53 protein-coding genes and 1 tRNA gene (1 of these 54 cut by a window edge) are annotated in these 57,671 nt (G+C 35.9%); 36 read left to right on the forward strand and 18 right to left on the reverse strand.

Annotated elements, in window-relative coordinates:
* The 12 genes from NMG63_RS00505 to NMG63_RS00560 all read left to right on the forward strand — a co-directional run.
* A protein-coding gene (locus NMG63_RS00505; protein ID WP_013852439.1) for an L-lactate dehydrogenase crosses the window boundary here: on the forward strand, positions 1–60 show its final stretch. It extends 882 nt beyond the left edge of the window; 60 of the gene's 942 nt are visible here — the last part of the coding sequence; its start codon lies beyond the left edge, outside the window; its stop codon occupies positions 58–60.
* Between the two features lie 152 nt (positions 61–212).
* Positions 213–2,024: a translational GTPase TypA gene (typA, locus tag NMG63_RS00510; protein WP_123172009.1), complete on the forward strand. Its 1,812-nt coding sequence runs from the start codon at positions 213–215 to the stop codon at positions 2,022–2,024.
* Positions 2,025–2,041: 17 nt separating this feature from the next.
* Entirely contained in the window at positions 2,042–3,193 is a 1,152-nt protein-coding gene (tgt, locus tag NMG63_RS00515; RefSeq protein WP_254007115.1) for a tRNA guanosine(34) transglycosylase Tgt, read from the forward strand.
* Positions 3,194–3,327: 134 nt separating this feature from the next.
* A complete protein-coding gene (gene queA, locus NMG63_RS00520; RefSeq protein WP_003775974.1) occupies positions 3,328–4,359 on the forward strand; it encodes a tRNA preQ1(34) S-adenosylmethionine ribosyltransferase-isomerase QueA in 1,032 nt (343 codons plus the stop codon).
* 9 nt (positions 4,360–4,368) lie between these two features.
* The gene (locus NMG63_RS00525) at positions 4,369–4,911 is read left to right on the forward strand and encodes a hypothetical protein (protein WP_013852442.1); all 543 of its coding nucleotides are present in this window, start codon (positions 4,369–4,371) and stop codon (positions 4,909–4,911) included.
* Positions 4,908–5,246 (forward strand): hypothetical protein, encoded by a 339-nt coding sequence (locus tag NMG63_RS00530; RefSeq protein ID WP_013852443.1) that lies wholly within the window; start codon positions 4,908–4,910, stop codon positions 5,244–5,246. Before NMG63_RS00525 ends, NMG63_RS00530 begins: the two co-directional genes overlap by 4 nt.
* A gap of 112 nt (positions 5,247–5,358) precedes the next feature.
* Positions 5,359–6,512, forward strand: a protein-coding gene (locus tag NMG63_RS00535; RefSeq protein WP_254006834.1) for an IS3-like element ISErh1 family transposase whose coding sequence is annotated in 2 segments (ribosomal slippage) — positions 5,359–5,632 and positions 5,632–6,512 — 1,155 coding nt in all. Because the reading frame shifts where the segments join, the coding sequence is not laid out codon by codon here.
* Between the two features lie 160 nt (positions 6,513–6,672).
* Positions 6,673–7,386 (forward strand): TrmH family RNA methyltransferase, encoded by a 714-nt coding sequence (locus tag NMG63_RS00540; RefSeq protein ID WP_013852444.1) that lies wholly within the window; start codon positions 6,673–6,675, stop codon positions 7,384–7,386.
* Complete coding sequence (nadE, locus tag NMG63_RS00545; RefSeq protein ID WP_254007116.1) at positions 7,383–9,137, forward strand: NAD(+) synthase; 1,755 nt, start codon at positions 7,383–7,385, stop codon at positions 9,135–9,137. Before NMG63_RS00540 ends, nadE begins: the two co-directional genes overlap by 4 nt.
* A 151-nt stretch (positions 9,138–9,288) precedes the next feature.
* Positions 9,289–11,109 carry a surface protective antigen adhesin SpaA gene (gene spaA / locus NMG63_RS00550; protein WP_254007117.1) on the forward strand — a complete coding sequence of 607 codons (1,821 nt, stop codon included), beginning with the start codon at positions 9,289–9,291 and terminating at the stop codon, positions 11,107–11,109.
* A 248-nt stretch (positions 11,110–11,357) separates the two neighbouring features.
* A complete protein-coding gene (locus NMG63_RS00555) occupies positions 11,358–13,523 on the forward strand; it encodes an ABC transporter ATP-binding protein (RefSeq protein ID WP_254007118.1) in 2,166 nt (721 codons plus the stop codon).
* On the forward strand, positions 13,510–15,315 hold the full coding sequence (locus tag NMG63_RS00560) for an ABC transporter ATP-binding protein (RefSeq protein WP_254007119.1): 1,806 nt from the start codon (positions 13,510–13,512) through the stop codon (positions 15,313–15,315). Before NMG63_RS00555 ends, NMG63_RS00560 begins: the two co-directional genes overlap by 14 nt.
* A 62-nt stretch (positions 15,316–15,377) precedes the next feature.
* Here NMG63_RS00560 and NMG63_RS00565 read toward each other — a convergent pair whose 3' ends face one another.
* Positions 15,378–15,617: a NifU family protein gene (locus NMG63_RS00565; RefSeq protein ID WP_003775957.1), complete on the reverse strand. Its 240-nt coding sequence runs from the start codon at positions 15,615–15,617 to the stop codon at positions 15,378–15,380.
* Complete coding sequence (locus tag NMG63_RS00570) at positions 15,614–16,078, reverse strand: divergent PAP2 family protein (protein WP_003775955.1); 465 nt, start codon at positions 16,076–16,078, stop codon at positions 15,614–15,616. The genes NMG63_RS00565 and NMG63_RS00570 overlap by 4 nt, the downstream gene beginning before the upstream one ends.
* Positions 16,079–16,156: 78 nt before the next feature.
* Here NMG63_RS00570 and NMG63_RS00580 point away from each other — a divergent pair, with 78 nt between their 5' ends.
* The gene (locus tag NMG63_RS00580) at positions 16,157–17,788 is read left to right on the forward strand and encodes a glucose-6-phosphate isomerase (protein WP_437124117.1); all 1,632 of its coding nucleotides are present in this window, start codon (positions 16,157–16,159) and stop codon (positions 17,786–17,788) included.
* A gap of 394 nt (positions 17,789–18,182) precedes the next feature.
* On the opposite strand, the gene msrA is transcribed toward NMG63_RS00580, so the two are convergent.
* Positions 18,183–18,707 (reverse strand): peptide-methionine (S)-S-oxide reductase MsrA, encoded by a 525-nt coding sequence (msrA, locus tag NMG63_RS00585; RefSeq protein WP_254007120.1) that lies wholly within the window; start codon positions 18,705–18,707, stop codon positions 18,183–18,185.
* 243 nt (positions 18,708–18,950) lie between these two features.
* Between msrA and NMG63_RS00590 the strand changes: the two genes are divergently transcribed.
* The gene (locus NMG63_RS00590) at positions 18,951–19,682 is read left to right on the forward strand and encodes a tyrosine-protein phosphatase (protein ID WP_016357537.1); all 732 of its coding nucleotides are present in this window, start codon (positions 18,951–18,953) and stop codon (positions 19,680–19,682) included.
* A 174-nt stretch (positions 19,683–19,856) separates the two neighbouring features.
* Here NMG63_RS00590 and NMG63_RS00595 read toward each other — a convergent pair whose 3' ends face one another.
* The 3 genes from NMG63_RS00595 to NMG63_RS00605 all read right to left on the reverse strand — a co-directional run bounded on the left by NMG63_RS00595 (position 19,857) and on the right by NMG63_RS00605 (position 23,919).
* Positions 19,857–20,780 carry a DUF8370 family protein gene (locus tag NMG63_RS00595; protein ID WP_013852451.1) on the reverse strand — a complete coding sequence of 308 codons (924 nt, stop codon included), beginning with the start codon at positions 20,778–20,780 and terminating at the stop codon, positions 19,857–19,859.
* 252 nt (positions 20,781–21,032) lie between these two features.
* Positions 21,033–21,578 (reverse strand): anaerobic ribonucleoside-triphosphate reductase activating protein, encoded by a 546-nt coding sequence (gene nrdG / locus NMG63_RS00600; RefSeq protein WP_013852452.1) that lies wholly within the window; start codon positions 21,576–21,578, stop codon positions 21,033–21,035.
* Positions 21,568–23,919: an anaerobic ribonucleoside triphosphate reductase gene (locus tag NMG63_RS00605; RefSeq protein ID WP_013852453.1), complete on the reverse strand. Its 2,352-nt coding sequence runs from the start codon at positions 23,917–23,919 to the stop codon at positions 21,568–21,570. Before NMG63_RS00605 ends, nrdG begins: the two co-directional genes overlap by 11 nt.
* A gap of 300 nt (positions 23,920–24,219) precedes the next feature.
* On the opposite strand from NMG63_RS00605, the gene NMG63_RS00610 reads away from it, so the two are divergent.
* From NMG63_RS00610 to NMG63_RS00685, 16 genes are all read left to right on the forward strand, one after another.
* On the forward strand, positions 24,220–24,426 hold the full coding sequence (locus NMG63_RS00610; RefSeq protein ID WP_013852454.1) for a helix-turn-helix domain-containing protein: 207 nt from the start codon (positions 24,220–24,222) through the stop codon (positions 24,424–24,426).
* A gap of 243 nt (positions 24,427–24,669) precedes the next feature.
* Positions 24,670–24,897 (forward strand): preprotein translocase subunit SecG, encoded by a 228-nt coding sequence (secG, locus tag NMG63_RS00615; protein WP_003775940.1) that lies wholly within the window; start codon positions 24,670–24,672, stop codon positions 24,895–24,897.
* 30 nt (positions 24,898–24,927) lie between these two features.
* Positions 24,928–27,117, forward strand: a complete 2,190-nt coding sequence (gene rnr / locus NMG63_RS00620; protein ID WP_254007121.1) for a ribonuclease R — start codon at positions 24,928–24,930, stop codon at positions 27,115–27,117.
* Complete coding sequence (gene smpB, locus NMG63_RS00625) at positions 27,092–27,532, forward strand: SsrA-binding protein SmpB (protein ID WP_237999977.1); 441 nt, start codon at positions 27,092–27,094, stop codon at positions 27,530–27,532. Before rnr ends, smpB begins: the two co-directional genes overlap by 26 nt.
* A gap of 134 nt (positions 27,533–27,666) precedes the next feature.
* Positions 27,667–28,221 (forward strand): LemA family protein, encoded by a 555-nt coding sequence (locus tag NMG63_RS00630; RefSeq protein ID WP_013852455.1) that lies wholly within the window; start codon positions 27,667–27,669, stop codon positions 28,219–28,221.
* Positions 28,222–28,263: 42 nt separating this feature from the next.
* Positions 28,264–30,210 carry a DUF2207 domain-containing protein gene (locus tag NMG63_RS00635; RefSeq protein WP_254007122.1) on the forward strand — a complete coding sequence of 649 codons (1,947 nt, stop codon included), beginning with the start codon at positions 28,264–28,266 and terminating at the stop codon, positions 30,208–30,210.
* A gap of 87 nt (positions 30,211–30,297) precedes the next feature.
* Positions 30,298–31,992 carry an ABC transporter ATP-binding protein gene (locus tag NMG63_RS00640; RefSeq protein WP_254007123.1) on the forward strand — a complete coding sequence of 565 codons (1,695 nt, stop codon included), beginning with the start codon at positions 30,298–30,300 and terminating at the stop codon, positions 31,990–31,992.
* Positions 31,979–33,661, forward strand: coding sequence for an ABC transporter ATP-binding protein (locus NMG63_RS00645; RefSeq protein ID WP_254007124.1), 1,683 nt, complete (start codon positions 31,979–31,981; stop codon positions 33,659–33,661). Before NMG63_RS00640 ends, NMG63_RS00645 begins: the two co-directional genes overlap by 14 nt.
* Positions 33,662–33,783: 122 nt before the next feature.
* Positions 33,784–34,944, forward strand: a complete 1,161-nt coding sequence (gene cdaA / locus NMG63_RS00650) for a diadenylate cyclase CdaA (RefSeq protein ID WP_254007125.1) — start codon at positions 33,784–33,786, stop codon at positions 34,942–34,944.
* Positions 34,925–36,316, forward strand: a complete 1,392-nt coding sequence (locus tag NMG63_RS00655; RefSeq protein ID WP_003775925.1) for a CdaR family protein — start codon at positions 34,925–34,927, stop codon at positions 36,314–36,316. Before cdaA ends, NMG63_RS00655 begins: the two co-directional genes overlap by 20 nt.
* A gap of 13 nt (positions 36,317–36,329) precedes the next feature.
* Entirely contained in the window at positions 36,330–37,652 is a 1,323-nt protein-coding gene (gene glmM / locus NMG63_RS00660) for a phosphoglucosamine mutase (RefSeq protein ID WP_254007126.1), read from the forward strand.
* A gap of 10 nt (positions 37,653–37,662) precedes the next feature.
* On the forward strand, positions 37,663–38,319 hold the full coding sequence (locus NMG63_RS00665) for a response regulator transcription factor (RefSeq protein WP_003775921.1): 657 nt from the start codon (positions 37,663–37,665) through the stop codon (positions 38,317–38,319).
* The gene (locus NMG63_RS00670) at positions 38,316–39,650 is read left to right on the forward strand and encodes a sensor histidine kinase (RefSeq protein WP_254007127.1); all 1,335 of its coding nucleotides are present in this window, start codon (positions 38,316–38,318) and stop codon (positions 39,648–39,650) included. Before NMG63_RS00665 ends, NMG63_RS00670 begins: the two co-directional genes overlap by 4 nt.
* On the forward strand, positions 39,651–40,376 hold the full coding sequence (locus NMG63_RS00675) for an NYN domain-containing protein (protein ID WP_254007128.1): 726 nt from the start codon (positions 39,651–39,653) through the stop codon (positions 40,374–40,376).
* Between the two features lie 29 nt (positions 40,377–40,405).
* Positions 40,406–40,969 (forward strand): Maf family protein, encoded by a 564-nt coding sequence (locus NMG63_RS00680; RefSeq protein WP_254007129.1) that lies wholly within the window; start codon positions 40,406–40,408, stop codon positions 40,967–40,969.
* Between the two features lie 277 nt (positions 40,970–41,246).
* Positions 41,247–41,822, forward strand: coding sequence for a GNAT family N-acetyltransferase (locus tag NMG63_RS00685; protein ID WP_254007130.1), 576 nt, complete (start codon positions 41,247–41,249; stop codon positions 41,820–41,822).
* 31 nt (positions 41,823–41,853) lie between these two features.
* On the opposite strand, the gene NMG63_RS00690 is transcribed toward NMG63_RS00685, so the two are convergent.
* The 6 genes from NMG63_RS00690 to NMG63_RS00715 form a co-directional block, all read right to left on the reverse strand.
* On the reverse strand, positions 41,854–42,468 hold the full coding sequence (locus tag NMG63_RS00690) for an ECF transporter S component (protein ID WP_254007131.1): 615 nt from the start codon (positions 42,466–42,468) through the stop codon (positions 41,854–41,856).
* Positions 42,458–43,213 carry a type III pantothenate kinase gene (locus NMG63_RS00695; RefSeq protein ID WP_254007132.1) on the reverse strand — a complete coding sequence of 252 codons (756 nt, stop codon included), beginning with the start codon at positions 43,211–43,213 and terminating at the stop codon, positions 42,458–42,460. The genes NMG63_RS00690 and NMG63_RS00695 overlap by 11 nt, the downstream gene beginning before the upstream one ends.
* Complete coding sequence (locus NMG63_RS00700; protein WP_254007133.1) at positions 43,210–43,758, reverse strand: flavoprotein; 549 nt, start codon at positions 43,756–43,758, stop codon at positions 43,210–43,212. The genes NMG63_RS00695 and NMG63_RS00700 overlap by 4 nt, the downstream gene beginning before the upstream one ends.
* Positions 43,755–44,513, reverse strand: coding sequence for a phosphopantothenoylcysteine decarboxylase domain-containing protein (locus tag NMG63_RS00705; RefSeq protein ID WP_254007134.1), 759 nt, complete (start codon positions 44,511–44,513; stop codon positions 43,755–43,757). Before NMG63_RS00705 ends, NMG63_RS00700 begins: the two co-directional genes overlap by 4 nt.
* Positions 44,497–45,117, reverse strand: a complete 621-nt coding sequence (locus tag NMG63_RS00710) for a TetR/AcrR family transcriptional regulator (protein ID WP_013852469.1) — start codon at positions 45,115–45,117, stop codon at positions 44,497–44,499. The genes NMG63_RS00705 and NMG63_RS00710 overlap by 17 nt, the downstream gene beginning before the upstream one ends.
* Positions 45,118–45,208: 91 nt before the next feature.
* Entirely contained in the window at positions 45,209–45,697 is a 489-nt protein-coding gene (locus NMG63_RS00715; RefSeq protein WP_254007135.1) for a GNAT family N-acetyltransferase, read from the reverse strand.
* Positions 45,698–45,834: 137 nt separating this feature from the next.
* On the opposite strand from NMG63_RS00715, the gene NMG63_RS00720 reads away from it, so the two are divergent.
* Positions 45,835–46,398: an Imm64 family immunity protein gene (locus NMG63_RS00720; protein ID WP_013852471.1), complete on the forward strand. Its 564-nt coding sequence runs from the start codon at positions 45,835–45,837 to the stop codon at positions 46,396–46,398.
* A 285-nt stretch (positions 46,399–46,683) separates the two neighbouring features.
* Positions 46,684–47,250, forward strand: a complete 567-nt coding sequence (locus NMG63_RS00725; RefSeq protein WP_013852472.1) for an Rv1352/Rv1906c domain-containing protein — start codon at positions 46,684–46,686, stop codon at positions 47,248–47,250.
* Positions 47,251–47,322: 72 nt separating this feature from the next.
* Here the strand turns inward: NMG63_RS00725 and NMG63_RS00730 are convergent.
* Positions 47,323–47,396 (reverse strand) — tRNA-Thr (locus tag NMG63_RS00730).
* A 183-nt stretch (positions 47,397–47,579) separates the two neighbouring features.
* Between NMG63_RS00730 and NMG63_RS00735 the strand changes: the two genes are divergently transcribed.
* Complete coding sequence (locus NMG63_RS00735; protein ID WP_254007136.1) at positions 47,580–48,485, forward strand: nucleotidyltransferase family protein; 906 nt, start codon at positions 47,580–47,582, stop codon at positions 48,483–48,485.
* Positions 48,486–48,807: 322 nt separating this feature from the next.
* Here NMG63_RS00735 and NMG63_RS00740 read toward each other — a convergent pair whose 3' ends face one another.
* The gene (locus NMG63_RS00740) at positions 48,808–50,037 is read right to left on the reverse strand and encodes a MucBP domain-containing protein (RefSeq protein ID WP_254007137.1); all 1,230 of its coding nucleotides are present in this window, start codon (positions 50,035–50,037) and stop codon (positions 48,808–48,810) included.
* 280 nt (positions 50,038–50,317) lie between these two features.
* Between NMG63_RS00740 and NMG63_RS00745 the strand changes: the two genes are divergently transcribed.
* Both NMG63_RS00745 and NMG63_RS00750 read left to right on the forward strand, forming a co-directional pair.
* Positions 50,318–51,037, forward strand: coding sequence for a DUF695 domain-containing protein (locus NMG63_RS00745; protein WP_254007138.1), 720 nt, complete (start codon positions 50,318–50,320; stop codon positions 51,035–51,037).
* A 129-nt stretch (positions 51,038–51,166) separates the two neighbouring features.
* The gene (locus NMG63_RS00750) at positions 51,167–52,105 is read left to right on the forward strand and encodes an IS30 family transposase (protein WP_254006434.1); all 939 of its coding nucleotides are present in this window, start codon (positions 51,167–51,169) and stop codon (positions 52,103–52,105) included.
* A 64-nt stretch (positions 52,106–52,169) separates the two neighbouring features.
* Here NMG63_RS00750 and NMG63_RS00755 read toward each other — a convergent pair whose 3' ends face one another.
* Genes NMG63_RS00755 through NMG63_RS00770 form a run of 4 tightly spaced genes read right to left on the reverse strand, consistent with a single transcriptional unit; the run spans position 52,170 to position 56,205 of the window.
* A complete protein-coding gene (locus tag NMG63_RS00755; RefSeq protein WP_003775883.1) occupies positions 52,170–53,516 on the reverse strand; it encodes a PTS galactitol transporter subunit IIC in 1,347 nt (448 codons plus the stop codon).
* 2 nt (positions 53,517–53,518) lie between these two features.
* The gene (locus NMG63_RS00760) at positions 53,519–53,965 is read right to left on the reverse strand and encodes a PTS sugar transporter subunit IIA (protein WP_254007139.1); all 447 of its coding nucleotides are present in this window, start codon (positions 53,963–53,965) and stop codon (positions 53,519–53,521) included.
* Between the two features lie 17 nt (positions 53,966–53,982).
* Positions 53,983–54,267, reverse strand: a complete 285-nt coding sequence (locus NMG63_RS00765) for a PTS sugar transporter subunit IIB (protein ID WP_013852477.1) — start codon at positions 54,265–54,267, stop codon at positions 53,983–53,985.
* 12 nt (positions 54,268–54,279) lie between these two features.
* On the reverse strand, positions 54,280–56,205 hold the full coding sequence (locus NMG63_RS00770) for a BglG family transcription antiterminator (RefSeq protein WP_254007140.1): 1,926 nt from the start codon (positions 56,203–56,205) through the stop codon (positions 54,280–54,282).
* 184 nt (positions 56,206–56,389) lie between these two features.
* On the opposite strand from NMG63_RS00770, the gene NMG63_RS00775 reads away from it, so the two are divergent.
* Positions 56,390–57,586 carry an MFS transporter gene (locus NMG63_RS00775; RefSeq protein ID WP_254007141.1) on the forward strand — a complete coding sequence of 399 codons (1,197 nt, stop codon included), beginning with the start codon at positions 56,390–56,392 and terminating at the stop codon, positions 57,584–57,586.
* Positions 57,587–57,671 lie beyond the last annotated feature (85 nt).

Consider the following 57,671-nt stretch of genomic DNA (forward strand, 5'->3'; position numbering starts at 1 on the left):
GAAGCACTTCAAGAATCTGCAGAGATGTTAAGAGATATTGTTTCACAATCTAATTTATAATAAGGAACACCATGTTAATCGTTAACATGGTGTTCCTTTGTAAGCGTTTAAGTGAACTTATACGCAAAAAATAAGCATGAAGAGTGCATTTTCTGTCAATTCATGTTCAATTCATGTATAATGATACAGTTATAGGAAAAGAGACGATGTATATGAAAAAAATTATTAATATAGCAGTTATCGCGCACGTTGATGCGGGAAAATCTACATTGGTTGATGCAATGCTTAAATCAGCTGGTGTTTTCCATGAAAATCAAGTTGTTCTAGATCAAGTTATGGACAGCGATGATATTGAACGTGAACGTGGTATCACAATCTATTCCAAAAACTGTAGTGTAAATTATGGTGACATCAAAATTAATATTGTTGATACACCAGGCCACGCCGACTTCTCAAGTGAAGTAGAGCGTATAATTAAAACCGTAGATACAGTTATTCTCCTTGTGGATAGTGCAGAAGGTCCTATGCCACAAACACGCTTTGTACTTAAAAAATCACTCGAAGCCGGTCTAAAACCAATCTTATTAATTAATAAAATTGATAAACCTGATCGCCGTGTTGAAGAAGTAATCGAAGAAGTTTATGAATTATTCATGGATCTAGATGCTACTGATGAACAATTAGAATTCCCAATTCTTTATGGTATTGCGAAGAAATATATTGTTCAAAAAACACTTGAAGAAGAAGGAACAAACATTAAACCGTTGTTTGATACGATTGTGGAACACACACCACTTTACCCAGATTATGACAACGATCCGTTACAATTCCAAATTTCCTCACTTGCTTATGATGAATATGTTGGACGTTTAGGTATTGGTCGTATTACTAAGGGTCAAGTTAAACGTGGACAAGCAGTTGTTGTTGCTGACAATGATGGAAATACAAAACGCCAAAACGTTTCTAAAATCTTTACATATGATGGATTGAAACGTATTGAAACTGATGTAGCCTATGCAGGTGATATCGTTCTTGTTTCAGGTATTGATGATATTTCTATTGGAAATACGCTCTGTGACGTAAATCATGTTGAGCCACTTCCTCCAATCGTAATTGAAGAACCAACACTATCCATGAACTTTATGGTTAATGCTTCTCCATTTGCTGGAAAAGATGGTAAATATGTTACATCACGTAATATTAAAGAACGTCTTGAAAAAGAACTTGAAGTTAATGTTGGATTACGTGTTGAAGCAACCGAATCTGCAGACTCATTTAAAGTTTCAGGTCGTGGAGAACTTCACTTATCAATCTTAATTGAAAACATGCGTCGTGAGGGCTATGAGCTCGCAATCAGTAAACCTCGTGTTATTACACAAGAGATTGATGGACGTAAATGTGAACCGATTGAAGAAGTAATCGTTGAAGTGCCAGAAAAATATTCAGGAACAATGATCAGCCAAATTAGTTTACGACAAGGTGAACTTACAAATATGGAAGAAGATCGTGGAATGGTTAAACAATTCTGGAATGTTCCAACACGTGGACTTATCGGTTTCCGTGGAGACTTTATTAATATGACTCATGGTGAGGGAACAATGATCCGTCAATTCCATGGTTATGAACCAATGAAGGGTGCAATTTCACAACGTTCAAATGGTTCAATGGTTTCAACTGAAACTGGAAAATCAATGACATACTCAATCTTCAACCTTCAAGAACGTGGACAATTCTTTATTGGTGCACAAACAGATGTTTATGAAGGAATGATTTTAGGTATTGCAGCACGTGATACTGATATGGATGTCAATCCAACAAAAAATAAAAAAGCAACTGCTGTTCGTAGTTCGGGACGTGATGAAGCGATGAAGCTAACACCACCGATTCCATTGACACTTGAATATGCACTCGAGTTTATCCGTGATGATGAACTTGTTGAAGTAACACCGAACTTCCTAAGATTACGTAAACGTTATTTAAAAGCAATTGATCGTAAACGAGCAGGTCGTTCAGATATTGATTAATCAAGGAGATCGATAATATGAGTTTAGGTAATAAACCATTGAAGTTGACTTTAATTAAAAAATCAAATGAATCTAAGGCGCGGCTCACAACAATTGAGACGCACCATGGAACGGTAGAAACGCCAATGTTTATGCCAGTAGGAACCCTTGCAAGTGTTAAATTTCTTTCACCAGAAGATTTACGTAAAATAGGTTCCCAAGTTATTTTAAGCAATACGTATCACCTATGGTTAAGACCTGGGGAAGATGTGGTTCGTCAAGCAGGTGGACTCCACAAATTTATGAATTATAATGGACCAATTTTAACAGACAGTGGCGGATTTCAAGTGTTCTCACTTGGAAAAATTCGTACAATTTCTGAAGAAGGTGTTGAGTTTAGAAGTCATCTTAGTGGTGAGAAACTATTCTTAACGCCAGAAAAAGCCATTCAGGTTCAAAATGCATTAGGACCAGACATCATGATGAGTTTCGATGAATGTCCTCCTTATCCTGCAACTTATGAATATATGAAAAATTCAGTAGAGCGCACAATTCGTTGGGCAGCTCGTGGTAAAGCAGCACATCAAAATCCTGAGACACAAGCATTATTTGGTATTGTCCAAGGAGGCAAGTATGCTGACCTTCGTGAACACTGTGCTAAGGAATTAGTAGCCATGGATTTCCCTGGTTATTCAATCGGAGGAACTAGTGTTGGTGAACCTAAAGATGTCATGTGGCAAATGATTGACCACACGATTGATTTCTTGCCGGAAGATAAACCACGTTACTTAATGGGTGTAGGTAGTGTTGATGCAATTTTCGAAGGAGTACTACGTGGTGTTGATATGTTTGACTGCGTATTGCCTACTCGAATTGCTCGACATGGTACGGCAATGACCTCTACAGGTCGTGTTAATATTAAAAATAAAAAGTGGGAATATGATTTTTCTCCACTGGATAAGAATTGTGACTGCGAATGCTGTCAAAACTATACGAAATCTTATCTACGACATTTAATACGTTGTAATGAAGGATTTGGTATGCGTCTTCTATCTATCCATAACCTAAGATTCTTATTGAAACTCATGGAAGATATCCGTGAAGCAATTAAAGAAGATCGATTACTTGAACTTCGTGATGAGGTTTATGAGAGTTACGGAATTACAGGAGATGACCATCCGGGATGGTAATCAAACATTAAACTTGGTTCGTATGAATCAAGTTTTTTTTATGCAATTTTGTGAATTACACAAAATCGTGTCAGAGCACCGGCTTTATGGTAAAATAGTGAAGATGTAATACGATATAAACCAAGGAGTAAACTATGAATGTAAATGATTTTGATTTTGATTTGCCAGAGGAACTAATTGCACAAACTCCTGCTGAAAAGCGAAGTGAATCGCGATTACTTGTTGTTGATGGAATGAACTTAGAAGATAAACGCTTCTACAATATTATTGATTATTTAAATGAGGGTGATGTTTTAGTTTTAAATGATACCCGTGTTATCGCAGCGCGTTTATTTGGAGAGAAACCGGAAACAGGCGCACATGTTGAATTATTAATTCTAAAATTTGAAGGGAAAACTGCTGAATGTTTGGTAGGAAATGCGAAGGTTGTTAAACTTGGTACCGAATTAAGTTTTGGAGATGGACAATTAAAAGCTATTTGTACACACGTTGGTGATGAAGGACTTAGAAATTTTGATCTAATATTTGACGGGATTTTTCTTGAAATCTTAGATGAACTTGGACAAATGCCTCTACCTCCATATATTCATGAACGTTTGGAAGATAAGGAACGTTACCAAACAGTATATTCTCGTGTAGAGGGAAGTGCGGCAGCACCAACTGCAGGACTTCATTTCACACCGGAATTACTGGATGCAATCCAAGCCAAGGGTATTACAATTGCGCCTGTTACACTCCACGTAGGACTGGGTACATTTAGACCTGTTAAAGTTGATAATGTTTTAGAACATAAAATGCACAGCGAAGCGTATACAATGACTCAGGATACAGCAGATATTCTTAACACTGCTAAGCGAGAAGGACGTCGAATTATTGCGGTAGGAACTACTTCTGTTCGCACATTAGAAACTGTTATGTCTAAATATGGTACATTCAAAGAATGCCAAGGTAATAGTGAAATCTTTATTTATCCGGGTTATGAATGGAAAGCGGTTGATGCAATTATTACAAATTTCCACTTACCGAAATCAACATTAATTATGCTGGTAAGTGCATTTATGGGTAAAGAAGAAATTGATCATGCCTATAAACATGCTGTCGATTCAAAATACCGATTCTTCTCATTTGGAGACAGTATGTTCTTGAAGGCACGTAATATTAAGTAGGAGATATTTATGGAACAAACAATGAATACAAAGCAGAGTAGTTTTACGCGGTTTAAATTATTTTTTAAGCAGGGGGACTATAAGTTTTTAGGAATTATCATCATGGTTCATGTTCTCTTAGGAACGATACATCTTTTTGCCTATAACTCGCTTCACCCACTTTCAAAACTTTTAGTAAATCTTCCCATGATTTTTCAAATAATTATTGTCTCACTATACGGTCTTGTAGCATATGCAATTCCAGGTTACTTGATCGTAATAGCAATTAAAAATAAAAGTCGAATTTTAAAGAGTGTAGATTTTGCGCTTATCGTTTTATTTATGATTCTCTTTATAACCTTTAGCGGTCTATACATTCTATCGTTTTTTGAGTCAAGTCGCGTTGTATGGATGATCTATAGTTTTGTGAATCCATTAATGGGGACTTTTACTGAAAAACTAATGCGAATTCACTGGTCTTCGATTTTGTGGATTGTTTCTACAGCTGTCCCATCATTTGGTTTGCTTATTGGAATGTATATCCGTCTTAAACAGGAAGGGGTTGTAGAATGAAACGAACATGGTCAGCTTTATTGGTAATTCTTGCAAGTGCAATTGTTTATAAATTTCTAATTTCTGTTTTACCAACTTCTTTAGTAGGAATTGCGACTACTGTTTGGATGGTGTTGATGTTGGTAATTGGATACTTCTTAGCACCGTTACAAAAGAAAAACAATCGTTGGGTGGGAAAAGTAGTCCTATCTTTTGTGATTATTTGTATTTTTGGATATCGATTGAATCTATTATCGATTCCTGAATTTACAACCTTACTCAATGCAGTCGGCATTACCGGAACGTTTTTAGATATACTCCTCATATATTGTGGATGGGCATTTTTCCAGGTTTAATAGAAATAAAAAAACAATAAAGAAACGGAACTGACCTAGTTCCGTGGGACTAAAGAAAAAAACCTCTTGTATGAGAATTATTGTAAAATAGTTCAATATAGGAGGTTTTTATATGGGAACACGAACTATGCATAGCTATGAGACAAAGATGAAAGTTATAGAAATGAAATTGGCAGGCTACTCAAGCAGGTTTATTCAGACTGAACTTGGAATAAAAAATGTAACACAAGTCAAAACATGGTGGAGATGGTATCGAAATGGTGAACACTATCGATTTTCTCAACCGGTAGGCAAGCAATATACTTTTGGAAAAGGGCCTGAAGGAGACACGGTCGAAGAAACACAAAGACTTAGAATTAAATCTTTGGAGCAACAAATTGAACTATTAAAAAAGTATTTGGAAAGAGAAAGGATGTGGTTCCTGAAATAATCATCAAGCTCGTTGAAGAGTATCGCAACACTGTATCTATTAAAGATATCTTGAATCTTTTTGGGGTACCTAAGTCAACGTATTACCGTTGGACTAAAAAAGAGCAACTAGAGTCTAATAATTATTCTGTCAATGAAGCATTAGTAATTGAACTTTGTAAAGAAAATAAATTTCGTTATGGATATCGAAAAATAACTGCATTAATTCGAAAAGAAAGAATTATCAATAAGAACACTGTTCAAAAAATAATGCAGAAACACCAATGTCAATGCCGTGTTAAGGTCAAACGGTATAGAAAAAACAAAAATCCGAAGATCATTATGCCCAATATCATTAATCGCGACTTTAAATCACTACGTCCTCTAGAGAAATTGGTGACAGATATCACTTACATCCCTTATGGCCATAAGATGCTCTATTTATCAACGATCATGGATTTATATAATGGTGAGATTATTGCGTCTACATTGAGTGACAGACAAAACCTAGAATGTGTGGTTGATACATTAAATCAACTTCCGGATATCGTTCAGCCATGTATTCTTCATTCTGATCAAGGAAGTGTCTATACATCAAAAGAGTATCAACTTAGAGTAAAAAATAAAAGCATTACCATGAGTATGTCCCGTAAGGGTACACCCGCTGATAATGCTCCTATCGAATCGTTTCATGCCTCGCTAAAGTGTGAAACATTCGAATTAAACCCAGAACTAAAGGGTTCTACTGAAATTGTATCACAAACTGTGATAAACTATTTAAAATATTACAATGAAAATCGAATACAAGAAAAGCTAGGATATCAATCTCCCGTAAATTATCGGTTAACTTCATCCTAACTTGGTTTTTTCTTTAGTCCCACGGAACTAGGTCAGTTCCAAACAATCTTTATTGTTTTTTTATCCAACAAAGCCAAGAATTAGTATATCTAATTGAGATTGTTGTATAATTAAGTAAGAAGTCGAAATCGTGAAGATAAGGACTCATCAAGGAGAAATTATGATTGTATCAGGAAAAATTAGTGTTAAGGCAATTCTTAAAGAACGTAAACGTGATATTGAGTTTGTAGCAATTTTAGATAAGCACAATGACAAGGAGTCACGTTATGTAGAGCGCATTGCGGAAGGACTCAAGATCAAACGAATGTCCCGTGAAGAAATGGACGCATTAGCCACAAATAAAACGCATGGCGGTTATCTCGTATCATGTGGTAAGCGAATTAGTGATCCCCTCAATTATTTACCAAAGCAAACACTTTCTTTAATGTGTATTGAAGGTGTGACAGATCCATTTAATCTTGGAGAAATTTGTCGAACGGTGGCTTCACTCGGATTTGATGGTATCATCACTCCAAGTTATGATTTTTATGAACATGAAGCCAAGTTAATTCGTGCCAGTGCGGGTGCAAGTGAATCGTTATGGTGGATGCAAAGTGATGATTTAAGTAGTGATCTAAAAGCTATCAAAGCTAAAAAAGTAGTAATGGCTGCTGCGCATCGAGGTGATGAGAGTGAATCTCTTTTAACTTATAAATTGCCAGATCGTGTATGTATTTGTTTGGGTGGTGCTTTACGTGGACTCTCAAAAAGTGTATTAGATATAAGTGATGTCAACGTGCGAATTGATTATGATGCTCGTGTATCCTTGAGTAGTGTTGGTGCATGCAGTGTGTTTGCCTATGAACGTTATCGTCAATTGGAGGAGAAAAAATGAAAATTGCAATTGCACAATTAAGAGTTAAAGCAAATAATCCACAAGCAAATTTTGAAATGATTCAAGAAATCGTAGAAAAATCTAAAGGTAAAGCTGATCTGATTGTGTTTCCTGAACTTGCAGTCGGAGGCTACCTTGTTGGTGATCGTATGAATAACCAATCAAATATCGATGAACTGATGGCTTATAATGATCGTATTCGATTGTTGTCTGATGATATTGGGATTGTCTGGGGAAATATTTACCAAAAAAACGATAGACTCTACAATGCTGCTTTTTTTGCCTATAAGGGTGAATGGGTAGAGAGAGCGAACCACGAGTCTGCAGGTGTTTATATGAAGCATTTGCTTCCGAACTACGGTATTTTTGATGATAAAAGATATTTTGAACCAGGTGACCACAATTTTGAGCCGTTCATCTTTAAGGGTGATCGAATTAGTATTCAAGTCTGTGAAGACCTGTGGGATAAATCAAGTGATCTAAAACCGACAGAGTTAATGATGCAACACAGCCCAGACCTAATGATCAATATATCCTGTTCTCCATGGCATAAACATAAAGAATCTATGCGTCTTGAGGAAATTAGAAGACAGAACTTAGACATTCCATTTATTTATGTGAATGCGACAGGGATGCAAAATAATGGTAAGAATGTTGTGTTATTTGATGGTGGCAGCATGGTTGTGTCTTCTGAAGCTGTGACGTATTTGGACGCTAATTTTAAACAAACTTTCGATATCGTCGATTTAAAAGTCCAAGTAACAAATAAACCTAACTACGAAGATAAGATGTATCATGCTCTAATTTCAGCAATTCGTTATTTTGATGAAGAAGCACTATCTTATGGACCAAAATGGATTGTTGGTGTTTCGGGAGGATTGGATAGCAGTGTATCCATCGCCTTGCTTGTGAAGGCATTAGGAAAAGACCGAGTTGTTGGTGTCACAATGCCAAGTCAATTCAACCGCGATATTACCAAAAACAATGCATATCATCTAAGTAAAGTTCTGGGTTTTAAATTTTTAGAAATCCCGATTGCTGCAATGACTGATGCAACCGTTGAAAGCATGAAATTTGGTGCTTACTCAGATGTTACTGGTCTTGCTTTTGAAAATGTTCAAGCAAGACTGAGAGGGCATACGTTAATGACCATTTCAAGCCTCGAAAATGGTGTTGTCATGAATAATGGAAATAAAATTGAGGTTGCTCTCGGTTATGCAACACTTTATGGTGATGCAATTGGTGCACTTGCTATCTTAGGTGATCTTACAAAGATGGAAGTTGGAATGATTGGTCGGACTTTAAATCGAATTGAAGGTCAAGAAATTGTGCCGGAGAACTTAATTCCCGTTGAATTAGAAAATCGCGTTGATTGGGAATTTGCGCCAAGTGCTGAACTTGCTCAAGATCAATTTGATCCAATGAAGTGGGGTTATCACGATTTATTGATTGACGAATTAATGCATGGTCGTTTGGGAATTGTTCTCAATTCATACCTTGATGGATCTATTTATGAATCCAATCTAGGGAAATACCTAGCCTCTTATGGTTTAGATAAAGGGGAAGCGTTTGTCGAAGATATTCAGTGGGTACTTAAGACGATGAATACTGCGGTTTATAAACGCGTGCAAATGCCACCCATTGTTATGGTATCCAATTGCGCATTTGGTACCGTTTATCGCGAGAGTCAACTGAGATTGCACCTTACGCAAACTGAGCAAAATTTAATGAATCAAATTAAAAATCTATAACTCTAAAACCATCTTACTAAGGTGGTTTTTCTTTTAAAAGTAATGTATACATTTCTTTCTTTACTACTAAAAAGAGTATATTAAATAAATTGTTTACAAATTATGTCAACATATATTATTCTTCAAGTGGAAATCAAGAGGGGGATAAATTATGAAAAAGAAAAAACACCTATTTCCGAAAGTAAGTCTTATGTCGTGCTTACTTTTAACAGCAATGCCACTACAAACAGCTTTTGCTGATTCGACAGATATTTCTGTGATTCCACTAATCGGTGAACAAGTTGGATTGCTCCCAGTTTTACCTGGGACAGGGGTACATGCTCAGGAATACAACAAAATGACTGATGCTTATATTGAAAAATTGGTATCTCTAATTAATCAAAAAGTGAAGCCGTTTCTTATAAATGAACCAAAGGGGTACCAAAGTTTCGAAGCAGTGAATGAAGAGATTAACTCGATTGTAAGTGAACTTAAAAATGAAGGAATGAGTCTTCAAAACATTCACCATATGTTTAAACAAAGCATCCAAAACCTAGCAACTAGAATCGGCTACAGAAGTTTTATGCAGGATGCTATGTATCTTGAAAATTTTGAAAGATTAACGATTCCTGAACTTGATGAAGCATACGTTGATTTACTCGTGAATTACGAGGTGAAACACCGTATTTTAGTAAAATATGAAGGTAAAGTTAAAGGTAGAGCTCCCTTAGAAGCATTTATAGTTCCTCTAAGAGATAGAATTCGTAGTATGAATGAAATTGCTGCAGAAGTAAATTATTTACCTGAAGCGCATGAGGATTTCTTAGTTTCAGATTCAAGCGAGTATAATGACAAACTAAATAATATCAACTTTGCTTTGGGTCTAGGGGTCAGCGAGTTTATTGACTATAACCGGCTCGAAAATATGATGGAAAAAGAAATTCATCCACTGTATCTTGAACTTTATGCTATGCGGAGAAATCGCCAAATTCAAGTTGTAAGAGATGTATATCCAAACTTGGAACGTGCGAACTCGGTTGTTGAATCCTTAAAGACAATTAAAGATATAAAACAAAGAGGGAAGAAACTACAGGAACTTCTTGAAATTTATATCCAAAGAAGTGGAGATGTTCGAAAACCAGATGTACTCCAACGATTTATTGGAAAATATCAATCAGTAGTTGATGAAGAAAAAAATAAACTTCAAGATTATTTAGAATCAGATATTTTTGATTCATATAGTGTGGATGGCGAGAAAATAAGAAATAAAGAAATTACACTCATCAATAGAGATGCATACTTATCTATGATTTACAGAGCTCAATCGATTTCGGAAATTAAGACGATTCGTGCAGATTTAGAATCACTTGTCAAATCATTCCAAAATGAAGAAAGTGACTCTAAAGTAGAGCCTGAAAGTCCCGTTAAAGTAGAAAAACCAGTTGATAAAGAAAAACCTAAAGATCAAAAGAAGCCAGTTGATCAATCAAAACCCGAATCGAATTCAAAAGAAGGGTGGATTAAGAAAGATAATAAGTGGTTCTATATTGAGAAATCAGGTGGAATGGCAACAGGTTGGAAGAAGGTAGCAGACAAATGGTACTACCTCGATAATACGGGTGCTATAGTTACGGGTTGGAAGAAGGTAGCAAACAAATGGTACTATCTTGAAAAATCAGGTGCGATGGCAACAGGATGGAAGAAAGTATCAAACAAGTGGTACTACCTTGAAAACTCAGGCGCAATGGCAACAGGATGGAAGAAAGTATCAAACAAGTGGTACTACCTTGAAAACTCAGGCGCAATGGCAACAGGATGGAAGAAAGTATCAAACAAGTGGTACTACCTTGAAAATTCAGGCGCAATGGCTACAGGATGGAAAAAGGTAGCAAACAAATGGTACTACCTTGATAAATCAGGAATGATGGTTACAGGTTCAAAATCTATTGATGGTAAAAAGTATGCATTTAAGAACGATGGAAGTTTAAAATAGACGGGATATCCCGTCTATTTTTTATGAATTTATGAAATTATCATTTGTATATATATTTATACATTTTTTAAGTAAATGTATTGCACATTAAAATAAATAGGAATATACTAATAAATGAACGTTGTTCATTATATCGATAATGTACAATTATATGTAATATTTTTGAAACATCTTTAATGCGAGGGTTAAAAAAAATAACCTAAACTTTGATGTGCTAAGATATGCATAGATAAGAAAGAGGTTAGTATATGAAACGAGTCCTAAAAAATTTAAAACCATTCTTAGGTGCAATACTCATTTCAATTGCGTTCTTGTTTGTCCAAGCTTTCGCGGATTTGAAGTTACCCAACTACATGTCTCATATTGTTAATGTTGGTATTCAACAAAACGGTGTTGAACATGCAAGTCCCGATGAAATAAGCAAAGATGGTCATGACTTAATTGTAGCGATATTGCCACAAGAACAAGGTCAAGCATTCTCATCATCGTATGAGATGAGCGGAGATCGATATGTTATTAAACAAAATATTGATCGCGAAGCAACAGATATTCTCGTAGGAGAAAGTGTTTGGACCTTAATGAATCTTGGTGAAGGTTCCGAATCAGAAATGCCGGCATTAAGTGGCAAAATCACCGATGATTTTGATATCAAACAAATGTATGCTCTAACGCCTATGTTTAAATACATGGATCCATCGGTTAAAGAAGCAGCATACACAAAAGCAGCAGGCATGGAAGATAGTTTGAAACAACAAACAGGTGTCGTTTTCGCAAAAATGTTCTATGAAGAACTCGGAAAAGATATTCCAACAATGCAAAATCAGTATATTCTAAAAAAAGGTGGCGGAATGATCGGAATTACGATTGTTGGAATGATCGCTACGATTGCAGTTGCATTTGTATCCGCTAAAATTGGATCTGGTTTTTCAAAGAATCTTCGTAAAGAAATCTTCGAAAAAGTTCAAAGTTTTTCAGCTGAAGAATTTGATAAATTTTCATCTTCGTCAATGGTAGTTCGAACCGTTAACGATGTAAACCAAGTTCAACAAATGATTACTATGGGAATTCGCATGTTCTTCTATGCGCCAATCATGGCAATTGGGGGAATTATTATGATTTCTCAACGTGATACATCGATGACATGGATTATTGTCGTAACATGTGCAGCATTACTCTCATTTTTAGTTGTTATTTACTTTGTTGCGGTACCTAAGTTTAAGGTTATGCAAAAATTCGTTGACCGATTAAATTTAGTATTTAGAGAAAATCTAAGCGGTGTTATGGTTATTCGTGCATTTGGTAATAAAGATTTTGAGAATAAACGTTTTGATAAAGCAAACTCAGAGCGTGCTGATCTCGCACTCTTTATTAACCGTGTGATGTCATTAATGATGCCACTGATGAACTTCCTCATGAATGCGACAATGCTTGCGATTATCTGGTTTGGTTCGCATCAAATCGCAGAAGGAATTCTTCAAATTGGTGATATGATGGCGTTTATGCAATATTCAATGCAAATTATTATGTCATTCTTAATGATCGCGATGATGTTTATTTTCGTACCACGTGCAGTAGTATCATTGAATCGAATTAATGAATTACTCGATACTCAAAATACAATTCATGAACCAAATGAAGCAAAAGCATTTAATGCTTCAGACCGTGGTCTCGTCGAATTTGAAAATGTAGACTTTAAATATGGTGACGCAGACGAATATGTTCTTCACGATATTAACTTTGTCGCAAAACCTGGGGAGACGACCGCATTTATCGGATCTACTGGTTCTGGAAAATCCACCCTAATTAACTTAGTGCCACGCTTCTATGATGTTACTTCAGGTACCGTTAAGGTAAATGGCGTTGACGTTAAAGATTTATCAACCCATGATTTACGCGAAGAAATCGGTTATGTACCACAAAAAGGTGTACTCCTTACTGGAACAGCAAAATCAAATCTTGTCTACGGTAAAGAAGATGCAACGGACGAAGAAGTCACAAAAGCGCTTCAAATTGCGCAAGCAAATTTCATCCTTGATAAAAAAGATGGTCTTGATTATGAGATTGCCCAAGGTGGTACAAACGTATCAGGTGGACAAAAACAACGTCTAAGCATCGCAAGAGCACTTGTCAAAGATGCTTCAATCTTTATTTTTGATGATAGTTTTTCTGCTTTAGACTTTAAAACAGATCAACTCTTACGTAAATCAATTCATGAGAACTTAAACCATGCAACACTGTTAATCGTTGCGCAACGTGTAAACACAATTATGGATGCAGACCAAATTATCGTTTTAGATGAAGGACGAATCGTAGGTAAAGGGACTCATAATGAGTTATTGAAATCTTGTCCTACATACTATGAAATCGCATCATCACAATTATCGGAGGAGGAATTAAATTATGAATCAAAATAACGCTTCAGTAAAACCTTCGAAACCAGAAAATTCTAAAGCAGTTCTTAAAAAAATGATTGCACTGATTAAACCCTTTAAAGTAAAAATGGTTGTTGTCATAATATTTGCGTTGTTATCAACCATCTTCACAATCGTTGGTCCGAAAGTCATGGGACAAGCAACGACCGTTTTATTTGACGGATTAATGGCTAAAGTACAAGGCGTTGGTTCGGTTGATTTTGAAAAAATCAAAGGGATCGTATTATGGCTTCTTGGAATTTATCTTGCTAGTTTACTCTTTAGCTATATTCAAGGATGGATTATGGCACGTATTTCACGTGACTTAACATACGATCTTCGTAAACGTATGCATGAAAAAATCGAAAAATTGCCCTTGAAGTATTTTGATGGAACGACAACAGGAGAAGTTCTGTCACTTGTTACAAATGACATCGATGTAATCGATCAAAACTTAACAAGTAGTATTACTCAAGTTATTACCTCCATCACGACCATCGTAGGGATTCTCTACATGATGTTCTCGATTAACTGGCAAATGACCTTAGCAGCATTATTGGTCTTACCATTATCCTTTGGACTCATTTTCTTTATTATGTCGAAATCACAAGTATTCTTTAGAAATCAACAAAAATATCTAGGATCACTCAATGGACATATTGAAGAGATGTATGGTAGCCATGTTGTTGTGAAAGCATACAATGGTGAAGCACGATCGATTGCGGAATTTGATGATCATAACAACAATTTATATGATGCAGCTTGGAAGAGTAGTTTCTTTTCCGGGATGATTCACCCAATTATGAACTTTGTGGGTAACTTCGGTTACGTGGTAGTAAGTATTCTTGGAGGATATTTTGCATCAGGAGGAATTATTAGTGTTGGGGATATTCAGTCTTTCATTCAATATATGAGAAGTTTTATGAACCCGATTGCGCAATTGGGTAACTTATCCTCTACGTTCCAACAGTCTCTTGCTGCTGCGGAACGTGTCTTTAACTATTTAGGAGAACCGGAAGAAGTTGAAGATGCAGAAACAGTTATTGATGTAAGTCAGGTTGAAGGTCACGTTTCTTTTGAGAATGTGAATTTTGGATACGATCCAGATGTTACAATTATCAATGATTTCAGCGCTGATGTTAAGCCGGGTCAAAAAATTGCGATTGTAGGTCCTACCGGAGCTGGTAAGACAACGATCGTGAAACTCTTAATGCGATTCTATGATGTAACTTCGGGATCCATTAAGGTTGATGATTATGATATTCGAGACATTAAGCGTGAAGATCTTCGTAATCTAATCGGTATGGTTCTTCAAGATACTTGGTTGTATAGCGATACAATTAATGAAAATATTCGTTATGGTAAACTGGATGCTACGGATGAAGAAGTCCATGAGGCTGCAATGAAAGCTCAAGTCGATTACTTTGTTCGAACACTCCCAGAAGGCTATCAAACAGTACTTAATGAAGAAACAACTAATATTTCTCAAGGACAAAAACAATTATTAACGATCGCTCGAGCAATTCTTGCTGATCCGAAAATTTTAATTCTTGATGAAGCGACAAGTTCCGTCGATACACGGACAGAAGTTCTAATCCAAAAAGCATTAGATGTCTTAATGGAAGGACGCACAAGTTTTATTATTGCACACCGTCTATCAACAATTAAAAATGCTGATTTAATCCTTGTTATGGATAAAGGTGATATTGTTGAAAAGGGAAGTCATGATGAGCTCCTTGCTCAAAATGGTTTCTATGCAACACTTTATAACAGTCAATTTTCAGAAGAAGACTAGGGATTTCCCTAGTCTTTTTTTTATGATTAGGAGAATCCAAAAAAAAATGAGAACCGGAGTTCTCATTCAAAGTAATCTTGGGCAATAACACCTGTTACTTCTGGAATTTCATCCATTAGTAAAGCCTCTACGCCACCTTTTAAAGTATAGTCGATTAATCCACAACCAATGCAAGCTCCAAGGAGTTTAACGGTAACAACACCGTTTTCATCAACACTGACAAACTCCATGTCACCGCCATCGCGTTGGATGTAGGGACGTATTTTATCGAGAGATTCAATAATGCGTTCTTCTAGGGTCATGATGGTATCCTCATAAAGTATAGTAATGATGCAGTTATAAATCCGAGTAAAAATCCCCCAACGACCTCAACCCACTTATGGCCGAGGACTTCTTTTATCTTTTGTCTATAAATTGGATTCTCTAATGTTGTTTGAGTTAAGACTTCAATATCTTGAATTAATTGTTTTGTTATTTTAATATTCTGTCCGGCATAGTAACGTACATTCGCAGCATCATAGATCACCGTTAATGAAAAGACAAGTGAAATGAAGAAATATTGCGAAGAAAATCCAGACTGGTAGCCAAGTGCAAGTGTTAAACCAATAACAAGAGCAGTATGGGAACTTGGAAAGCCACCACTTTCAAAAATCATACTTAAGTTCTTTTCGCCAGTTTTTAAATAGTGGAAAAACGGTTTTAGAACTTGAGCTAAAATATTTGCAACAAGTGCAGAAATAATGGGGTAAAAATTATCGCTCATGTGGTCACCTCTTCGGAAGTTATTATATCATACATTAGATACTGTGTTATAATAACAATGTTATTGAGGTAGAGATTTATGAAAAGAATGTATATGAACGGACAGATTGTTGAGGGGACCATTACAGGAATTCAACCTTATGGAGCCTTTGTCTCAATCGATGAAAATACAACTGGATTAATTCACATATCTGAGATTTCAGATGATTTTGTGCGTGATATTCGCCAATTTGTGAGCCAAGGTGAACGTATCATTGCGAAAATTATTGATGTGAGCGAAGGACCACATCAATTACGACTCTCGTTGAAAGCATTGAATTACTCTTCACGTAAAGATCGTCAGTCAAAAGATCACAAGAGACCTTTAGTTCCAAGTGATACCATTGGCTTTGAAACGCTTGCGGATATGATGCCTCAGTGGTTATCGGAAAAGGAGAATCCAATGATTAGAGTAGATTTAAAACATGCTTTATTAGAAGAAGATGTATTAAGTTATCAAGACGAAGTGAGTCGTATTCATGATATGATTCATTCACGAAGCGGTAAAGGTAATGATTACCTGGGTTGGCTTGATTGGGCAGAACGCTATGATGTTGAAGAATTTGCACGTATTAAAGAATGTGCAAAACGAATTCAAGATCAAGCTGAAGTTTTACTTGTTTGCGGAATTGGCGGTTCTTATTTGGGAAGTCGTGCTGCGATTGAAATGATTCAAGGCCCTTTCCCAAAAAATGATTTAGAGATTATTTATGTTGGGAATACATTCTCATCAACTTCTGTAGTTCGTATTCTAGACTATATTAAAGATAAAGAAGTTGCATGTAATGTAATTTCCAAATCCGGTACTACAACCGAAACAGCATTAGCATTCAGAATGATTCGTCAATTTATGGAAGAAAAATATGGCGATGACGCTTCGAAACGTATTTATGCTACGACGGATAAAGAACGAGGATTATTAAAACCGCAGGCAGATGCCAAGGGATATGAATCGTTTGTAATTCCAGATGATATTGGTGGTCGTTTCTCAGTGATTACTCCTGTGGGATTGTTACCAATGGCAGCAGCAGGCTTAGATATTGATAAGTTTATGGCTGGTGTCAAGAAAGCGACATTTGAATTGAATAATTCTGATTTATCTTCTAACCCTGCATACGTATACGCAGTCGTACGTCGTATGCTTGAGAAGCAAGGTAAATCAGTGGAAATGTTTGTGAGTTATGAATCACATCTTGTGTTTCTCGCGGAATGGTGGAAACAACTCTTTGGAGAATCTGAAGGGAAAGATGGAAAAGGATTGTTACCTGCAAGTGTAAACTTCTCAACAGACCTTCATTCAATGGGACAGTTTGTACAAGATGGAAATAAAGTTTTATTTGAAACAGTTGTACTTGTTGATAAACCTATTGCAGATATGGTTGTTCCAACGGAAGCGGATGACTTAGACCAAATGAATTATTTGGCTGGTAAGAGTTTGCACTGGATTAATGAGAAAGCATTTGAAGGAACTTTAGAAGCACATGAAGTAACTGGTGGTGTACCCAATGTTCTTATTCATATTGATGAAGCAAATGAAGAGAACTTAGGTTATGCGATGTACTTCTTCTTTAAAGCACTCGCAATGTCGGTATATATGTTAGATGTGAATCCATTTGATCAACCCGGTGTTGAAGTTTATAAGAAAAATATGTTTAAGCTTTTAGGTAAATAATAAAAAACCACCAAATCTGGTGGTTTTTTATTATTTGTGATTCCATTCGAACTACATCTGAAGGGAATATTTTAATTAAGGACAGGCACAATTGCCTTAATTAAACCTTTTGTTGAAAAAGGAAGTTGTGTTTAATCGATAACTTAGATGAGATTAAACGATTTGAGTATTAGAATCAATCATCCTACCAAAGATGATATCATACTGAATTAAATCAAAATCTAATTCACATAAATATTATATAGTAGGATTTATTATGTGAATCAACAAAAGTTTGATTTCACACACAATCGACTTCTATTTGTATCGTGTTATACACTTATAGAGTAAATATGTGAAATTATTATTAAACTTCCACAAATTTGTATGCAGTAGCACATCCTTAGGTTCATTGTTATTGCTTCAACTCAGAACTTTTTGCGAGTGAAAAATCGATATGGCAGTATCCCCCAGGATGAACTTCAAGATAATCTTGGTGTTCTTCTTCAGCTCTCGTAAAGTTTAAGAGTGGTAACACTTCAACTGCTAGGGGTTTTGAATAGTGTTCTTGATATGTTTTTAACAGTGATTCAAGATGTTCTTGATCACTTTCGTGTTCATAATAGATCCCTGTACGGTACTGTGTCCCAATATCATTACCTTGTTTGTTGAAACTTGTGGGGTCTATAATTCGAAATAAGTGATCAACGATTTCATCAAGGGAGATGACTGCATGATTATATTGAATCATTGCAGCTTCTACAGCACCTGTCTTTCCCGAACAAACTTCTTGATATGAAATGTTCTCTTGATTACTGTTTGCATAACCAACTGCCGTATTCTCGATACCTTTTAATCGCTTATAGTATTCCTGGACACCCCAGAAACACCCGCCAGCAACAAATATTGTACGTAGTTCTCGTGTGTATGGATTTCTCATTGTAGTACCTCCTATGTTTAAAAGATACCATAATTGATGTGTATATCTAAAGTAAAAGGCACTTATCGTGCCTAAACCCAGTGGTCTAAGCTGGGATAGAGTATTATCATGGAGTCGATAATATCCTATGAGCGTGTGCTCTAATCAATAATATAGTGTATAATCGTTATAATATGATGAAGACATTGTTAATTTTACGTTAAAACGTGATTTATGATACAATGCTTAAATGGAGGAATTGCTATGAGTGAATTAATAAACTTTAGAGATTTTGGTGGATATCCCACTAAAGATGGCCGAAAAATTAAAACAGGTATTTTTTATCGTTCCGGTTCTTACCGTGATCTGACTGAGGAAGACCGAGCTTACGTTAAAACATTAAACATTCAAAATTTACATGATTTTAGAGAACCAACTGAGTTGGATAAGGATGAACGCAAGGAAGGCCTTGCAAAGAATGTTCATGATATATCCGCATCGTTACATCTCGGAGGGTTTGAAGAAGACCCAAGTGTTCCTTATACAGTGTTATCTTCTGAGAGTATGATTGAGTTTTACGAAAAATTACCGTTTTCGAACCCAGCTTATCAAAATGTGTTTAAAGTATTACAAGAAGATGATGCAGTACCATATTTACATAATTGTACTGCAGGTAAAGATAGAACAGGCGTTGCGACAGCGTTGATCCAATTAGCTCTAGGTATGCATGAAGATGCGATTGTTTATGATTACATGCTTTCTATGGAAGCGTATGACGCAATATTCGAGAATGAGGTACGCCGTCTTAAAGAAGGACGTACAGTAGAAACATTACTTTATAAAGTTCCGGGACTCATTATTAAACCAGGATATCTGAAGAGTGCCCTATCAGCAATCATTGAAAAATACGGAACGTATGAATCTTATTTTGAAGAAGAGTATGGCTTGGATTCAGAAAAACTTGAAGCGTTGCGTAATCGTTATACCGAACGATAACATAATCTAACATAGTTTTGGAGTATCCATAACACAATTATTTTGTATACTCTAGGTGTAAGAAGAAATCTTACCTGTATGAACCTCTTCTCCAAAATATTCATATCCCCTTATGAATAACAACAACAATAATATTCATACAGAATTCTTTCCCCTTAATATAAAAAAAGCACCCTAGTTCGCTAAGGTGTTTTTTTTGTTTTTCTCATACATGTATGCAATTATTTCAAGAATCTCGTATTTAGATGTTGTCGAGGATCTCAAATAATTATTATTTCCTTTGCGAATTCTGCCTAGAATATAATCTCGTGCGTCTGCTTTTGATACTCTGTTGATTTCGTCGACACTTACAATATTGTTTTTCAACATCTCTTTCTTGATAAGAGGAAAAAGTTCTTTATCATGGTATTTTCGTAATTCGGTATTGAATTCATGTTCATCTATACAAAATGACATAGGCGTTAGCAAATAGTTCCTAGATTCAAAGTTCATAACTTCTAGATTGAAGTCTTCCCATAGTTTAGTATTGATATTAAATGATTTAATACGAATTGTACTAATTGTGGATGTTGAATATAAGGAGATACCATTTGAGTCAACTTCTTTCAACACATCCATTGTAAATTTAGACAGTTCTGGGTAAATTAAATTAGCGATCAAATCGGAAACTACATCTATACCAATTCCGGGGATAAAAAGATAAGTATCGGAAATATCATTAATACGGCCACTCTTAAATGCAGGGGAAGATTTAATTGAATTTGCTAATTGCATAAAGGTTTGTTTACCCATGCCCTTTCCGTAAGATTTCAATTTTTTTTTGTAACCAAGATTTATGTACGAACCTTCTTTGGCATTTTCTGCAAAGTGTGCGATTAGTTCTTGATTGTCTTGTCTTATTGCGTCTAATAGTGTGTTAAAATAGACAGCTATTGTCTCAACACAATTTATAGAGTATTTACTCAAAGAATCAGATTCTTTTATGAATGCAATTTTATTTGATGACAAAAAATTTCTGACATCAGGACGATGCTTGTCTAGAGAAATATTAACTGCCACTTTTTCTCCCATATAGCTGGGCATTTCATTAATATACATTTAGTATACCTCCTATTTTTATAATAGAAGAAATAAATATTAGTAAGAAAAAAATATACTTATATTGTAATATCAATTTAGTAATGTTAAAATATATTTGCGTATAATATGATAACATTTCAGAATAATATTAGACTTTCTTCTAATATATGTTCTGAAATTTTATTTTTTCAGAGCATATATCAGAAGAAAATTCATTTTAAATAGACACACTTCAGAATTAAAATTTACCTGAAGTGTGTTTTTTATTAATTATATAAAGATGTCATTGATTCTTTCAGTTTCTTCTGAAAATTCATCACGATATTTTTCGGCAATAATCGCTTCGCCTTTTTGAATCGATGCTTGGACATCGATTATACGTTGGTTTGTTGAACCTCTAAACAGAGCAGCAAGATTTTTTTTCTTGATTAGAAAACGACCATCAATGAGGATATCAAGTTGTGATAGATATTTTTGAACAAAAGGATCACGATGTCGTAAGAGTGCCTCAAAGGTATAACCACTATAAGACCATAAATTATATCCTTCTTTTTTTAACCTTTTCGCAATCAAATAGAGTTGCTCAGCCTGTACAAAAGGTTCACCACCAGAAAATGTAACTCGTTTTAAATCAGCTTCTAGAATTTGATTAATAACTTCATCAACCTCAATAAGCTCTCCACCGTCAAAAGGAATTGAGCGTTGATTATGACATCCAGGACAGTTGTGAGGACAGCCCTGTGTAAAAACCACAGAGCGTATCCCCTCACCATCAACTATGGAGTCAGAAATAAAGGAAGCGAGTCTAATCTTCATAACGATGTTTTACACGATCATGTTCTTCAGATCGTTTCGCATCATTAAATCGATCCAAGGTTCCAACAAGGTACCCAGTAATACGTCGAATACGTTCGAACCCATAATCACCATCGGTTTCTAAACGCCCGCAACTAGGGCATTCTTCATTGATAATTCCGGTGAAACCACAAAGCGGATCACGATCGACAGGGTGGTTAATTGCACCATAACCAATTTCGTTATCGTGCATCATACGTACAACTTCCTCAAAGGCTTCAAGGTTTTGAGTAGTATCGCCATCAAGTTCTACGTAGGTGATATGACCACCGTTTGTAAGGGCATGGTACGGTGCTTCAATAGCCAATTTATCTTTGATTGAAATATCATAATAAACAGGAACATGGAATGAATTAGTATAGTATGTTCGGTCGGTAACTTCAGGAATTGATCCGAATATGGATCGGTCAATGCCAACAAAACGACCTGATAAACCTTCAGCAGGAGTTGCGATTAGCGAGAAGTTTAACTGTTCTTCTTCAGTATACTTATCGGCTAGATCTCGCATAAATCCAACAATTTCTAGTCCAATACGTTGTGATTCTTTACTCTCACCATGGTGTGAACCTGTGAGTGCTTTTAGACACTCTGCAAGACCAATAAATCCGAAAGCAAGTGAACCGTGTTTCAATACTTTGCGTAAGTTGTCTTTTGGTTTAAGATCCTTTGAATTTTTCCAAACACCCTGACCGAGTAGAAATTTGAAATTCGATACCGACTTATTGCATTGAATTTCGAATCGTTCAAGCAATTGATCTTTAACAAGATCCATGAGATGCTCAAGTTCTTTATAGAACCCATCAAAGTCTGGTTCTTCATGATTAAGAATACCGTGCTTGATTCCGAGTCTTACAAGGTTTATAGAAGTAAAACTTAGGTTACCACGTCCAGTAACTTCTTCATGTTCTGGGTCTGTAACATCGCCCATGACACGTGTACGACATCCCATGTATGTAATCTCTGTTTCATATCGACCATCTTTGTAATATTGTTTATTGAAGGGTGAATCGATAAATGAGAAGTTCGGGAAGAGTCGTTTAGCGGATGTCTTGATCGCTAGTTTAAAAAGGTCGTAGTTAGGATCTTCGGGGTAATAATTAACGCCTTCTTTAATTTTAAAAATTGAAATAGGGAAAATAGGGGTTTCGCCTTTACCCAGCCCTTTATCAAGTGCTTTAAGGTAGTTTTCCATTACCATTCTTCCTTCTGGACTTATATCGGTTCCGAAGTTAATTGAACTAAAAGGTACTTGCGCACCAGCACGAGAATGCATTGTGTTTAGATTGTGGATAAATGCTTCCATAGCCTGAAATGTAATACGATCGGTTGTTCGTAGTGCTTTATCATAAGCTTTATCAAGCAAGCCCATTAATGTAGCGTCTTTCTTCATCAAAGGTTCAAATGATTGAATATCAACGGTAATTGATGGGAGTTGATCAATATGTTTAATAATTTTAGTAAAGTCTACTTCCTCGAGGTGCTCAGTAACTTCTAAAAAATCATATAATTTTTGTTTAAATTGTTTCTTAAATGTTGCAAGTACACCGGGAGCCATATAATAATCAAATGCAGGGATACTTTGTCCTCCGTGTTGATCATTTTGGTTCGACTGAATTGCGATTGCTGCAAGTGCAGCGTAAGAAATGATATCTTTCGGCTTACGTAAATGACCGTGTCCTGTAGAAAATCCATTCTCAAATAATTGTTCGAGATTAATTTGATTACATGTTGTAGTTCCCATTGGTAAAAAATCCATATCATGTATATGAATTTGTCCTGCATCATGTGCTTCGTAATAGTCCTCGCTCATTTGATATGCTTTTGCGAATTCTTTAGAGACGGTTGATCCAAACTGCAGCATCATACCCATCGGACTGTTACCATCAACGTTCGCATTCTCACGTTTTGAATCTTCTTCAACAGCTTCTTTTTGATTTAACTTCTCAATCGCTTTAAGAAATTTATGTTGTTTTGAGATGAAAATTTTTCGTGACTCATTGCGTCGATTACGGTACTGAGAAAAAGATTCATATACATCGGTATAATTTTGACGGAGAAGTTCACGTTCAATTAAATCCTGAATATGTTCAATGGAAATATAGTCTTCATGTGTCGCGATTTCTTCAATTTGCTTCAAAACCTCCATGTAGACGTGATTTGCATCATCATTGGAATATTTATTTGATTCAAGGGAATCAAATCCTTTTTTGATTGCGATTGCAATTTTTTCACCATTAAATTTCATTTTCTGGTTATCACGCTTTAGTATCGTGATTTTTTCTAAGTGTTCTAATCCTTCCATTTTTTTCCTCCTGCAGTGTATCAATCACGGACTTTTATCCATGATTATCTTGTATATCTATCATACATTTAGATGGAAATCTTGCCAAGATGAAATAGGCCTACAAATGATTAGTACACTACTTCACAAGTAAAAACGTATATTATTTAACGCTTATCGTTAGTAATTCAAGAAACATTCATGTTTTTTTAGTTTTTTTTAGGTTATAATGCGTTATGCAGCTTAAAAATGGAGATTATGCAAATATATGATGATTATCATTGTGTGATATAATCAAATTAGAAAGATAGGGGTGACGAAGTGATAATTGTAAGACTAGATCGGGTCATGGCAGATCGTAAAATGACGCTCAAAGAATTGTCTGAACGAACAGGACTATCTGAAGTGAACCTTTCGAAATTAAAAAACTCTCGTGTTAAGGCGATTCGATTTTCAACATTGAACGCAATTTGCACAGAGTTGAAGTGTCAACCACGCGATATCTTGGAGTTTGTATATGATATCTAGTGGTGAATGGGTGAGGGGTTATCGATTCGTGATACTTATTTAAAACCAAGAGAAGGATCTCTTGGTTTTATTATATATAAGGATAGTTTAGTTTATTTGATAATATTATTTGTGTGAGGGTTTGATTCGTGGACATAAAAGTTGGTATATCATGCGTTGTTTTTGGTATATATAAGAATAAATTGTATTTTGAATGAATATTTGTTAAAATTAGACTAGAAAAGATAGAAAAGGTTGGATATTATGGCAAAAGTATTATTACTAATCATATCTGCGGTTATAATTGTTTTATCTCTATTACAAAGTGGAAAATCAGAAGGATTTACAGGAGCCTTTTCAGGCGGAAAAGGATTAGACTTATTCTCGAACACAAAAGAACGTGGGGCAGAAAAGGTTATATCTAATTTAACGATGGGTGCAGGAATTGTATTCTTCGCTCTTGTTTTGTTTATCCTTAAAACACAAGTATAGGAGAAACCGCTAAAAAGCGGTTTTTATTTTATGAATAAATATAAAAATTATGAAGCAGTGAAGACTCAATTAGAGTCATTAAAAGAAAAAGTGTTATTAAGTGCGTTTATAGAGAGCGTAGTTGAAAGCAAAAAAATAAATGTTGGTGAAATTGATGAAGTGCTTGAAGAAATGTCTTTAAGTAAAGAGATTGTCATCGATGGGGAAGATCTTTACTATATCGATAATGTGAAGTATGGTATTGGTTCTTTTCGTGTTGTCCGAGAAACGTTCGCTTTTGCGGAAACGATAAGTGATTCGTTTTATATTGGTAAAGACGATTTTAACGGTGCACTCGATATGGATGATGTGCTTTTTGAAATCAAGAGTAATGAAAAACGATTTGGTGTTGTGATTAAATCAGTAAAACGTAATCGCGATGTTATTTTAGGAACGATGAAGAAAGACGGGAAGAAACTATTCTTCATTCCTTATGATAATAAGATTACATTTAAAGTTGAATATGATGCGTCAAATCTTGATTTAAAAGAAAATGATCGTTGTATTGGTCGAATAACTTCAGTTGGAGAACGCATTCATGTAGACATTATTTCAGTATTAGGGCAAGCTGATGAACCGGGGATGGATGTTTTAAGTGTTCTCTTTGTTTACGGTATTGATAACGATTTTAAACAAGAAGTTTTAGATGAGATTAAAAATGTACCTACCGAAATTGATCAAAATGAGACAAAGCACCGTATGGACCACCGCGATCAGTACGTTATTACGATTGATGGTGAGGATGCAAAAGACTTAGATGACGCAATTTACATGGAAGCTTTAAATGGGGGATACCGTCTGTATGTTCATATTGCGGATGTAGGACATTATGTTCAACCGCAAACCGCTTTAGATCAAAGTGCATACGAACGAAGTTCTTCAGTTTATATGGTTGACCGCGTGGTACCAATGCTACCGAAAGAACTCTCAAACGGTATTTGTTCATTACATCCAAATGTAGATCGATTAACAATGACATGCCAAATAGATATTAGCTATGCGGGGGAAGTTATTGACTATAACATCTATGAATCCGTTATTTGTTCTAAACGTCGTATGAGCTATAAGGAAGTTAATACGTCACCGGATCTTGGTGAAGTTCAAGAAATGGTCAGTATGATGCTCGATTGCGCACGACGTCTTCAGTATAAGCGAAACCAAGCAGGTCAAATAGGTTTTGATAGTGCCGAAAGTCAATTTGTAATCGATCATGAAGGAAATGTATTAGATATTTTCTTAAGAGAACGTGGCGAAGCTGAGGAAATGATTGAATCCTTTATGGTTATTGCGAATGAGGTTGTGGCACAACACTGTCGTTACCAATCAATACCCGTACTCTATCGAGTTCACGAAGCACCAGACCGTGAAAAGATGCAGGAATTAAGTCATACACTTCGTATTTTAGGGTACCGACTGAAAGGAAATCTTGAAGAAATTCGACCAAAAGAAATTCAAAAAGCATTAAAATTCTTTGAAGGGAAGCCAGAATATCCTGTTGTATCCCGTTTAATGTTGCGATCAATGACAAAAGCTAAGTACAGTCAAGAACCGCTCGGTCATTTTGGACTTGCATTAGAAGACTATACACACTTTACGTCACCGATTCGTCGTTACCCGGATCTATTACTCCACCAACGCATTAAACAATATGCAGTGAAACATGATTTTTCAAAATTAGAAAAAGATGAGCAATTTACGATTGAAGCAGGATTGCATGTATCTAAAAAAGAACGTTCGATTTTAGATGCTGAGCGTCAAGTTGAAAAAATTAAGAAAGCTCAATTTATGTCTAACAAAATTGGTGAAGAATATGTTGGTTTTATTAGTGGAATTAGTAATTTTGGAATTTTTGTGGAATTACCAAATACTGTCGAAGGACTTATTCATGTACGAAATCTAAATGATGATTTCTATACATTTGATGGACCTTCACAAAAAATGATTGGCGAACGTACGGGTAGAACGTATTCGATTGGTCAAAAACTTAAAGTTAAACTTGTTTCGGTCGATGATCTTGAGCATGTTGTGAATTTTGAGATTATTGGTCAGAAGAAAATGAGTCGTCGAAAACCAGATTCAAGGAAGGATGGGTTCAAATCAAAAGACCGTCCGAGTGAGTCAAGAAATACCGATAAGCGAAAGGGGCGAAGAATTAATGACCGTCGTCGCAAAAAATCGTAAAGCATTTCATGAATACTTTATTGAAGATCGTTATGAGGCTGGAATTGTTTTGACGGGTACAGAAATAAAATCCGTTCGTCAGGGCAAAGTCCAGTTAAAAGATGCCTTTATTTCGATCGTGAACGGTGAGGCATTTATTAAAGGAATGCACATCGCGCAGTTTGAACAAGGAAATCGGTTCAATCATGATGAAACGCGCGAACGTAAGTTACTTTTGCATCAGCATGAAATAGAGAAACTTGTTAAAGCGCAACAACTTCAAGGATATACAATCATACCTCTAGATCTTCACTTATCACGTGGTCGTGCAAAACTTGAAATTGCAACTGCTAAAGGAAAGCACCTCTTCGACAAACGTCAAGTTGAAAAGGAACGAAGTATTAAAAGAGATATCGAAAAAGCTATGAAACGATAAGAAGCATTTATGCTTCTTTTTTTAGGTGAAGTATCTTTCTCAACAGACTTATAAATGCAATAACGAAAAGTGTGAATAATTGACTTATTTAGTATTAAGTTGTACTATCTAGATAACACATGGAGGTGTTGATTATGAAACTTTGGATGATAATCTTAGCAATTGTGGTTGTAATTGCATTGTTTGCAATTTCAGCTTACAACGGATTAGTAAAACTTCGTAATATGGTTGAGGAAGCTTTCTCAACAATGGATGTATATTTGAAAAAACGTTACGATTTAATTCCGAACCTTGTAGAAACGGTAAAGGGTTATGCAGGACATGAGAAAGATACACTCGAAAATGTTATTGCGGCTCGTAATAAGGCTGTAAATGCTCAAGGCATGGAAGAACAATTAGCTGCAGAAGGTGATTTAAGTAAGACAATGGGACGCTTGTTTGCACTTACCGAAAGTTACCCTGATCTTAAAGCAAATACAAACTTTATGGATTTGCAAGGTCAACTTAAAACAATTGAGACAGAAATTGCGCAATCCCGTAAATACTATAACGGTGTAACACGTCAGTATAATACAAAGCGTGAAACATTCCCTACAAATATTTTTGCGAATATGTTTGGATTTGGACGCAAACCTCTTTATGAAGTTGATAATGAGTCAGAACGTCAAAACGTTAAAGTTCAGTTTTAATTGAGGGAGGTTACTCCCTTTTTTTATAAGGAGGATTATTTTATGAAACGCATAAAACAGTTGTTATTTATTATGGTGTTATCTTTAACACTTTTCATAACTCCTTTATCGGCAAATGAGACAAAGAGCAATGCAGTGAGTTTACCCGACCCTACTTCTTCAGATATTCAGAATCATTATAAGGATTATGGATTTCCAGTAGTTGGGGAATCATTTGATATTACTTTGGATGTTAAAGAAGATGGTCGCATAAATATCAATATTGTCTTGGATGCATATTTCCACGAGCCAAGACAAGGGATTTTTGTAACAATTTCCGACCGCTATAATGATTATGACTTTGGCGAAGGGAAAAAAGATTATGTTTTCCCAACATCAGATATCCGAGTGAAGAATCGTGAGGTTGATATTGATCATAATAGTGATGGAGCTGTATTAAAAATTGGGACACCTGGGAAATATCTACAAGGCTCCCAACAATATGAATTTTCATATGTCGTTAATACGAGAGACTTGGAATTATCTCGAGGCGATCTGTTATATCAGAATTTAATTACAAAAAATTGGGATTTCCCAATGATGAAAACATCATTCAAAATCCAAATGCCGAAGGAATTTGAATCGAACCCAAAATTTTACGCAACAAGTGATAATTTGCCTGTGAACTATAGAGTAGATGGAACGACAATTACTGGATCATTTGACCAACCTCTTTATAAGCAGGCTTTAACGGTTTGGTTAGATTTACCGCACAATTATTTTGAATTTCCTGTTTTTGATAAAACACCCATCACGGTGACAATTTCAGGAATTCTCGCTCTCATTATTTCTGTTCTTTTCCTAAAATATGGACGTGAGTATCCTGTTGTGGAGACGGTAGAATTCAGTGCACCTTATGGTTTATCAAGTGCTGAAATAGGGTATGTTTATCGTGGCTATTCAAAATCTAACGATATTGTTTCTTTAATTATTTATTGGGCTTCAAAAGGTTACCTAACGATTGAAGAGTTGGATGAAAAAGGAACTAACATTAAGTTAACTAAGATTGCTGAGTTATCAGATGTACGAAATCGCGAAGAGTTGCGTGTATTTAATGCACTCTTTAAAAATAGAGAAGAAGTAACTACAAAAGAACTCAATACGAAATTTGGTAATGTGATTAGCAATGCCACAGCGTCTTTATCTTTAAGATTTAGACAAAACAAAGAGGAACGTGTTTTTTCAAGAAAATCTACAGTCTTGAAGTCTATTGGAATGTTTTTAGCGCCAATTGGTATTTCAATTGTATTAGCATCTGTCGGATATGCACGTATGGGAATTGAAGATGATGCTTATATCTTTGGAATTATGGGCTACGGTCTTTTTATGGTTTTAGGTATTTTCGGATATTATGCTACATCTTTTGACGGTGTAGCAGGTACTCGTAAACCCAAAAGCATGTCGATCTTGTTTATTGTTATTAGTGCAATCGCGACAGTTGCTTTAACCTTTGCGACTGGATGGGGTTTTAAAAATCCGATTCCAATGCTCTTAGCTTACATATTTTATTTAGTAAGTGTTGTGAGTGTTGCTAATATGGGGCGTAGAACACAGATTGGTTCGGAGTGGTACGGACAAATATTAGGACTCAAGCGATTCATTGAAGTTGCTGAGCAAAGTAGAATTGAAGCTTTAGTTGAAGAGACACCGGAGATATTTTATAATATTCTTCCTTATGCATACGTTCTTGGTGTCACAGATATCTGGTCGAAGAAATTTGAATCAATTGCAATCCAACAACCTGACTGGTATATTTCCTCTCAACCTAATTTTACATCTTACTATATGTGGCATTCGTTGAGTCGTTCGATGAATACCTTACAATCATCAATGGTTTCAATTCCAGCTCCTACAGCCTCATCGGGTGGCGGCGGTTCATTTGGTTCCGGCGGCGGTGGCGGCGGATTCTCTGGTGGAGGATTTGGTGGAACTGGTGGCGGAAGCTGGTAAAGGCATCTCAAAAGAGATGCTTTTTTCTTTATATTCAGGAAATTGAAATATAAGGTATAATATTAGTATTGAACATAGGGGGTTATGATGGATTTTTTTAAAGGTTACAAATTCAAAACGATAATTGCAATTGTTTTTAAATTTATTGAAGCCGTTTTTGAATTGTTTTTACCATTACTAATGGTGAAATTAATTGATGTCGGTATCGCAGGAAATGACTTGAAATACATTTATAAAATAAGCGGATACATGTTTCTATTCACGATATTAGGTTATATGTCTTCAATTGTCTGTCAATATTTGGCATCTCAAATTTCACAGCAAGTTGGGGGTCGTATTCGTCTTTCGTTGTTTGAAAAAATTAACACTCTGTCTCTTGGAGACACAAATTTATTTTCAAGTTCAATGTTGACAACTCGTGTTACAACTGATGTTAATCAAATTCAGGAAATGATTGCTAAGACAATTCGTCTAGCGGTTCGAGCTCCGATGATCATGTTAGGGAGCTTGTACGCGCTCTACCAACTTAGCCCAATGTTAGGCAAACAGTTAATGATTGCTCTTCCCCTTTTCCTTCTTGTTGTAGGCCTATTTATGAGGTTCTCAATGGTTTATCATCTCGATGCACAGACAACACTTGATCAAGTTGGTCATAAGGTTAAAGAATACTTAAGTGGTGTTAGAATTGTTCGTGCGTTTTCCCAAACTGATCGTGAAATTGAAAATTATAAAAACCTTAATAATCTGTTAGAACAGAAGCAATTAAAGGTAGGATTTGTATCAACACTTTCGAGTCCCTTGACTTCTTTTATGATGAATTTGGTACTTGTAGTTCTCGTCTATTCGGGCGCCCTACAAATCAATGAGGGAATGATGACGCAAGGGCAAATGGTGGCAGTTATAAACTATTGTACCCAACTTGTCATGACCCTTATCGTTTTTATGAATTTAGTTATGATTTTTGCGAGAGGGTATACTTCAAAGAAAAGAGTTAATGAGATTCTTCATCTAGAGCCAACAATGGATGTATCTGGAGAAGCGATTCTTTCGGAGGGACCGATAAAAATTGAATTTCAAAATGTTTCGTTTGCGTATCCCCATACAAATCGCAAAATATTAAAGAATATCAATTTGAAAATCAATCCAAATGAGACTTTAGGAATAATTGGTCTTACTGGGAGTGGAAAAAGTAGTTTGGTAAAATTATTACCTCGATTATACGATGTAAGTGAAGGAACCCTTAAAATTAATGATAAAGATATAACAACCTATTCTGTTGCCTCACTACGTAATCGTATAGGGTATGTATCCCAAAGTGCTTCATTTTTGAGTGTGACGATGGAAGATAATATCCAAATGGGTCAAGAGAGTGATGCTGCGAAGGCATTAGAACATGCCGAGGGGAAAGAGTTAGTGGAAAAGGGATTAGATGTAAAGGTTCAAGAGGGAGGGACAAACTTCTCGGGTGGTCAACGTCAACGATTGAGTATTGCGCGAGCACTTGCCAAAGAACCGAGTCTGTTGATTTTTGATGACTCATTCAGTGCTCTCGATTATCTCACGGATAAACGACTTCGTGAGAATTTAGAACGTTATTATGCACAAAGCACTAAAATCATTATCAGCCAGAGAACAAGTTCGGTTATGAACGCAGAAAGTATTATTGTTATTGATAATGGAACTATTATTGCGCAAGGAACCCATGAATCGCTTCTGGAAAGTTGCGATTTATATCAACGCATCTACGCATTGCAAGAGGAGGATACACATGAAGAAAAATAGAAAACTACTCCTATTTTGCATTCTAACAAGTATCATCTCAAGTATTGCTTTAGTGATCACACCCTATTTTCTTGGTAAAGCAATTGATGGCATGGTGGGATACCAAAATGTTGATCTAAAATATGCGATTGAAATGTTAAGTTATACAGCGATTGCGTATATGATTCATTTCATACTAAGTTGGGCAACCAATCGCATGGCAAATCGTTTTTCTGTTCGATTTGTCTCAGATTTAAGGTCAAAACTCATGCACAAAATCACGCGCTTACCAATTTCTTTTATCGATCAGCACGCACAGGGTGATATTCAAAATTTGTTTGTAATGGACAGCGAACTTATTATTGATGGACTTTATCTCTTGTTAACTCAGTTTCTAGGAGGGGTTTTTGTTGTTTTAGTAGCGGCGTTTTATATGATTCGCATAAATATTGTGATGAGTCTCGTCGTGTTTGTGATGGTTCCGATTGTCTACTTTACTTCTAAAGTGATTTCGCGAAAATCGTATGGATACTTTCAACAACAACAGGAACTTTCGGGTAAACTTAGTGGTAGAACATCTGAATTTGTTGACAATTACCAGTTAATTCTTACAAGTAATTATCAAGACCAGGCAATCCGAGAATTTTCGCTCATCAATGAATCACTAAATAAAGTAGGTGAAAAAGCACAGTTTATGTCGGCCCTCACAAATCCTACAACACGATTAATGAATAATTTATCTTATGTATTATTAGGATTAACAGGTGCTTTTGGTGTATTGAATAATACATTAACAATTGGACTTATGACAAGTTTCCTAAGTTATTCAATGATGTTCTCTAAACCATTCAATGAGTTTAGTGCGATTATTTCCCAAATAATTGCTGCTAAGGCGAGTTATGAGCGTATAGAAAAAATTCTTGATGAAGAAAATCAAATTGATTGTGAACATGAAGAAAAATTAGAAGGAAAAACTGTTGCTTTTGAAAATGTAAACTTCTCGTATGATGGAAATAATACAATTATTGAAAACTTAAATTTGAGTATCAAGCCTTTAAGTAAGGTTGCAATTGTCGGTCCTACAGGAGCTGGTAAATCTACGATGTTAAATCTATTGATGCGTTATTACGATGTGGATTCAGGATCAATCTTAATTGACAACTTAAAAGTGGATGAAGTTTCTCGTGCAAGCATTCGTCATACAATGTCAATCGTTTTACAGGATCCATGGTTATTTGAGGGAACCATTCGTGACAACATTTCCTATGGAAATGCAATGGCGACAGAAGAAGAAATTGTGCGTGCTGCAAAACAAGCAGGTTGTCATGAATATATTATTTCACTTGATGATGGATATGACACTCGCGTCACCTCTGGATCCAAAAATATGTCATTGGGTCAAAAGCAACTCATCACGATTGCTCGAGCTCTCTTGGTCGATGTTCCGATAATTATCCTGGATGAAGCGACCAGTAGTGTCGATGTCGTTACAGAACGACATATTCAAAACGTGTTCACTCAAATTATGAAATCGCACACGACGTTTTTTGTAGCGCATAGACTCTCAACTGTTACGGATTCGGATATGATTCTAGTAATGAAATCTGGAAGACTCGTAGAACAAGGTACCCATCAGGAACTTATGGAACTTAAAGGCTTTTACCAAGAACTTTACATGAGTCAATACTGATGTGAAGTTATGTGACAATCTAATGAATATATTTAATAAAAACACAAAATATGATATTCTTATAGACAGTCATGAATATTCACCGATAGCGTGATATAATTAGTGAGAATAAGGAGGTTCTTATGCCATTTGCCTTAATAACATTTCAATCAATCATCAATAGTTTAAAGGCTATCGTAGACTTTTCAATTATTTGGGTTTTGGTTTATTACATTTTGAGAATTGTTAGAAATAATTCTCGAACTGTTCAGATTTTCAAAGGAATCGTATTAATCATTGCGATGCGCTTTGTTGCTCATAAACTAAGCCTCACTACATTAAAAGCTCTACTCGATCTATTGATTCAATATGGATTCTTAGTCGTAGTCATTATATTTGTGCCGGAAATCCGAGCTATGTTGGAAAGACTCGGAAAAACATCCGTTTTTTCAGCACTCCATTCTTTATCCGGTAATGAGAAAGAAAAACTTGTGGATGAACTCGTTGATGCAGCAACCGTGCTTGCAGAACGAAAAACAGGTGCACTTATTACACTTGAACAAGGTCACTCTTTAGCAGATTATATTAAAACGGGTACACCAATTAATTCATCCGTTACCTCGGAACTTTTATGTTCTATTTTTGTTACGTCGACACCACTTCATGATGGTGCAGTAATAATCCAAGGGGATCGCATCGCATGTGCGTCGGCCTATTTCCCACCGACTGCTCAAGATTTACCAACTCGCTATGGTGCGCGTCACCGTGCTGCGATTGGATTAAGTGAAGTTACAGACTCAGTAACAATTATTGTATCCGAAGAAACGGGAACAATTTCGATTGCTGAAGGTGGAAAACTTCGAGAAATGGATGCTGCGAGCTTACGAGAGTATCTCAATCTTCTTATCCAAAATAGTGAAAAAGAAGTAAGTCAAAGTCTAGGCGCTCATCGTAAACAACGTAAATTTAATTTATCAAAATTAAACGTTGATCCAATTAAAATTGAGAAGGTTGATAGTTCAGATTTAAACCTTAAATCGACGGAACCTACAGAAACAAATGTGGAAAAGCGGGACTTTTCAAAATTAATGGGTATCTTCAAGAAAAAACCTAAGGATGCCGATACAAAAGATAAGTCAACAGAGAACGTACAAGACTTAACAAGTAATCAAGATCATTCGTCACAGGATGAAGATTCAAAAACAACCGATGTTGAGGAACCAGTAACGATCGTAGATGATACGAATTCATCAGAGAAACTAAACGATGAAGGAGGTGAGCCAAATGAGTCCGAAGAAAGATAAGAAAAATAAGAAATTTGATTCTGAGGATAAACTTGAGCTTGCACAGATTATCGCAGAAAGATCTGAAAAAATTACGAATTTAACCGAATCAATTGGAGATGCATTCCTTCGAGTACTTCGTTGGTTGAGTGCATGGTTTGACCGAATTCTCTTTAATCCACGTCACGCTAAACTCGTGGCATTCGCAGTTGCATTACTTATTTATTTTGCATTCAATGTATCTGCATCCACGCCATCTCCAGTAAATCAAGCGCGTCAAATTCCAGATGTCCCAGTTGTTGTAAAGTATAACTCTGAGATGTATGAAGTTGTAGATTTTGATGAGAAAGTTGATGTCATTGTATTTGGGGATTATAGTGATATTTCAATGGTAAACCCTCAAAATGATCTTAAAGTTGAATTAGATTTGAGTGGCCTTGCAGAAGGAACACATCAAGTTAACTACAAAACAAATATAACGTCAGCTCGTATTCGAACAACAATTACACCGGCTTCTGCTAATGTAACGATTCGAATCAAAGAAGCAAAACGTATGACGTTAAGTACTGAATTCGTTAACCAAAACAAACTTGGAAGCCAATATGTATTGGGTACGCCAGAGTTAGAGACACAAGATGTAACGATTAAAGCGTCGAAAGAAACAATGTCACAAGTAGCATTCGTAAAAGCATTAATTGATGTTAGTGGCCAAACTGAACAGTTTACTACTGACGCAGAAATCGTAGCTTATAACCAACAAGGTGAACGTCTAACGACGGTGGATGTATTGCCGAAAACAGTTAAAGCGAAGGTAGATGTAACATCACCTAATAAAACAGTTCCGATTAAGCCAGTTTTCCAAGGAGATATTCCAGAAGGTAAGGCGATTGCATCGTTATCAATGGATAACGAAGCGATGACAATTTACGCACAACAATCGGTTCTTGATAGTATTGAAGAAATTAAAGTTCCAATTCAAGCGAGTGGTCTCACAAAAGATACAAAACTCGTTCATAACATTAGCCTTCCATCCGGAGTTCGTCATGGTACAGTTTCTAAAGTAAACTTTGATATCAAGCTCGGCGAGGGTGAAACTAAGAAATTTGACGATATTCCAATTCTATTTGTACATAATGTTAATCAGTTGAAGATTTCACCAGGCACATCTGGCGATCAAAAAACAGCAACAACGACATCATTAGAAGTGTTTGGAACAAAAGAAAATATTGAAAAATTCAAACCTGAAAACGTTAAAGTATATATTGATATGCGTGACATTGAACCAGGTGATAATCAAGAGGTTAAACTCTATGTAGAATACAACGATCCAACATCGTCTCTCTACACAGTAAAATCAACAAAAGAAACAGCAGTATTTAGTTTTAGAAAATAAGAGGTAAGTATTTATGGGTAAGTATTTTGGAACGGACGGACTTCGCGGTAAAGCGAATGATGCTCTAAGTTTGGATATTGCAATTAAAGTGGGACAATACTTAGGTTACTCGTTTAGAGGTGAGAAGATTGTAGTTGGACAAGACACACGACTTTCTTCAGGAATGTTTGCAAGTGCAATTGCTGCAGGAGCAACATCTATGGGTGCTGATGTATATCTACTTGGTGTTTGTGCTACTCCAGCACTTGCATACGCAGTTAAAAACGAAGGGTTCGCAGGTGGTGTAATGATTTCCGCGAGTCATAATCCTTACTACGATAATGGCTTAAAATGCTTTGCTTCGACAGGTATGAAAATATCTGCAGAGCTAGAAGAAAAAATTGAAGCGTACATTGATGGTGAACTATCCATCGATGTTGCGCACAGTAATGAAATTGGACGTGTTGTGGAATTTCCGGAAGGATTGGAAACATACATTCAATATCTTGAATCTCTAATCGATGTGCGTTTTGATGGTTTGAACGTCGTCCTCGATACGGCAAATGGCTCGGCTGTTTCTTCCGCTGAACGTCTCTTTAAAGATTTAGGTGCTTGTGTGACAGTCATGAATAACAATCCTGATGGACTCAATATTAATACTGAGTGTGGTTCAACACATCCGGAGTCACTTCAAGCAAAAGTAGTTGAAATGGGTGCAGATATGGGATTTGCATTTGACGGTGACGCAGATCGCTGTCTTGCAGTAAATCATAAAGGCGAGATGGTTGATGGTGACGAAATCTTGTTTATTCTTGGTCGTTTCTTCAAATCGGAAAAGCAACTTAAAGAAGATACGATTGTATCAACCGTCATGGCTAATTTAGGATTCTTGAAATCCTGTCAAAAATCAGGTTTGAATGTAATTACAACAGATGTTGGTGATAAACATGTTTATGCGTCAATGAATGAGAATGATTACAAACTTGGTGGAGAACAATCTGGACATATTATACTGAAGGATTATGCGACGACAGGTGATGGCGTGTTGACTGCACTTGTTATTGCAGAAATAGCATCAAAAGCTGGAAAAACACTAGCAGAACTCGGTTCGGAATGTATTCGATTCCCGCAACTACTTCAAAATGTTCCTGTTAATGATAAACAAGCAGTTATGAATCATGACGCTGTAAAAGAAGCTGAGAATCGCATTCATCGCGAATTGGGTGACGAAGGGCGATTACTTCTTAGACCGTCAGGTACAGAACCGCTTGTCCGCGTCATGGTAGAAGCACAAACAGATGATTTGTGTGAACACTATGTCAATGATATGATTAATGTAATCAATAACATTGAGTAAGGGTGATAATATGAAATATGTGATCAGTATTGTAGAAGATGAAAAAGATTTAAATGAACTTGTAAAGAGTTATTTAGAAAACGCTGGTTATGAAGTCCGCTCTTATTACACATATGATGAAGCGAATGCCCATGTTCAGGATGACGATGTTCATCTTTGGATTTTGGATATAATGCTTGATGATAAGAGTGGTTTTGATTTGATTGAACGCATTAAAATGCATTCGCCTGCAACTCCGGTAATCTTTATGTCTGCACGAGATAAAGAATTTGATCGAATTATTGGTTTGGAAAAGGGTAGTGATGATTATATTACGAAACCTTTCTCACCAAAAGAATTAGTGCTGCGGGTTAATAACATTATTAAGCGTTCTTATAATCAAGACCTTCAAACGGAAGTTGATGGTTATGTCATTGATGAGAAACAGCGTAAAGCGAGCAAAGATGGCTATGAACTTGAACTTACAACAAAAGAGTTTGATCTCTTAATGCTTTTCGTTAAAAATAGAGGTGTTGCCTTTACGCGTGAACAGATTTTAGTTCATGTTTGGGAAACCAATTATTTTGGGTCGGATCGAGTTGTAGATGATACCTTAAGACGTCTTCGAAAAAAAATGCCTGGTCTTAATATACAAACAATATACGGATTCGGATATCGTCTTGGATGATGAGAAATATTCGTGAGTTTATAAGAAAGCTATCGTTAACACAGCAATTAATTGCAATTGTTGTTTTTACCTTTGCTTTCTTTTTAGTATTCTTTTTTGGAGCGTTATCTTTAAATATCGATAAGTTTGTTGATAAGCAAATGTACGACTTAATCCATCGAACACAACAGAATGTTATTTATAACTATAAACGTGGGTTGGATGATGTCGATTTATATGGAGCAAATGATCCGAATATTATCCATGTTATTCGAAATAAAGACGGTAGTATAAAATCAAATGGTTTAAGTCTCATCAATGTGGATTTATTAAAACAAGTTAAGATTCAAATGGATGCAGTGGAGCTCGAACAAAGCATTAACTACCGATTTAAAGATAGCAGTCTTTATACCATTACAAATATCCCGGATAAACAAGCAAGTATTGCAACTTTAATTTCTAGAAATTATCAGAACGAATTTAAATCGTTATTATTAAATAATGTTATTAATATGATTTTGATAATTATTGGTGTTGTTTTCTTATTATTACTTGTTTGGGTTAGTTATATTATTCATCCATTAAACCAAATCCGTGCGTATATTGAGAAAATAAAGCGAAACGAAGATGCAGAATTAAATATTGAACGTCATGATGAAATTGGTGAGCTGGCAGATGTGTTAGTTGAGATGAACGAGGAATTGAAGCGCCAAGAGCGTGTTAAAGAAGAAATGATTCAAAACATATCACATGATCTTAAAACACCGATAGCGACGATTAAATCGTACAGTGAAGCGATCAAAGATGGTGTTTATCCTTACGAGACGCTTGAGAAGTCAGTTGATGTCATTATTCAACATGCAGATCGTTTAGAGAAGAAAGTTTATAATCTATTGATGTTGAATCGAATGGATTACATGACTCATGAACAAATCGATCAGAATAGTAATATAGAGTTGAAAGAAACGATAGAGTCGGTAATTGTTTCTTCAAGTCAAATAAGACCAGAAATCGAACTAATTCTAAATGCCGAAGAACATAATGTATTTTTTGGTACAGAGGAGCCGTGGCGGGTTGTTGTTGAGAATCTTCTCGATAATGCTCTGCGATACGCTAAGACAAAGATTATTATCACATTAAAAGATAATTACCTATCGGTATACAATGATGGATCGATAATCAATGAAAATAGAACAGAACAGATTTTTAATGCTTATGAAAAAGGTGAGGGTGGTCAGTTTGGGCTGGGACTCTCAATCGTTAATAAAGTCGCAACGAATTATGGTTATTCAGTAAGTGCTTCAAACGTTGACGAAGGCGTTATATTTGAAATTAGAAAGGCAGGAATTTAAATGAAACAAAAAATTGATTCACGAATTGCAGTATTAATTGATGCAGAAAACGTTCCATATGCTAATATTGGGGGCGTATTACGAGAAGTTGCTCGTTATGGTACACCTACAGTAAAAAGAATCTACGGTGATTGGACAAAACAAACTGCTTCAGGATGGAAAAGTCATTTGCTGGAACATGCAATCACTCCCATCCAACAATACTCTTATACAACTGGAAAAAACTCATCAGATTCCGCAATGATTATTGATGCGATGGATATTCTGTATGAAGGAAATGTTGAATCATTCTGTATTGTCTCTTCAGACAGTGATTTTACGCGCCTTGCAGTGCGTTTAAGGGAAGCAGGGAAGTATGTCATTGGAATTGGCGAACAGAAGACTCCAAGCGCTTTTATCGCATCCTGTGACAAGTTCATTTATATTGAAATTATCGATCTTGTCGAAACTGAAAATGTCGACTCCAAAACAAAACTCTCTGTAGACAAAAAGAATAAGTTGCACCAACTCATTGCATCCTCAGTTAATGACCTCGCAGATGATAATGGATATGTATTTATGGGCGATTTAGGAAATTTAATTATGAAAAAACAACCGGATTTTGATCCGCGAAACTATGGATATTATCAATTAACACCGCTCATCAAAGCACTTGGACAATTCGACATCGATGAAAGACGGATTCCAAATAGTAATGTTAAACATGTGTACATCCGAAACAAATAGTTTATAATGTAAGTGAAAAGAGGATTTGTATGCATAAGAAATTAGTTTTAGCGAGTCAATCACCAAGAAGACGAGAATTAGTAACGAAACTTGGGGTGGCTTTTAATGTTGTATCACCGACAAGTGATGAGACCCTTGATTCATCGCTTACTGTGGAAGAACAAATAGAAAGAATATCTGAAGAAAAAGCATTAAGTGTTTTTGAGAACTATCAAGATTGTGTTGTCCTAGGATCAGATACCGTAGTTGTGTTCAACGGAGAAGTTCTAGGGAAACCTAAAAATGAAGAAGACGCAAAAGATACTTTAATGAAATTATCTGGATCAAAACATGACGTCATTACAGGTGTCTGTCTTGTATCATCGGAATGCAAACGTGTATTCTCAGTTAAAACTGAAGTTGAATTCTTTGAACTAACAGAAGCAGAAATCGATGCTTATGTCGCAACCAAAGAACCTTTAGATAAAGCTGGCAGTTACAGTATACAAGGGTTTGGTTCTGTATTTGTGAAAGAAATTGTTGGTGACTTCTATTCTGTAATGGGTCTACCAATTTCTCGAGTAAATCAAGAATTAATCCACAACGAGTGGTAAAAAACGAAGCAATTCGTTTTTTTTTTATGCATTTTATATCAAAAATTATAAGTTTTGTTCCATATTTAACCTAAATTTCAATAACTTAAGGTATTGTAAGGAAGTAATAACTATTGGTAGCAAAACTATCATGCCTTTCAAATGAAGGAATAAAAGGTGCGTGGGGCATCTTTTATTTTAGATAAAATAGCGTATAAAACGTTATTTTTTTTCGCATTTGCTTATTTGTCTCAATATGTCATGATATACATAGAGAATGAAAGTAGAAGGTGTTATTGTGGGTTACGAAATAAAGGAATTAAATTATGAGGCGTTCATTCCCATCTACAACAATTTTATGGTCAATGATTTCCCAGATGATGAATTAAGATCATTACACAGTATAAAAAGAATGTTTAGAGATGGACGTTACTCTGTTTTAGTTATGGTTGAAGATGATGTACTTCTTGCTTACGCAAACTTTATCACTGATGAAGAAGGGCGCGTTGCGCTCCTTGATTACTATGCTGTGACGCAAGCCAGACGTGGTCAAGGGATTGGGACACTGTTCTTACAAAAAATACGAGAAACCCTTGATGTTGATGGATTATTGATCGAGAGTGAAAGACCCGATAAAGCTGAGAGCGAAGAAGATCGCATTATTCGCACAAAACGCATTGGTTTTTACGAACAAAATGACTCCGTAGTTACAGAATATACTTGGGAAGCCTATGGTGTTATCTATAATTTATTATATCTACCAATTGGTAAAGACGTTGAGAATGTAGATGTTGGATTCAAAATTAAAGAAATGTATGGATTTACCCTACCAAAATCATTATTAGAAAAGTACACAAAATTGTATATCGAATAAAAAAGAATCTCGAGATTATCGAGATTCTTTTTTATTTTCTTCGTATTTTATAAAGTGCTTTAGTAATGGGAATTGTAATCAGTGTGGATACAATAGCTTCTGGAATCCCATTAATGACTATTACGCTAAGCATTGCTTTAGTTACCGCTAAACCTTCAATACCCCGTGCCGAACCGTAGGCATCTTTAAAGAGCAAATAGATGAGTCCCATAACTAAAATAGTATTCGTCATTGAACCGATAAAACCGGCTAAACCAAGACGAATAGAGTCCTTTTTAATAAACTCACTCTTTACAATATAGTAAGGAACAATCCCAACCAAGATTCGAGGGAGTAGTGCAATGATTAAAGCAAACGGACTTCCAGACGTCGTTCCAATAACTGGCACAAGAGGTGAAAAGGCGAAAGATAATATAGATGGGCTGATTGTATTATTTATGATGGAGTTTATTCCAAAAATTATGCCTAATCCAGCGCCTGCTGTTGGTCCTAAGATAATCGAACCGATGATAACTGGGATGTGGACAATTGTAGCTTTGATAAAGCCAAGATGTATAAAACCAAGTGGCGTTACCGAAAGTAAGATAATAATTGCGGCAAATAGGGTAAAGAGTGTATAGTTTAAAGTTTTCTTTTTAGTTTTCATAAGTAAGTCCTTTTTGTGTCCACCATGTTAGGAGGCCTTGTAGTAATAAATCAGGTTGGAAATTCCACGAGCCATTACATAACGGTAAAATTGCTTTGGAATTACCACCCGTGACAACAAACGTTGTATTCGGATAGTCTTGAGATATGAGTTCACGATAGTTTTTTAAAACGGATGCGGTGCCAAACAGAGCACCAGATAATATATTTTGCTCTGTATCTAATCCTAAATAATGCGGTGTATCATTAAGATTAATGGTAGGTAGAAGTCCTGTTTTTTCTCCAAGGACACTTAAGCCAAGACGAACACCAGGCATAATGGCACCCCCTTTAAATTGATTGTCTGAGAGCACATTGACCGTTGTGGCAGTCCCTAAATCAAAAACTGCAATATTTCCTCCGTAAAGTTCTTTTGCGGCGTACAGAGCGATAATACGGTCCATTCCCAGCTTGCCGTAAGGGTAAAGAGAAAAGTCTATCTCAAAATCATCACCGTGATCTAATACTTTCGCATTTAACTTGAAATAAGAATCCATCGAACATTTAATTAATTGTGTCTTATCAGGCCTAACGGATGCGATAACACAAGCATCAATGTGTTCGTGTCGATTTTGAACTTCAAAATACTTTAAAAAATCATTTTGTGTTTGGTACGCATGAGTTGGGATTGTAAACTGATCAATCAATTCGTTATCCCCAAATCCAAATGCAGTATTGGTATTACCGATATTAATTACACAAATCATGCTGTAACTCCTTCTAAAGCCGAATCAACATACGCGAGTATTGTTTCAATTTCTGCGAGTGCGCCTTTACCATAATCTCCACATGCTAATAAGGAACTTCGTGGCTCAACCTCAATCCACCCTCGTTTCCGTAGGATGTCTAAATTATCGGTTGTTGCTTCATTTTCATACATATAAGTATTCATTGCGGGAGCAATAAGTCTAGGAATACCATGGACCGCCAATGTAGTTGTCGACAACATATCATCCGCAATGCCATGTGCAATTTTTGCGATGATGTTTGCAGTTGCAGGTGCTATCAGAAGCAAGTCTGCAGACTTAACTAAATCAATGTGCATGATTTTATTTGGATCATCTTCATTTAAGACATTATAATGAACAGGATTTTTAGTCAGTGATTGCAATGTAAGTGGGGTAATAAATGCTTGTGCAGAATGGGTCATAATCACATGAACCGTATAACCTCTTTTTGTGAGTTCATTGGCTAAATCAGCAGATTTATAAGCTGAAATACTACCACTGACACCTAATAGAATTGTTTTCATATCGACTCCTGACTCTTTTTATAGAGTATTTGTACAAGTGAAGAAGCAATCTCTTCCTTGGTATGCGCTTGGTGAATCAAACCTGTTTGATCAATAAAGTAAGCGATGTGTTCATTGTGGTGAATATCTTCTAAACGATTCGCCACGACAAGGTCGCTGCCTGCTTGGCTAATTTGAGAAAAGGCTGCGTTCTTTAGTGATTCTAAATTTGTATTGGATAATAATTTAAATCCGACTAGAAAGACATTTGGTTGTTTTGCTTTAAGTTGATTGATGACCTTAGGGGTTTGTTTCAAGGTTAAAACGAGATTTCTATTCGAAGAAGAAATCTTCGAACGTGTTGGTTCTTTTGAATCCAGTAACGCTTGTTTAATTTCCCCTTTAGACGGTTTAGATGTTTTCGCTAATAGCGTCTGAATGCTTGCGGTCATGGCTTCAAGTGAAGAGATTGTGTCAACCTCATAATCACTGATTGCCATTGCGTGAATCATGACATCAAAGGAAACAGAATCAAAAAGTAGTGTAAGAACTTTCGAAACGGAATCCACCGTATCGACCTCATACTGTCTACAGGCTAAACTCGGAAGAGCACTGCCTTTGGCGTAAACATAATAAACATTCGCACCGGCTTCAATAAAAGCATCTGCAATTTTACTCCCTAGACGACCTGTAGAAGTATTGGTGATGCGTCGTACTGTATCTATGGGTTCAGAAGTTCCTCCCGACGTGATACAAACGTTATAATTTGTTTTCATAAGAGACATCCTTTGCTAGAATCATTGCGCGCAGTTGTTTAAACTGCTCATCTACATTGGCTTCAGTAAGTCCCCCTAAAAGTGAATAGACACTTAAACCCTCGATCATAAACATCATATGATCACGGAGTGCATCAATATTAGGGTTCACGACATAGTTCTGTTTAACACCTAGAGATAACATCTCTTCAAGTGTATTTCGAATATTATCAACCTGAGCTTCTCTAAAAGCAAAATCCGCTTCCGATTTATGAGTGAAATGATATTCGTACATTGCTCGCAACAAACTCTCGCTCATATTAAGCAGTCGCTTCTTTTGTGTTAAGAAATAAGCATCCAACAATTCCAAAAAATCAACATTCTGATGGACTGAATCACGTATGCCTTCAAATTTACGACGCTCTCGTGACAAGACGACGTCTTTAAAAATTTCTTCTATGGAGCTGAAATATAGGTATATTCCCCCACGACTAATCTCACATTCCTCGATAATATCTTTCATCGTAACACCGGCATACCCCTTACGACAGAAGACAAGACGTGCTTTTTCGAGAATAAGTTCATATTTAGCTTTACGCATGGCTTCATTTGAAACACGAGTCATTGAAACACCTCACTTAATGACACTTGTGTCATTTTTCTAAATTTATTTTATGACACAGATGTCATTAAGTCAAGTGTAAATAAAAAAGCCATTAAAATGGCTTGGTATCACAACACATTGTAATGACGTGATCGGCTTCATCAATAATCTTGAAACCAAGGTTTTGAAACAACTTTAATGAAAAGGTGTTGTGGTTTCTTACTTGCGCATAAATTTGTGGGATTCCTAATACCGTAGCGCGAAACAACAAACCTTCCACCGCGGCAGTTCCAATATGTTGGTTTTGATATCTCGGATCAACAATAATTTTAATTTGATTTCGTATCAGTGCCACACTACCACATTGGTGAAACGTATCACCGTTAAGAATTTCTATATAGTAGAGTTCACCATTCTCAGCAAGATTCGCATAATACGACTCGACCTCTTGATCAGAAAAGATCATCCGATCTCCGCGAAGAGCAAACATCAAATCCTCATTTTCCATCCATGATCGCGCTTCATCCGATAAGACATCAAATTTCACAAGATGTAAGGTTTCTGATAAGTGTATAAAAGCAGGTTGATTTTTTGTATTCATATTTACCCCTCCTTTAAAACAGTCTAACATGTGCTAGGCAGGCACTTAGTGAATGTTTATGGAAAATTCAAATGCGCGTGTGTCTTTACATAAAGGAGCAGGTATTGTATATTTGTTGTACTTTAAAGGAGGATACGATGAATACAATTATAGGACTTGGTATTGTACTTGAAGCCTCAGATAAAACAATTGGACAAATTGAAAATATCCTGGATCTCGTGGACAGTTATAAAACGAAAATGGAAATAACACACCCCAAAGACGGTGATTATCATGATTGGATTACTGAAACTGTGGATGGAAATATCTATACAACAATCGAAAAACTTGCTTACCGAACATCTTACGCTGATATCGAATTTAAGATTGGAAACAAGGATGTGGAAACACGCATGAGTATCACCAATGAAACGGATGCATTGGTCGTAAAATTTGATATTGTGGAAGAACATCTGCTACCTGAAAAGAGTGTAGAACATTTAGAATCAGCAACTCAATTAATGACTAAAGTTTTTGAGATTATTGATCGTAATGTGGAGTACGAGTACTTATTCTGTGACAATGAAGCAGAATATCTCTATTCAAAAGAACGCTTACTCGAAGTAGGTCATCAACCCTATGCACTTTTCAAAATGAATGACCGCAATACAGTCTATGCACAATGGTACCTTGATGGTTTTACCTTAAGAGGCGCTCATTAAAAATTAAAAACAGGTCTATTGACTTGTTTTTTTTATGTTCATCTGATTAAAGTGAGCATAATCTGTTTAAGATATTATTTTAAATCAAAAAAGACCACACCAACCCAAACATTCATAAAACGAGGATGTACCATAAACTAGTGCTCAAAACTCTTATAAATACGCGTATGGTTTCATAACAGTTTATTGAACCCTTGAATCCTGACTCTATCAAGGTGGACAAGAAAAGGGCAGTATTTAAGGTGTAAAAGAAGTATGCTTAGTACTGTTTAGGAGGAGATGTCCATGAAAGAGACTAAAAAAATTAAAAGAAGAATTTTTCTAAGTGTTTTTGTATTAATCGTTGCATGCGCATGTCTATATTATTTAGTTACATTTGAAGCGGGTGCGAGTTCTCAAGAATTTCCATTTGAGAGTGGAAAGTATAGTGTAGGAACAGATTTAGACCCAGGAGAATACATGCTTCTTACAGATCAAGAAGGTTATTTTGAAATAAAAAATCAAAATTCGACACAAATTAAAAGTAATGACAATTTTAGAGGGAACTCAATTATCACTTTAAATGAGAATGAAATGATTGAGGTATCAAGAGCACTTATTTATCCTTACGAAGCATCGCCAGAACTTAAGCCTCAAGCAGATGGCATGTATAAGATTGGGGAGCACTTAGAAGCGGGAACGTATAAATTGAAAACAGAGTTAAGTGGTTATTATGAAATCACAACATCATCCAACCACAATGTCGATGATATTCTCGAGAATAATAACTTTACGGATACAATTACGATTTATGTGAAGGATGGAGAGTATTTGAAGCTTAATTCAGCGTCGATTCTTGAACGACCATTTTAATAAAGGGATATAAAAATAAAAAGCACGAATTGGTCAATGAATAACCAATACGTGCTTTCTTTTTAATATTAATGGTGCCGCCACCGAGAATCGAACTCGGAACTGAGCATTACCATTGCTCTATTTTACCATTGAACTATGGCGGCATTGCATTACTATAATACTCAATGTTATTCAAAAAATCAAATACTATTTCAAATAAACAGCAAGTAAAAATAATTTAGTTAAGAATAACCATTATTTAGTAATGCTTTACTAATTTTTAGAAGTAACTTTTACTGATGAAAGCGGTATAACTGTGGTACAATGTTAAAAAATAGGAGGCAAGTATGAAGGATTTAACTTTAGTAATATTAGCTGCCGGAATGGGAAGCCGTTACGGTGGATTAAAACAAATTGACAAATTCGGAAAAAATGGCGAGGCAATCATCGACTTTTCAATCTATGATGCAATTCAAGCAGGATTTAATAAACTTGTATTAATTATTCGTGAGGAACATGAAGCAATTTTTGAAGCAGAACTTGTTGGTAAGATTAGACCATTTATTAATGTGGAATATGCTTTCCAAAGTACAAGTGATGTTCCAGCGTGGTTTGAAGGGGTTGAAGGCCGTGAAAAACCTTGGGGAACAACACATGCGCTGCTTGCTGCACGTAACCATGTATCGGGACCTTTTATGATTATCAATGCAGATGACTATTACGGAAAAGCTGCTTTTGTAGAAATGGCACGTTTCTTAAATGAAGATGTTACAGATCAACAGGCTGCAATGATGGGATACATTGTGGACAATACAATCACAGACAACGGTACAGTAACACGTGGTGTATGTAAGAATGTTGATGGTTTCTTAACAGATATTGTGGAAACAGATGGTATTAAGCGTACAGATAAAGGTGTTGTCGGAGGACCTGATGAAACTTTGATTGCTGATGGAACACAAGTTTCAATGAACTTCTGGGGCTTTACACCTGCAATCTTTGATTTAATGGAATCAAAATTCGAAACATTCTTAAAAGAAGATGTTGCGAAGAACCCTATGAAATCAGAAGCACTTCTACCGAATGATGTGGGATCTTTAATCAATGACGGTAAATTATCCGTTAAAATCTTAGATACTCCAGATCGCTGGTTTGGTGTTACATATCAAGAAGATAAACCAATGGTTCTTGCACAGTTTGCGAAGTTCCAAGAAGATGGTACATACCCAGAAAAACTTTGGGATAAAGCGTAAAATTAAGCTTTAGTTTAAAATTTATCATCTTGTGTGAATTGCGAAATAAAAAAAGAGTGAAGCATTATCGTCTGAAGATTATTCAGATGGTAATGCTTTTTTTTATTCTAATGGTGTTGGTGTTTAAAGCCATGAGGTAGGCGTATTACTTTAGAGCGTATAATCTGGTCCGAATACTATGTCTACAACCACAAATAGAAAACCTCCTGTTCGATAAGTATTGATAAATACTCCGTTTCAAGAGGTTGTTTCATATAGTTTAAAAAATCTAACGTTCATTGTAAATAACATCCATAAAGAAAAGATTCAATAAAATCAAAATCTATTTAGTATTCTTGTTTCGTTTTATTCTCTTCGTATTGTATAAGAGAACACCGGCACTTAAAAGGAGTAGTCCCAAAAATTTTTGTTTATTTGTGACTCCTGCATTTGGTAATGTGTCAACAGGTGTTTTTTTCACATCCGATTCAGTGTTTGTTTTTGAAACTATTTCGACACTATTTACAATTGTTTCAACTGGATTAAGTGTAGGTTTTACAAGCTTTTCAATATGAGGTGGTTTCGTAACTCCACTTTCGGGAGTCGGACGAATGTTGATTACCTCAGGTGTGATTGCGATATCATCATTAACAGGTGTGTTTGAAACTGTAATCTCTTTAATGTTTTTCGAATAGACATATGTGATTTCCTGTTGGATGTCACTAAAGACGCCATCCGGTTCTCCATGTATGTGTTTGAAGGTGTACTCGGGGATCTCTTCTTTTTCGGTTGTAAAGGATTCTCCAATGTTACCAGAGAGTGTTTTCTGCGGATGAAGATGGTTGTTGTCTTCGTCAATATAGTTTACATAAATATCTGCGCCTTTCGAAGGTTCGATTTCTTTTTCGTAGGTTGCTCTAAATACAGTGGACATGTAAAAATCACTAAATGTCCAACTTCCACTCCGTGTTAACCCCATAAAGCTAGCCATATGGAAATGTGTATCTGAGTTACTTAATAAATCCCCTAATGTGATTTCTAGAACAGTGTCACCTACATTTACTTTATAATGAATATTTGTTAATGCTTGTGCCTCTTCCTCTGTCTTAACAATTATTTGTTTGTAATTATCATTGTTAGGAGGGAAATTAATGGCTTCGATTGCTCCCTTATTGTTTTGGGGATAGTCACGAGGCACGATATAATACTCGTTATTATTTTTTTTATCAAGCCATCTTACACCGTTATCATATTCATATTCTCGGGTTTTTTTGTTATCTGAAAAGCTAGTGATATAAACTTTAAAGTCCATCAAGTCATAATCTGCTGTTGTGAAAAGTAGTTGATAGTTGAGAAATGAAAGACCTGAATATCCACCAGTGTAATCTAACACATCTCCGATTCTATTTTCAGCCCTTCCCATTTTTCCACTTAAAAGGTTATTCCATTCTTCAGTTTCTGTAGAATAAACGGTAATTGTCTCTTTCTCAGGTTCTTGAGCAGCTATAGTTTTATTTGTGCCCACAAACACTAAAATAAACATCAAACTTATTGATATTATTTTTTTAAACATATAATTCCTCCTCTTTCTTAGACTTAAGGTATAAAAATTGTATCGGCTCAATGTGAACTTAGGATGTTTGCAGGCTATTGTTATAGGTACAACTATTAATTACTCGAATAAATAATATTCTATTTCTATGAATGATCTAAGTGATAATGCCTAAATTAGGAAAAAACAACCTTAAATCAGGGAATTAGTTAATGAGGCAATTTCTAATCGTTTATAGTAATAGAGAAAAATAATGAAATACCGTATCATGATGATATCTTAATGAAAGTAGGTTAATGTTATGTATGAATCAAATTTTCAATTTTATCCACTAATAATGGATGAAAAACCACACAGTGTTCGTGTGGATCTTAATGCACTTGTTTTCGAGGAAGGGTATCCCCACCTCTATGTCGTTAGAAAGCCGTATAAGGGGCGAGACAATGGATTTCCGACGGAACTAGCTTTTGATGCCTTGAATACGTTTGAGGTCGCTATAACCGATCTCTTAAGTCCTATGGATGTTCAGCTTATCGGTGCTATAACTGGAAATGATGTTTGTGACTATTTCTTTGTCTCTAAAGATTGTATTGCGCTTGAGTCTATCCTCAAAGAACACTTCCCCGAAGAAGTCATCGGGGTCATTGTTCGCGAACACGATGATTTTGAAATCTACAAAAGTTTACTTTACCCAAATGAATTTCAAATCGCAATCATCTACAATCAAAATCTTTGTATGAACCTAGAGAACGAGGGTGAACGCTTTGAAGTAGAACGTGATGTAGAGGTATTAACAGTTTTTGAACGTCTTGAAGATGCCCAACAATTTGGTCAACACTTTGAACAATTTGCGGATAGCTTTACCCTTGAACCACGGGAAGATGGCATGATTCAAACACGTATGATCGCTTCGATTGTACCAACATTACCCACAATGAATGGCATCTCACAACACATCGTAACCCTGACCAATCAATATAACGGATATTACGAAGGTTGGAAGTGTAGCGTCCATAAATAAAAAAGGATTGAGTCGGCACAATACCGATTTCAATCCTTTTTTCCTAAATTCAAATCTCAACCGCACCACCCAAGGTGCGGTTGTTTTTGTATAATAAAAGGAGCCCACCCGACTAAAAGGAGCTCCCATATGAAGTATAAACAATTAGATAAAAAAATGAAAGACCAAATTGATATTCTATTAAGCATCGGCTACTCTATGCGCAAGGCAGCACGTAAACTCAATATATCTCATTCTACGATTTCTAGATATAAAAATAATGTCTATAAGAAACGAACGATTGATATTCGAGAAAAATATTCCCACCTAATCGAATATCTGCATTCTCACTATGATCCTAAAGTTCATTCGGTAGAAGTATGCTTGAGTAACTATAAACGATATCATCCATATAAACCGTGTGTTTCATCGCAGCAAGTCTATAACTGGATTAATCAAGGTAAACTTGATATAAAACCAAATAGAATGTGCTATAAACGTCGAAAACGTAAAAAGAGAATTAGTGGAATGATGAATCACTTGAGATGGAACTTGGAAGAGAAAACAGTACTTCCAATTAGCCTTAGACCTAAATACATTGAGAAACGTAACGAGATTGGCCATCTCGAAATCGACTCTATAATCGGTAAGAAACATGAATCTGCAGCGATTATATCCATTGTAGACCGCTGCTCAAGAATGACCTGGCTTATTAAAGCAGAATATCGATATGACTATTACACATCAAACTTAATTCGAAAATTTATTGAAGAGAATAATATAACCACGAAATCGATAACAGTAGATAATGGACTTGAATTTAAAACATTAGGAATTACAGCCAAGCGGTTGGGTGTGAAACTATATAAGTGTGATCCATACTGTTCTTTTCAACGTGGAACCAATGAACGAGCGAATGCAATAGTAAGAAGGTTTATACCAAAAGGTAAATCAATGTATGATATAGCGCAACAATATCTTGATGATATTTGCTTCAAAATTAACTCAATGCCGCGAAAAATATTTGACTTCAAAACGGCCTATGAGATAGACTTTAATAAAAGTAAAAGTGGTGCGGTTGAGATTTGATAAAAGAAAAAAGGATTGAGTCGGCACAATACCGATTTCAATCCTTTTTTATATATTTTAAAGACTAAGCTTGATCTTTGATTGCTTGTTCTTTAAGAATTAACTTACGGTTCCAAACCATAAGAACCGCTGAGATAGCACCGGCAATAGCAACACCGACCCATTTATATTCAACAAGTTTTACCATCATAAATGGTAACCATGAACTACCGTAATCAATACTTGAAATCAATGCAGAACCACCTGGGATTGCAAAGTTGGCTGCTTTCGCAGCTTCAGTAAAGATTGGCGCAATGTTTGTACCGATTAAAAGACCGATGGATACGGTAAAGATTCCAACGATTAGAGTACGGAAGAAGTCTCCACCACAAAGCGGTGCAATTAAAACAAACATAAATGGTAAACCTGCAAGACTTGCGAAAGGTAAGAATTGATTACCTGGAATAATAAAGGCAAGAATAATTGTAATAGGAACCATTACAAGTGAAATTGTAAGGGTAACAGGGTTACCAACACCAACTGCTGAATCAAGTCCAATAAGAAGATTTGAGTTTTCGCCATATTTCTTTTGAATTTTAGCTTGAACTGCTTCACTGATAGGCATTAAACCTTCCATAAGAATTGCAGACATTTTTGGTGTTAAGACAAGAACTGCGGCCATAACGATTGCAAGGTTTGTAATGCCTTTGAAATCATAACCAGCAACAAGACCTAATAAAATCCCAACAAATGTACCAAGAATTGCTGGATCACCAAACATACCAAATTTTTTCTGGAATGCTTTTTCATCAAGCTTAATTTTATTAATACCAGGAATCTTATCGATAATTGCATTTAAAACATAAGCGATTGGTGCAAAAGATGCGGTAAATGCATGCGGAATTGAAATACCAGGTAAACCAAGTTGTTTTTCAACAAGCGGAGCGGTACGGTCTCCAATAACCATAATTATCACCATATTAAATGCTGCCATTAAAAGACTAACAATTAAATCATTGGTAATCATAAATACAAGAGAACCTGTAAAGGCAAAATGCCAGAAGTTCCAAATATCAACGTTAACCGTTTTTGTTGTTTTGGTAGATAACATAATAATGTTAACCAGAATTCCAACAGGAATAATTAATACCCCAACAGCTGAACCAAATGCGATAGCACTTGCAGCCGGCCAACCAACATCAAGAACTGTTAAGTTAAGACCGAAATTCGCAACCATTTGCTTTGCAGCTGGTTCCAAGTTTTTTGTTAGTAATTCAATAACGATATTCAATCCAATAAAACCAATACCGACCATTAATCCTGATTTGAATGCTTTACTAAATTTAACTCCAAGCGCTAAGGCAAAGAGGGTAAAGATGATTGGCATCATTACGGCAGGACCAAGATCAACAATAAAATTTAAAATTGACATGACTATGCTACTCCTTTAGTTAAAATATCTAAAATTTCTGTGTTCGTTTTTCCTTGTAATAATTGATTTAAGAAATCATCATCCGAGAATGTACCCATAAGTTTACTTAAAATTTGAACTTGTTCCTCTTTGTTTTTCACAAGTAAGAAAAAGAATAGTTTTACTTCAAGATCATTATCGGTGACCATTTCTTTATATGAAATCGGTTGTGATACACGTACAAATGCAATACCTGGTTTATGAATGTAACTTGAATCTACATGAGGAATTGCGACGCTGCATACAGGTGCTGCGAGTCCAGTAGGATAAGTTGCTTCACGTTCCTTAAGAGCATTTAAATACGCTTCATTAACATATCCAAGATCTAAGAGATGTTGATTCATGACATCAAACAACTCATCTTGAGATGATACTTCTAAATCTAAAAATACTAAATCTTCATTAAACACTGTAATCACCACGTTTTCTATAAGCCAAGGATTTCAATTACGTTATCGATTGTTGCTTGAGCGCCCATGCCTGTTAAGAGGGATAGACCTGATACAACGGGAATACCATAACCTTCTCCACCTTGAGCTGTAGTTACAATCACATCTTGATCGGATGCGATGGATGGTAATTCAGCAAGAGAAGTTTGAATAAATTTAACTTGATCAAGGAGGCCTTTTGCTTCAAGTCCTGCTTTAAGTTTTGATGTGGCAACAGTGCTTGTTGCGATCCCTGATCCACATGCTACAATAATAGTTTTCATAAAATACCTTTCCTACTCAATAAAGAGCGATTTCATATAAGCAATATTCTTATTTTTAATAATGTTTGACACTTTATATTGATGGTCAATTTCTGCATAAAGTTCCGCGAATAAATCGGAATAATGTGTGCGATGGTCTTGATCAATGAGAATCATGAGAATGAGTTGAACGTGATCATATTTCCACGGGATGGGTTTATCGAGAACACATACCACGATGGAGGGTCGATATACAGAACCTTCGATATTGTGAGGGATACAAACGAGGTTACCGACTTCAGTAGAACCAAGCACTTCGCGTTCTATAATTGATTCTTGACACGCTTTATCGATATAGCCAAGATTGAGGGCTTTCTGGCTCATCAATTCAAGAAGTTCTTGAGGTGTTTGCGTATCAGGATTTGCGATAAAAAGTTTTTCGTCGAATAAATCAGCGACCGAATGCGAATTTGAAGGATTGCCTTTAATATATCGCTTAATATGCGCGATATCTCGATCTGTAACAATTGCGGAAACGACAACTGTAGGAACCCCTAAATTACGATCGATGTGAACTGTGGAGATGAGTAAATCCACATCGTCCATATCGTTCTTATCAAGTTGATAAAGAGCACTGACTTTTTTAATTTCAAGTGCATCGCTAAACTGTGACTCCAATTTTGCTTTAAGCAACATAGCGGTACCGACTCCCGTAGTGCACACAACAATTGCGCGTGTTGTCTCACTCTTTTCGTCTTGTCGGGCTCGCTCGCGAGCACCGCAGAAATGAAGTGCGAGGAAACCAACTTCATCTAAATTGAATGCTATAGCGTTTGTTTTTAAAAAGTGAAACGCAAGAACCTTCGCAATTTGTATTTCGAATGGATAATTCTTCTCGATCTCATCCAACAATTCATTGCGAATTGAAAGTCCGAGTTCAATACGTTTTAGAGCGCTTTCTAAATGGGTCATCAATCCTTGTTTAAGAATTTCATCATGACGGAAATCACTACCGTAAATTCTATAAATGTCATCGAGGGCTTCATTGAGGATTTGTAAATTGCGATGAGACTCAGAGTTAATGTTATCAACATCTGTATGGAGTTTTTTCTGAGAACTTAAATGGATATAAATATTTATGATTTCACTTTTTGGAATTTTAAGGGTTAATGCCTCTTCCAGCATTCCCGCTAGGGCTTCAGCACATAAATAAGCATTTGAATCGGTATTAATTGATGTGGTTGTGTTACTTAGACCGAGCTTACCTTGTTCAATACGTGTTAAAGCAATTTCAATGTGAATCGAAAGATTCTTAAACCCAATGTCTGTAAGATGCAGTTGATACTTTTGAATGCATGTCACAATAATGCGTTCAATAATATCCATACGCGGTGTGTTTTGACCGATGATACGGTTGATATCAATGGTCGATTTTTCCAACACAAGGTAATCGTTAATGAGGCGACGAATGCTGTTTTCATCACCTGTTAGGACTAAACCACGTTTATAATCGTTTTCAAGGAAGATATGATATTCCCTTAGAATTCGTCTTACGCTGACCAGATCTCTTTTAAGTGTTGATAAACTTATAAATAAATTGTCGGCAAGGGCCTCTAATGTAAAATAAGTGCCATTCAAAGTTCCATTCGCAATTTTACGAATAATCCATTCAACCCGAGATTGTCTTACATTCGGTAATACGCTATTATCAAACTCATCGTTATAGAAATACGTTTTCCACATTTCGTTTTTGTATGAGTCGTCAATAAGATAGCCTTTACCGCGTAAGGAGGTGATTGCCATGCTGTGTTTTTTTAGGATGCTATCGATTGCTTGAACTTCCCGTTGAACCGTTTTGCTCGATATATTCAGTTCAGTTGCAATATCATCGCTGGTAATCGCATCATGTGCATTGATTATCAACAAAAGAATACTATTTTGTCTTTGTGTTAATTCCATCAACATCACCTCTCATTCATAGTTTACTTTATTCTATATAGTGTGCAGTTCGTGTTTGTCCTTTGTCAACAGACATGCATAATGGTGTAAGTCGGTTAGGTAACGACATAGCGAAAGGCGAGTTGGTAAGAATTCGAGAGGCCTTATGATATAATGACCAAAGAAGATTTAGTGGAGGAATGTTGTGAAGTTATTGATTGAAAAAAATAAGATGAGTATATTTGTGGTGTTGAATTTACTCTTAACGATAGGGATGAATTTAGGGCACCCTGTAACACCAACCCTTTTAAAGTCATTGGAGTTACCACCGCATGTTTTTGGCTTATCTTTTGCGGCAATGTGTCTTACCAACTTCATATTTGCGCTTGTTTGGTCAAATGTCGCAAATGGGATGAAGAAAACGCGTATTTTGATGATTTCATCAATTGGATACGCCATTGCTCAACTGCTATTTGGTTATGCATTAAATCGATACAGTATTTATTTTGCGAGATTACTCAGTGGTATTTTTGCAGGGGGATTCCAAGTTGGACTGATGAGTTATGTTGTGAATGAAGCACCTGAGGATCGTCAATCTCATTACATTACGATATCTTCGATTATTGTGAGTGTTGGTGCTGCCCTTGGTTTCTTTATTGGCGGTTATCTGGGTGATGTATCCGTACGCTTAACATTTGTAATTCAAGCGGTATTCCAAATTGTTTTAGGAATTATGTTTTATTTAATCTTAGGAAGTCATGAGAAAATTGAAGAAAAAATGGAATGGTCCATGATTCGCAACTCGAATCCGTTAAAAGTGCTTCAGTCTTCCCGTCATCTTATGAAGGATGTCGTCTTAATCTTATTGATTGTGACTTTCACATCTTCAGTTGGTACAACATTGTTTGATCAAAGTTTTAATTATTATATTAAAGATATTTTCAACTTCGTACCCAGCCAAAACGGGATTATTAAAGCAATTACGGGATTATTTGCGGTTGTATTGAATGTCGTTCTTATTCGACGTCGTAATCGTAAAAAACAAGGGGTGGAGCTTGGTCTTTTAAAAACAGTATTTATTGCGATGGGATCACTTGCAATCATTGTAAGTTTTAGCCAGACATCAAAACCTTTTGTTGGTTTTGCACTTGCGTGGTTTGGAATGTATACAGTAATGATTCCAATTCTTCAAAACTCAGTTATTTCGAATAAGCACAGTGTTGAGGAAGGAAATCAACTTGCCGGTCTTTATAACTCACTTTTAATGCTTGGGAAAATTTTCGGTGCATTACTAACAAGTTTAATTTATACGATTTCACCCTCATCAACCTTTATGTTTGCAGGCGTTATCTTTATCCTGTCATTTATAATTCTATTAAAACCAGAAAAAAGAATGAAATAATAAGAGGCATCGTTACACATACGATGCCTCTTATTACATTTTAAGAACACATTGATGCGTGGGTTCTATAATTATAGGTAATAGG

Origin of the sequence: Erysipelothrix amsterdamensis (genome assembly GCF_940143175.1) — a bacterium.
Taxonomy (GTDB): Bacteria; Bacillota_I; Bacilli_A; order Erysipelotrichales; family Erysipelotrichaceae; genus Erysipelothrix; species Erysipelothrix amsterdamensis.

Coding starts and splice junctions, on each gene's coding strand:
- NMG63_RS00755 (WP_003775883.1), bottom strand. CDS start 53,516: ATGTCAATTTTAAATTTTATTGTTGATCTTGGTCCTGCCGTAATGATG.
- NMG63_RS00735 (WP_254007136.1), top strand. CDS start 47,580: ATGAAGGATTTAACTTTAGTAATATTAGCTGCCGGAATGGGAAGCCGT.
- NMG63_RS00675 (WP_254007128.1), top strand. CDS start 39,651: ATGAAACAAAAAATTGATTCACGAATTGCAGTATTAATTGATGCAGAA.
- NMG63_RS00655 (WP_003775925.1), top strand. CDS start 34,925: ATGAGTCCGAAGAAAGATAAGAAAAATAAGAAATTTGATTCTGAGGAT.
- NMG63_RS00690 (WP_254007131.1), bottom strand. CDS start 42,468: ATGAAAACTAAAAAGAAAACTTTAAACTATACACTCTTTACCCTATTT.
- NMG63_RS00770 (WP_254007140.1), bottom strand. CDS start 56,205: ATGGAATTAACACAAAGACAAAATAGTATTCTTTTGTTGATAATCAAT.
- NMG63_RS00590 (WP_016357537.1), top strand. CDS start 18,951: ATGAGTGAATTAATAAACTTTAGAGATTTTGGTGGATATCCCACTAAA.
- NMG63_RS00605 (WP_013852453.1), bottom strand. CDS start 23,919: ATGGAAGGATTAGAACACTTAGAAAAAATCACGATACTAAAGCGTGAT.
- NMG63_RS00695 (WP_254007132.1), bottom strand. CDS start 43,213: ATGATTTGTGTAATTAATATCGGTAATACCAATACTGCATTTGGATTT.
- NMG63_RS00715 (WP_254007135.1), bottom strand. CDS start 45,697: ATGAATACAAAAAATCAACCTGCTTTTATACACTTATCAGAAACCTTA.
- NMG63_RS00635 (WP_254007122.1), top strand. CDS start 28,264: ATGAAACGCATAAAACAGTTGTTATTTATTATGGTGTTATCTTTAACA.
- NMG63_RS00740 (WP_254007137.1), bottom strand. CDS start 50,037: ATGTTTAAAAAAATAATATCAATAAGTTTGATGTTTATTTTAGTGTTT.
- NMG63_RS00580 (WP_437124117.1), top strand. CDS start 16,157: ATGAAAAGAATGTATATGAACGGACAGATTGTTGAGGGGACCATTACA.
- NMG63_RS00560 (WP_254007119.1), top strand. CDS start 13,510: ATGAATCAAAATAACGCTTCAGTAAAACCTTCGAAACCAGAAAATTCT.
- NMG63_RS00670 (WP_254007127.1), top strand. CDS start 38,316: ATGATGAGAAATATTCGTGAGTTTATAAGAAAGCTATCGTTAACACAG.
- NMG63_RS00640 (WP_254007123.1), top strand. CDS start 30,298: ATGGATTTTTTTAAAGGTTACAAATTCAAAACGATAATTGCAATTGTT.
- nadE (WP_254007116.1), top strand. CDS start 7,383: ATGAAAATTGCAATTGCACAATTAAGAGTTAAAGCAAATAATCCACAA.
- spaA (WP_254007117.1), top strand. CDS start 9,289: ATGAAAAAGAAAAAACACCTATTTCCGAAAGTAAGTCTTATGTCGTGC.
- secG (WP_003775940.1), top strand. CDS start 24,670: ATGGCAAAAGTATTATTACTAATCATATCTGCGGTTATAATTGTTTTA.
- NMG63_RS00705 (WP_254007134.1), bottom strand. CDS start 44,513: ATGAAAACAAATTATAACGTTTGTATCACGTCGGGAGGAACTTCTGAA.
- NMG63_RS00525 (WP_013852442.1), top strand. CDS start 4,369: ATGGAACAAACAATGAATACAAAGCAGAGTAGTTTTACGCGGTTTAAA.
- NMG63_RS00710 (WP_013852469.1), bottom strand. CDS start 45,117: ATGACTCGTGTTTCAAATGAAGCCATGCGTAAAGCTAAATATGAACTT.
- smpB (WP_237999977.1), top strand. CDS start 27,092: ATGACCGTCGTCGCAAAAAATCGTAAAGCATTTCATGAATACTTTATT.
- NMG63_RS00555 (WP_254007118.1), top strand. CDS start 11,358: ATGAAACGAGTCCTAAAAAATTTAAAACCATTCTTAGGTGCAATACTC.
- cdaA (WP_254007125.1), top strand. CDS start 33,784: ATGCCATTTGCCTTAATAACATTTCAATCAATCATCAATAGTTTAAAG.
- NMG63_RS00725 (WP_013852472.1), top strand. CDS start 46,684: ATGAAAGAGACTAAAAAAATTAAAAGAAGAATTTTTCTAAGTGTTTTT.
- typA (WP_123172009.1), top strand. CDS start 213: ATGAAAAAAATTATTAATATAGCAGTTATCGCGCACGTTGATGCGGGA.
- NMG63_RS00700 (WP_254007133.1), bottom strand. CDS start 43,758: ATGAAAACAATTCTATTAGGTGTCAGTGGTAGTATTTCAGCTTATAAA.
- NMG63_RS00745 (WP_254007138.1), top strand. CDS start 50,318: ATGTATGAATCAAATTTTCAATTTTATCCACTAATAATGGATGAAAAA.
- NMG63_RS00645 (WP_254007124.1), top strand. CDS start 31,979: ATGAAGAAAAATAGAAAACTACTCCTATTTTGCATTCTAACAAGTATC.
- NMG63_RS00565 (WP_003775957.1), bottom strand. CDS start 15,617: ATGACCCTAGAAGAACGCATTATTGAATCTCTCGATAAAATACGTCCC.
- NMG63_RS00630 (WP_013852455.1), top strand. CDS start 27,667: ATGAAACTTTGGATGATAATCTTAGCAATTGTGGTTGTAATTGCATTG.
- NMG63_RS00530 (WP_013852443.1), top strand. CDS start 4,908: ATGAAACGAACATGGTCAGCTTTATTGGTAATTCTTGCAAGTGCAATT.
- msrA (WP_254007120.1), bottom strand. CDS start 18,707: ATGAGAAATCCATACACACGAGAACTACGTACAATATTTGTTGCTGGC.
- NMG63_RS00595 (WP_013852451.1), bottom strand. CDS start 20,780: ATGTATATTAATGAAATGCCCAGCTATATGGGAGAAAAAGTGGCAGTT.
- NMG63_RS00765 (WP_013852477.1), bottom strand. CDS start 54,267: ATGAAAACTATTATTGTAGCATGTGGATCAGGGATCGCAACAAGCACT.
- tgt (WP_254007115.1), top strand. CDS start 2,042: ATGAGTTTAGGTAATAAACCATTGAAGTTGACTTTAATTAAAAAATCA.
- NMG63_RS00540 (WP_013852444.1), top strand. CDS start 6,673: ATGATTGTATCAGGAAAAATTAGTGTTAAGGCAATTCTTAAAGAACGT.
- glmM (WP_254007126.1), top strand. CDS start 36,330: ATGGGTAAGTATTTTGGAACGGACGGACTTCGCGGTAAAGCGAATGAT.
- rnr (WP_254007121.1), top strand. CDS start 24,928: ATGAATAAATATAAAAATTATGAAGCAGTGAAGACTCAATTAGAGTCA.
- NMG63_RS00750 (WP_254006434.1), top strand. CDS start 51,167: ATGAAGTATAAACAATTAGATAAAAAAATGAAAGACCAAATTGATATT.
- queA (WP_003775974.1), top strand. CDS start 3,328: ATGAATGTAAATGATTTTGATTTTGATTTGCCAGAGGAACTAATTGCA.
- NMG63_RS00680 (WP_254007129.1), top strand. CDS start 40,406: ATGCATAAGAAATTAGTTTTAGCGAGTCAATCACCAAGAAGACGAGAA.
- NMG63_RS00570 (WP_003775955.1), bottom strand. CDS start 16,078: ATGAGCGATAATTTTTACCCCATTATTTCTGCACTTGTTGCAAATATT.
- nrdG (WP_013852452.1), bottom strand. CDS start 21,578: ATGAAGATTAGACTCGCTTCCTTTATTTCTGACTCCATAGTTGATGGT.
- NMG63_RS00665 (WP_003775921.1), top strand. CDS start 37,663: ATGAAATATGTGATCAGTATTGTAGAAGATGAAAAAGATTTAAATGAA.
- NMG63_RS00720 (WP_013852471.1), top strand. CDS start 45,835: ATGAATACAATTATAGGACTTGGTATTGTACTTGAAGCCTCAGATAAA.